The organism is Caldisericia bacterium, from assembly GCA_030018355.1.
Classification (GTDB): Bacteria; Caldisericota; Caldisericia; order B22-G15; family B22-G15; genus JAAYUH01.
The window spans coordinates 1-57,671 of record JASEFN010000006.1; the positions used below are offsets into that span (position 1 = coordinate 1).

At 27.0% G+C, this 57,671-nt stretch carries 66 protein-coding genes, 3 tRNA genes and 1 other RNA gene (1 of these 70 running past the window's edge); 32 read left to right on the top strand and 38 right to left on the bottom strand.

Going from position 1 to position 57,671, the window contains the following annotated elements; all coding sequences use genetic code 11:
* From QMD25_06320 to rnpB, 8 genes are all read left to right on the top strand, one after another.
* Positions 1-302, top strand: a 302-nt coding sequence (locus QMD25_06320; protein MDI6861600.1) for a hypothetical protein, incomplete at its 5' end; no start/stop codon positions are given.
* 5 nt (positions 303-307) lie between these two features.
* Entirely contained in the window at positions 308-1,117 is an 810-nt protein-coding gene (locus QMD25_06325; protein MDI6861601.1) for a class III extradiol dioxygenase subunit B-like domain-containing protein, read from the top strand.
* Positions 1,110-1,622 carry an AmmeMemoRadiSam system protein A gene (gene amrA / locus QMD25_06330; GenBank protein MDI6861602.1) on the top strand — a complete coding sequence of 171 codons (513 nt, stop codon included), beginning with the start codon at positions 1,110-1,112 and terminating at the stop codon, positions 1,620-1,622. The genes QMD25_06325 and amrA overlap by 8 nt, the downstream gene beginning before the upstream one ends.
* Before the next feature lie 3 nt (positions 1,623-1,625).
* Complete coding sequence (locus tag QMD25_06335; GenBank protein MDI6861603.1) at positions 1,626-2,081, top strand: nucleoside deaminase; 456 nt, start codon at positions 1,626-1,628, stop codon at positions 2,079-2,081.
* Positions 2,068-2,161: transfer RNA gene (locus tag QMD25_06340), tRNA-Ser, on the top strand. Before QMD25_06335 ends, QMD25_06340 begins: the two co-directional genes overlap by 14 nt.
* 19 nt (positions 2,162-2,180) lie before the next feature.
* Positions 2,181-2,729, top strand: coding sequence for an isochorismatase family cysteine hydrolase (locus QMD25_06345; protein MDI6861604.1), 549 nt, complete (start codon positions 2,181-2,183; stop codon positions 2,727-2,729).
* Complete coding sequence (locus QMD25_06350) at positions 2,726-3,916, top strand: nicotinate phosphoribosyltransferase (GenBank protein MDI6861605.1); 1,191 nt, start codon at positions 2,726-2,728, stop codon at positions 3,914-3,916. The genes QMD25_06345 and QMD25_06350 overlap by 4 nt, the downstream gene beginning before the upstream one ends.
* Before the next feature lie 13 nt (positions 3,917-3,929).
* Positions 3,930-4,262: RNase P RNA component class A (rnpB, locus tag QMD25_06355), an RNA gene on the top strand.
* A 3-nt stretch (positions 4,263-4,265) separates the two neighbouring features.
* Here rnpB and QMD25_06360 read toward each other — a convergent pair.
* Together QMD25_06360 and QMD25_06365 are read right to left on the bottom strand one after the other, a co-directional pair.
* Positions 4,266-5,372, bottom strand: a complete 1,107-nt coding sequence (locus QMD25_06360; GenBank protein ID MDI6861606.1) for a SufD family Fe-S cluster assembly protein — start codon at positions 5,370-5,372, stop codon at positions 4,266-4,268.
* Complete coding sequence (locus QMD25_06365) at positions 5,360-6,097, bottom strand: ATP-binding cassette domain-containing protein (GenBank protein MDI6861607.1); 738 nt, start codon at positions 6,095-6,097, stop codon at positions 5,360-5,362. The genes QMD25_06360 and QMD25_06365 overlap by 13 nt, the downstream gene beginning before the upstream one ends.
* Before the next feature lie 68 nt (positions 6,098-6,165).
* Between QMD25_06365 and QMD25_06370 the strand changes: the two genes are divergently transcribed.
* From QMD25_06370 to rsmG, 4 genes are read left to right on the top strand one after another with little or no spacing between them, the layout of a single operon-like run.
* Positions 6,166-7,413, top strand: coding sequence for a glutamate-5-semialdehyde dehydrogenase (locus QMD25_06370; GenBank protein MDI6861608.1), 1,248 nt, complete (start codon positions 6,166-6,168; stop codon positions 7,411-7,413).
* A 48-nt stretch (positions 7,414-7,461) separates the two neighbouring features.
* Positions 7,462-8,265: a pyrroline-5-carboxylate reductase gene (gene proC, locus QMD25_06375; protein MDI6861609.1), complete on the top strand. Its 804-nt coding sequence runs from the start codon at positions 7,462-7,464 to the stop codon at positions 8,263-8,265.
* Between the two features lie 49 nt (positions 8,266-8,314).
* Positions 8,315-9,028, top strand: a complete 714-nt coding sequence (locus tag QMD25_06380) for a radical SAM protein (GenBank protein ID MDI6861610.1) — start codon at positions 8,315-8,317, stop codon at positions 9,026-9,028.
* 38 nt (positions 9,029-9,066) lie between these two features.
* Positions 9,067-9,645: a 16S rRNA (guanine(527)-N(7))-methyltransferase RsmG gene (gene rsmG, locus QMD25_06385; protein MDI6861611.1), complete on the top strand. Its 579-nt coding sequence runs from the start codon at positions 9,067-9,069 to the stop codon at positions 9,643-9,645.
* 13 nt (positions 9,646-9,658) lie between these two features.
* Here rsmG and QMD25_06390 read toward each other — a convergent pair whose 3' ends face one another.
* Positions 9,659-10,219 (bottom strand): RNA polymerase sigma factor, encoded by a 561-nt coding sequence (locus tag QMD25_06390; protein ID MDI6861612.1) that lies wholly within the window; start codon positions 10,217-10,219, stop codon positions 9,659-9,661.
* Positions 10,220-10,346: 127 nt separating this feature from the next.
* Complete coding sequence (locus QMD25_06395) at positions 10,347-11,219, bottom strand: hypothetical protein (protein MDI6861613.1); 873 nt, start codon at positions 11,217-11,219, stop codon at positions 10,347-10,349.
* A gap of 385 nt (positions 11,220-11,604) precedes the next feature.
* On the opposite strand from QMD25_06395, the gene QMD25_06400 reads away from it, so the two are divergent.
* The 12 genes from QMD25_06400 (at position 11,605) to QMD25_06455 (ending at position 21,471) form a co-directional block, all read left to right on the top strand.
* Positions 11,605-11,682, top strand: a tRNA-Pro gene (locus QMD25_06400).
* Positions 11,683-11,703: 21 nt separating this feature from the next.
* Positions 11,704-11,780, top strand: a tRNA-Pro gene (locus tag QMD25_06405).
* A 12-nt stretch (positions 11,781-11,792) separates the two neighbouring features.
* Positions 11,793-13,229: an aminotransferase class V-fold PLP-dependent enzyme gene (locus QMD25_06410; protein MDI6861614.1), complete on the top strand. Its 1,437-nt coding sequence runs from the start codon at positions 11,793-11,795 to the stop codon at positions 13,227-13,229.
* A gap of 37 nt (positions 13,230-13,266) precedes the next feature.
* The gene (locus QMD25_06415; GenBank protein MDI6861615.1) at positions 13,267-13,578 is read left to right on the top strand and encodes a hypothetical protein; all 312 of its coding nucleotides are present in this window, start codon (positions 13,267-13,269) and stop codon (positions 13,576-13,578) included.
* The gene (locus tag QMD25_06420) at positions 13,579-15,528 is read left to right on the top strand and encodes a V-type ATP synthase subunit I (protein MDI6861616.1); all 1,950 of its coding nucleotides are present in this window, start codon (positions 13,579-13,581) and stop codon (positions 15,526-15,528) included. It abuts the gene before it with no gap.
* Positions 15,529-15,541: 13 nt separating this feature from the next.
* Complete coding sequence (locus QMD25_06425) at positions 15,542-16,024, top strand: V-type ATP synthase subunit K (GenBank protein ID MDI6861617.1); 483 nt, start codon at positions 15,542-15,544, stop codon at positions 16,022-16,024.
* Positions 16,021-16,608, top strand: coding sequence for a hypothetical protein (locus tag QMD25_06430; protein ID MDI6861618.1), 588 nt, complete (start codon positions 16,021-16,023; stop codon positions 16,606-16,608). The genes QMD25_06425 and QMD25_06430 overlap by 4 nt, the downstream gene beginning before the upstream one ends.
* Positions 16,605-17,378, top strand: a complete 774-nt coding sequence (locus tag QMD25_06435; protein ID MDI6861619.1) for a V-type ATPase subunit — start codon at positions 16,605-16,607, stop codon at positions 17,376-17,378. The genes QMD25_06430 and QMD25_06435 overlap by 4 nt, the downstream gene beginning before the upstream one ends.
* Positions 17,371-17,682 (top strand): V-type ATP synthase subunit F, encoded by a 312-nt coding sequence (locus QMD25_06440; protein ID MDI6861620.1) that lies wholly within the window; start codon positions 17,371-17,373, stop codon positions 17,680-17,682. Before QMD25_06435 ends, QMD25_06440 begins: the two co-directional genes overlap by 8 nt.
* A gap of 4 nt (positions 17,683-17,686) precedes the next feature.
* A complete protein-coding gene (locus tag QMD25_06445) occupies positions 17,687-19,456 on the top strand; it encodes a V-type ATP synthase subunit A (protein ID MDI6861621.1) in 1,770 nt (589 codons plus the stop codon).
* Positions 19,457-20,848 (top strand): V-type ATP synthase subunit B, encoded by a 1,392-nt coding sequence (locus QMD25_06450; GenBank protein ID MDI6861622.1) that lies wholly within the window; start codon positions 19,457-19,459, stop codon positions 20,846-20,848.
* Positions 20,845-21,471 carry a V-type ATP synthase subunit D gene (locus QMD25_06455; GenBank protein ID MDI6861623.1) on the top strand — a complete coding sequence of 209 codons (627 nt, stop codon included), beginning with the start codon at positions 20,845-20,847 and terminating at the stop codon, positions 21,469-21,471. Before QMD25_06450 ends, QMD25_06455 begins: the two co-directional genes overlap by 4 nt.
* 21 nt (positions 21,472-21,492) lie before the next feature.
* On the opposite strand, the gene QMD25_06460 is transcribed toward QMD25_06455, so the two are convergent.
* The 9 genes from QMD25_06460 to QMD25_06500 all read right to left on the bottom strand — a co-directional run bounded on the left by QMD25_06460 (position 21,493) and on the right by QMD25_06500 (position 30,341).
* Positions 21,493-22,704 carry an amidohydrolase family protein gene (locus QMD25_06460; protein MDI6861624.1) on the bottom strand — a complete coding sequence of 404 codons (1,212 nt, stop codon included), beginning with the start codon at positions 22,702-22,704 and terminating at the stop codon, positions 21,493-21,495.
* Between the two features lie 58 nt (positions 22,705-22,762).
* Positions 22,763-23,404: a hypothetical protein gene (locus QMD25_06465; GenBank protein MDI6861625.1), complete on the bottom strand. Its 642-nt coding sequence runs from the start codon at positions 23,402-23,404 to the stop codon at positions 22,763-22,765.
* Positions 23,405-23,698 (bottom strand): hypothetical protein, encoded by a 294-nt coding sequence (locus tag QMD25_06470; GenBank protein MDI6861626.1) that lies wholly within the window; start codon positions 23,696-23,698, stop codon positions 23,405-23,407.
* Positions 23,695-24,657 carry an ArsA family ATPase gene (locus tag QMD25_06475; GenBank protein ID MDI6861627.1) on the bottom strand — a complete coding sequence of 321 codons (963 nt, stop codon included), beginning with the start codon at positions 24,655-24,657 and terminating at the stop codon, positions 23,695-23,697. Before QMD25_06475 ends, QMD25_06470 begins: the two co-directional genes overlap by 4 nt.
* Positions 24,658-24,669: 12 nt before the next feature.
* The gene (locus QMD25_06480) at positions 24,670-24,948 is read right to left on the bottom strand and encodes a hypothetical protein (protein MDI6861628.1); all 279 of its coding nucleotides are present in this window, start codon (positions 24,946-24,948) and stop codon (positions 24,670-24,672) included.
* Positions 24,949-24,953: 5 nt separating this feature from the next.
* Positions 24,954-26,717, bottom strand: coding sequence for a carbon starvation protein A (locus QMD25_06485; protein MDI6861629.1), 1,764 nt, complete (start codon positions 26,715-26,717; stop codon positions 24,954-24,956).
* 95 nt (positions 26,718-26,812) lie between these two features.
* Positions 26,813-28,408: a UDP-N-acetylmuramoyl-tripeptide--D-alanyl-D-alanine ligase gene (gene murF, locus QMD25_06490; protein MDI6861630.1), complete on the bottom strand. Its 1,596-nt coding sequence runs from the start codon at positions 28,406-28,408 to the stop codon at positions 26,813-26,815.
* Positions 28,392-29,174: an alpha/beta hydrolase gene (locus QMD25_06495; protein MDI6861631.1), complete on the bottom strand. Its 783-nt coding sequence runs from the start codon at positions 29,172-29,174 to the stop codon at positions 28,392-28,394. Before QMD25_06495 ends, murF begins: the two co-directional genes overlap by 17 nt.
* Positions 29,175-29,180: 6 nt before the next feature.
* The gene (locus tag QMD25_06500; protein MDI6861632.1) at positions 29,181-30,341 is read right to left on the bottom strand and encodes a D-alanine--D-alanine ligase family protein; all 1,161 of its coding nucleotides are present in this window, start codon (positions 30,339-30,341) and stop codon (positions 29,181-29,183) included.
* A gap of 59 nt (positions 30,342-30,400) precedes the next feature.
* On the opposite strand from QMD25_06500, the gene QMD25_06505 reads away from it, so the two are divergent.
* The 7 genes from QMD25_06505 to hflX all read left to right on the top strand — a co-directional run bounded on the left by QMD25_06505 (position 30,401) and on the right by hflX (position 39,524).
* Positions 30,401-30,889 carry a ferritin family protein gene (locus QMD25_06505; protein ID MDI6861633.1) on the top strand — a complete coding sequence of 163 codons (489 nt, stop codon included), beginning with the start codon at positions 30,401-30,403 and terminating at the stop codon, positions 30,887-30,889.
* An 87-nt stretch (positions 30,890-30,976) separates the two neighbouring features.
* The gene (gene tyrS, locus QMD25_06510) at positions 30,977-32,170 is read left to right on the top strand and encodes a tyrosine--tRNA ligase (protein ID MDI6861634.1); all 1,194 of its coding nucleotides are present in this window, start codon (positions 30,977-30,979) and stop codon (positions 32,168-32,170) included.
* Entirely contained in the window at positions 32,167-33,426 is a 1,260-nt protein-coding gene (gene hisS, locus QMD25_06515; protein ID MDI6861635.1) for a histidine--tRNA ligase, read from the top strand. Before tyrS ends, hisS begins: the two co-directional genes overlap by 4 nt.
* Positions 33,419-35,167 carry an aspartate--tRNA ligase gene (gene aspS / locus QMD25_06520; GenBank protein ID MDI6861636.1) on the top strand — a complete coding sequence of 583 codons (1,749 nt, stop codon included), beginning with the start codon at positions 33,419-33,421 and terminating at the stop codon, positions 35,165-35,167. Before hisS ends, aspS begins: the two co-directional genes overlap by 8 nt.
* Before the next feature lie 12 nt (positions 35,168-35,179).
* Complete coding sequence (locus tag QMD25_06525) at positions 35,180-37,768, top strand: CBS domain-containing protein (protein ID MDI6861637.1); 2,589 nt, start codon at positions 35,180-35,182, stop codon at positions 37,766-37,768.
* Positions 37,762-38,403, top strand: a complete 642-nt coding sequence (locus QMD25_06530; GenBank protein MDI6861638.1) for a site-2 protease family protein — start codon at positions 37,762-37,764, stop codon at positions 38,401-38,403. Before QMD25_06525 ends, QMD25_06530 begins: the two co-directional genes overlap by 7 nt.
* Positions 38,397-39,524, top strand: a complete 1,128-nt coding sequence (gene hflX / locus QMD25_06535) for a GTPase HflX (GenBank protein ID MDI6861639.1) — start codon at positions 38,397-38,399, stop codon at positions 39,522-39,524. The genes QMD25_06530 and hflX overlap by 7 nt, the downstream gene beginning before the upstream one ends.
* On the opposite strand, the gene xerC is transcribed toward hflX, so the two are convergent.
* From xerC to QMD25_06630, 19 genes are all read right to left on the bottom strand, one after another.
* Positions 39,521-40,399 carry a tyrosine recombinase XerC gene (xerC, locus tag QMD25_06540; protein MDI6861640.1) on the bottom strand — a complete coding sequence of 293 codons (879 nt, stop codon included), beginning with the start codon at positions 40,397-40,399 and terminating at the stop codon, positions 39,521-39,523. The genes hflX and xerC overlap by 4 nt on opposite strands.
* Positions 40,380-41,000, bottom strand: a complete 621-nt coding sequence (locus tag QMD25_06545; protein MDI6861641.1) for a TIGR01906 family membrane protein — start codon at positions 40,998-41,000, stop codon at positions 40,380-40,382. The genes xerC and QMD25_06545 overlap by 20 nt, the downstream gene beginning before the upstream one ends.
* On the bottom strand, positions 40,997-41,212 hold the full coding sequence (locus QMD25_06550; GenBank protein MDI6861642.1) for a DUF2905 domain-containing protein: 216 nt from the start codon (positions 41,210-41,212) through the stop codon (positions 40,997-40,999). The genes QMD25_06545 and QMD25_06550 overlap by 4 nt, the downstream gene beginning before the upstream one ends.
* On the bottom strand, positions 41,209-41,739 hold the full coding sequence (locus QMD25_06555; protein ID MDI6861643.1) for an epoxyqueuosine reductase QueH: 531 nt from the start codon (positions 41,737-41,739) through the stop codon (positions 41,209-41,211). Before QMD25_06555 ends, QMD25_06550 begins: the two co-directional genes overlap by 4 nt.
* Complete coding sequence (ruvB, locus tag QMD25_06560) at positions 41,740-42,711, bottom strand: Holliday junction branch migration DNA helicase RuvB (GenBank protein ID MDI6861644.1); 972 nt, start codon at positions 42,709-42,711, stop codon at positions 41,740-41,742.
* A complete protein-coding gene (locus QMD25_06565) occupies positions 42,704-43,243 on the bottom strand; it encodes an OB-fold domain-containing protein (GenBank protein MDI6861645.1) in 540 nt (179 codons plus the stop codon). The genes ruvB and QMD25_06565 overlap by 8 nt, the downstream gene beginning before the upstream one ends.
* Positions 43,227-43,706: a crossover junction endodeoxyribonuclease RuvC gene (locus tag QMD25_06570; protein ID MDI6861646.1), complete on the bottom strand. Its 480-nt coding sequence runs from the start codon at positions 43,704-43,706 to the stop codon at positions 43,227-43,229. Before QMD25_06570 ends, QMD25_06565 begins: the two co-directional genes overlap by 17 nt.
* A gap of 9 nt (positions 43,707-43,715) precedes the next feature.
* A complete protein-coding gene (locus tag QMD25_06575; GenBank protein ID MDI6861647.1) occupies positions 43,716-44,474 on the bottom strand; it encodes a YebC/PmpR family DNA-binding transcriptional regulator in 759 nt (252 codons plus the stop codon).
* A gap of 3 nt (positions 44,475-44,477) precedes the next feature.
* Complete coding sequence (gene pdxT, locus QMD25_06580; protein ID MDI6861648.1) at positions 44,478-45,059, bottom strand: pyridoxal 5'-phosphate synthase glutaminase subunit PdxT; 582 nt, start codon at positions 45,057-45,059, stop codon at positions 44,478-44,480.
* Complete coding sequence (gene pdxS, locus QMD25_06585; GenBank protein MDI6861649.1) at positions 45,053-45,937, bottom strand: pyridoxal 5'-phosphate synthase lyase subunit PdxS; 885 nt, start codon at positions 45,935-45,937, stop codon at positions 45,053-45,055. The genes pdxT and pdxS overlap by 7 nt, the downstream gene beginning before the upstream one ends.
* A 144-nt stretch (positions 45,938-46,081) precedes the next feature.
* The gene (locus tag QMD25_06590) at positions 46,082-46,648 is read right to left on the bottom strand and encodes a SagB/ThcOx family dehydrogenase (protein ID MDI6861650.1); all 567 of its coding nucleotides are present in this window, start codon (positions 46,646-46,648) and stop codon (positions 46,082-46,084) included.
* Between the two features lie 2 nt (positions 46,649-46,650).
* The gene (locus tag QMD25_06595; GenBank protein ID MDI6861651.1) at positions 46,651-47,451 is read right to left on the bottom strand and encodes a hypothetical protein; all 801 of its coding nucleotides are present in this window, start codon (positions 47,449-47,451) and stop codon (positions 46,651-46,653) included.
* A complete protein-coding gene (rsfS, locus tag QMD25_06600) occupies positions 47,448-47,804 on the bottom strand; it encodes a ribosome silencing factor (GenBank protein MDI6861652.1) in 357 nt (118 codons plus the stop codon). Before rsfS ends, QMD25_06595 begins: the two co-directional genes overlap by 4 nt.
* Positions 47,774-48,427 carry a nicotinate-nucleotide adenylyltransferase gene (gene nadD, locus QMD25_06605; GenBank protein MDI6861653.1) on the bottom strand — a complete coding sequence of 218 codons (654 nt, stop codon included), beginning with the start codon at positions 48,425-48,427 and terminating at the stop codon, positions 47,774-47,776. Before nadD ends, rsfS begins: the two co-directional genes overlap by 31 nt.
* On the bottom strand, positions 48,420-49,712 hold the full coding sequence (gene obgE / locus QMD25_06610; GenBank protein MDI6861654.1) for a GTPase ObgE: 1,293 nt from the start codon (positions 49,710-49,712) through the stop codon (positions 48,420-48,422). The genes nadD and obgE overlap by 8 nt, the downstream gene beginning before the upstream one ends.
* Positions 49,687-49,947 (bottom strand): 50S ribosomal protein L27, encoded by a 261-nt coding sequence (gene rpmA / locus QMD25_06615; GenBank protein MDI6861655.1) that lies wholly within the window; start codon positions 49,945-49,947, stop codon positions 49,687-49,689. The genes obgE and rpmA overlap by 26 nt, the downstream gene beginning before the upstream one ends.
* A 2-nt stretch (positions 49,948-49,949) precedes the next feature.
* On the bottom strand, positions 49,950-50,267 hold the full coding sequence (gene rplU, locus QMD25_06620; protein MDI6861656.1) for a 50S ribosomal protein L21: 318 nt from the start codon (positions 50,265-50,267) through the stop codon (positions 49,950-49,952).
* A gap of 61 nt (positions 50,268-50,328) precedes the next feature.
* Entirely contained in the window at positions 50,329-50,718 is a 390-nt protein-coding gene (locus QMD25_06625) for a hypothetical protein (GenBank protein MDI6861657.1), read from the bottom strand.
* Positions 50,715-51,758, bottom strand: a complete 1,044-nt coding sequence (locus QMD25_06630) for a DHH family phosphoesterase (protein MDI6861658.1) — start codon at positions 51,756-51,758, stop codon at positions 50,715-50,717. The genes QMD25_06625 and QMD25_06630 overlap by 4 nt, the downstream gene beginning before the upstream one ends.
* A gap of 17 nt (positions 51,759-51,775) precedes the next feature.
* Between QMD25_06630 and QMD25_06635 the strand changes: the two genes are divergently transcribed.
* Entirely contained in the window at positions 51,776-52,099 is a 324-nt protein-coding gene (locus QMD25_06635; GenBank protein MDI6861659.1) for a YkgJ family cysteine cluster protein, read from the top strand.
* Here QMD25_06635 and QMD25_06640 read toward each other — a convergent pair.
* From QMD25_06640 to QMD25_06665, 6 genes are all read right to left on the bottom strand, one after another.
* Complete coding sequence (locus QMD25_06640) at positions 52,077-52,736, bottom strand: HD domain-containing protein (protein ID MDI6861660.1); 660 nt, start codon at positions 52,734-52,736, stop codon at positions 52,077-52,079. The two genes, QMD25_06635 and QMD25_06640, sit on opposite strands and share 23 nt — an antisense overlap.
* Complete coding sequence (locus QMD25_06645; GenBank protein MDI6861661.1) at positions 52,736-53,038, bottom strand: DUF503 domain-containing protein; 303 nt, start codon at positions 53,036-53,038, stop codon at positions 52,736-52,738. The genes QMD25_06640 and QMD25_06645 overlap by 1 nt, the downstream gene beginning before the upstream one ends.
* A gap of 1 nt (position 53,039) precedes the next feature.
* Positions 53,040-54,917, bottom strand: a complete 1,878-nt coding sequence (infB, locus tag QMD25_06650) for a translation initiation factor IF-2 (GenBank protein MDI6861662.1) — start codon at positions 54,915-54,917, stop codon at positions 53,040-53,042.
* Positions 54,895-55,209: a YlxR family protein gene (locus tag QMD25_06655; GenBank protein ID MDI6861663.1), complete on the bottom strand. Its 315-nt coding sequence runs from the start codon at positions 55,207-55,209 to the stop codon at positions 54,895-54,897. The genes infB and QMD25_06655 overlap by 23 nt, the downstream gene beginning before the upstream one ends.
* A complete protein-coding gene (gene nusA, locus QMD25_06660; GenBank protein ID MDI6861664.1) occupies positions 55,196-56,203 on the bottom strand; it encodes a transcription termination factor NusA in 1,008 nt (335 codons plus the stop codon). Before nusA ends, QMD25_06655 begins: the two co-directional genes overlap by 14 nt.
* A 66-nt stretch (positions 56,204-56,269) precedes the next feature.
* On the bottom strand, positions 56,270-57,671 hold the 3' portion of the coding sequence (locus tag QMD25_06665; protein MDI6861665.1) for a glycosyltransferase. 170 nt of this gene lie beyond the right edge of the window; only the last 1,402 of its 1,572 coding nucleotides appear in the window; the start codon falls outside the window, past its right edge — the gene reads right to left on this strand; it ends in the stop codon at positions 56,270-56,272.

The window sequence follows — 57,671 nt, forward strand, 5'->3', positions numbered from 1 at the left end:
CGCTAATGAGAATAATAGAATTGGATCTATTTCCATTTTTACAAGAAGCCTATATTGCATCAAAAGCAATATCTGATTTACCTATAAAATATAGAACTTCTGAAAAAATCAAACCTGTTGAATTAACAAAATATGAAGAAAGTATGGCAGAAGATCTTGGAAAAAGAGTTGGGGGTTCAAAAGATACTGGAGAAGCAATAGCAATTGCCTTGAGATTGAAAATTGATAAATGTATTGTTGGTGAAAAATTTAATAGAGTATTCCAAAATATAAATATATATTCTTATGAAAGGTTGGGGTGATTATTATGAAATTTTTAATTGGAGGAATTTCGCCTCATCCTCCATTGTTAATTCCTGAAATAGGTGGATCTGAAAGAAAATATGTAAAAAAAACTGATGAAAGTTTATTAATTCTTGCTGAAAAAATTTTAAATGAAAACATAGAAACAGTAGTTTTTATGTCTCCCCACTCTCCCTTTTTAAAGGGTGGAATAACAATTTACTCTAGTGAAACTCTATATGGTGATTTTTCACAATTTGGAGTAAGTGAGGTTTCTTTTAAATATAAAAATGATTTGGAATTGGTAAATGAAATAGTAAATAAAGGTAAAGAATTTAGTATAAAATTTTATAAATTACCACCTGATTACCCACTTGATCATGGAGTTTTAGTTCCTTTATATTATCTTGATAAATTAAAAAGTTATGAATTTAAAATTGTTGTTATGAGTCAACATTTCACACTTGAAAGAGAGAAATTTTATCTTTTTAAAAATATTTTTGATGATATTGATCTTCCAGAAAAAAAGGTTGCTTTTATTGCATCTGGAGATATGTCTCATAGGTTACTTGCTTCAGGTCCTTATGGATTTCATCCAAGTGGTCCTAAATTTGATAATTTAGTAATTGATGCAATAAAAAATGAAAATTTTAATGATTTAATTTCTATACCAGAAGAATTAATTGAAGAAGCGGGCGAGTGTGGATATAGATCAATTTTAACACTTTTTACTCTTCTCCCTTTTAATGAATATAAAGCAGAGGTTTTATCATATGAAGGTCCTTTTGGTGTTGGATATTTAGTTGCAATTGTTGAAAGGAGAGATTATGCATAAACTTGTTAAATTAGCAAAAAATAGCGTTGAACTTTATGTAAAAGAAAGAAAAATATTTGTTCCAGATTTAGATGAATATAAAGAGTATTTAAATGTTAGGAAAGGAGCATTTGTAACAATACATAAAGGCAAAGATTTAAGAGGATGTATTGGTACATATCTTCCAACAAGAGAAAATGTAATTGAAGAAATTGTTTACAATGCAATATCTGCAGCAACAGAAGATCCACGTTTTGATCCTGTGTCACCTAAAGAACTTGATGAATTAACTTATTCTGTAGATTTACTTGAAGAACCACAAGAAGTAAAAGATTTAAGTGAACTTGATCCACAAATTTATGGTGTTATAGTTGTTAAGGGATTTAGAAGAGGACTTCTTTTGCCACAAATTGAGGGAGTTGATAGTGTTGAAGAGCAGTTAAGAATAGCTAAAATAAAGGCTGGGATACATCCATTAGATAAAGATGTAAAAATATATAAATTTAAAGTCACAAGATTTTTCTAATTTATGGATAAAAAAGATATAATTTTTATGAAAGTTGCCTTATATGAGGCAAAGAAAGCATATTCTAAAGGTGAAATCCCAGTTGGTGCAGTTATAGTAAAAAATGGTAAAGTAATATCAAAAGCGCATAATTTAAAAGAAAAAAATAAAGATTCAACCTCTCATGCTGAAATAAATGCAATAAGATTAGCAACAAATAAATTAAATGATTGGAGATTGAATGATTGTGAGATATATATCACAAAAGAACCCTGTATAATGTGTGCAGGAGCAATTATTGAATCAAGAATAAGAAGAGTTATTTTTGGTTTTTATGATAAAGAGAGTGGAGCATTTGGCGGAAAAATAAATATTTTAAATTTTATTAATGCTAAAATTATTATAGAGAATGGAATTCTTGAAAGAGAGTGTTTTGAAATATTTAAAAGTTTTTTTGATATTTTACGGAGAGGTGGCTGAGTGGTCTAAAGCGCCTGCCTCGAAAGCAGGAAAGCGGATTTATTTCCGCTTCGCGGGTTCAAATCCCGCCCTCTCCGCCATGCTAAAGGAGGATTTACTATGAGACCATTTGTATTAGTTGTTGACATGATTCATGATTTTGTATATGGAAAGTTTAAAAATGAGAGAGCAATTAAAATAATTCCAAATATTAAAAAACTTCTTGATATAGCAAGAGAAAAAAAGATACCTATAATTTATCTTAAGGATTCACATGAAAAAGGTGATCCTGAAGAGAGTTTATGGGGTGAACATGCATTAAAAGATACAAAAGGAAGTGAGATAATTGATGAATTAAAACCAAAAAGTGATGATTATATAATTTTAAAAAGAACATATTCTGGATTTTTTAAAACAGATCTTGATTTACTTTTAAAAAAACTTGAGACTGACACTGCTTTTGTTGTCGGAATTTCAACAGATATTTGTGTTCAAAATAATGTAGGAGAGTTATTTTATAGAGGATTTACTACTTTTGTTTTAAAAGATTGTACTGCATCAATTAGTGAAGAGAATCACGAGTCTGCATTAAATTATATGAAAAATATCTTTAATGCAAAAATTATATCACTTGATGAGGCACTAAAACTTCTTGAGGAGGTAAAATGAAAATATTTAGAGTTCCAACAGAAGAGGAGATAAAACAAGGACTTTGTACAGATGCTTATTTTGTTAGAACAGAGGAAGTTTTAAAAGGTTTAAATGACCAAACAGAAGTAACAATGGAACTTATGACAAAAAAGTTTCCAGATAAAAATTATGCTTTTGGTGTTCTTGCAGGTCTTTATGAAGTTGCAAAACTACTTGAAGGATTACCTCTTGATGTTGATGCTATGGAAGAAGGAGATTTTTTCTTTCCAGAAGAGCCTGTTTTAAATATAACTGGTAAATATATCGATTTTGTAAGATATGAAACATCAATATTAGGTTTTATCTGTTCATATTCAGGTATAGCATCAAAAGCAATAAGAGTGAGAATTGCTGCAAAAAATAAAATAGTTTTATCATTCGGAACAAGAAGACAACATCCATTTCTTGCTCCAACAATTGAATATGCTACTTACATTGCTGGTTTTGATGGTGTATCTAATGTTATAGGAGCAAAATATATTGGAAAAGAAGCTGTTGGAACTATGCCACATGCTTTAATTCTTGTCCTTGGTGATAATAAAAAAGCATTTAAAAGTTTTGATGATATTGTTGATAAAAAAATTCCAAGAATATGTTTAATAGATACATCAGGTTCACCTATGACAGAACTTGAAGATGCTTTGAGTGTTTTAGGTAAAAATTTAAAAGGTGTAAGAATTGATTCTGGAAATTTAAAAGCAATTGGAAGAGAAATTAGATGGTATTTGAATTTGAAAGGCAGAAGCGATGTTTTAATTTATTTTAGTGGTGGATTAGATGAATATTCAATAATTGAATTAAACGATGTTGGAGATGGGTTTGGTGTCGGAACAAAAATTGCTGATGCAGATGTAATAGATTTTGCATTGAAAATAATTGAAGTTAATGGAACTCCAAGAGCAAAAGTTGGAAATTACCCTGGAAAAAAACAAGTTTTAAGAAATGAAAAATTTGAAGATATTGTTACTCTCTATGGGAATAAAAAAGAGGGATATAAAGAACTTTTAAAACCACTCATAAGGAGTGGTAAAATTGTAAGGGAGATACCTGATCCAGATACTGTAAGAAAAAGAGTTCTCGAAAATCTATCTAAATTACCAGATTATTTAAAAACAATAGTTGGAGAGGTAAAATATCCTGTCAAAATGATACCTAATTTAGTATAATTATATATGGAACCTGGAAGAAGAGGTGGTCGCAGTTAACCTATTAAGTAGGTTAACTGAGGAAAGTCCAGGCTCCATGGGCAAGAGTGCTGAACGCAAGTTCAGCGGGAGTAATCCCGGGAAAGTGTCACAGAAACAACACCGCCAGAATCTTAATGGTTCTGGTAAGGGTGAAAAAGTGTGGTAAGAGCACACTATGGAGTCAGGTGACTGACTCCATGGACAAACCCCACTCGGAGCAAGGTCGAATAGGAGAACTTTGCCCAAATGAATTAAGTTCTCGGGTAGACCGCTTAGATAGATGACCACCTTAAACACAGAACCTGGCTTATCTTCTTCCAGGTTCCAATTACATTCCTTTAAATGCCATCTCTATTGCATTATCAATAGATTTTTGTAATATTTCTGGTAAACCCTCAATTTTTATATTTAAGAATCCCCTTAAAATTAATGATATAGCGTCATCCTCTTTTATACCCCTTGACATAAGATATTCAATTTCATCTCTTGCAATTTTACCCACGATTGCTTCATGGCTCATTTCAACATCTCTGACCTCTGAAGATAGTTCTGGAATAGTTATAATTTCTCCGGTATCTTTTAACATTATTCCATTACACTCCATATGTGCCTTTATATTTTTACCTTTTCCAATTAGAGAACCTTTTGATATTATTTTACCTCCATCACTTATAACTCTACTAACTATCTCACCACTTGTTTCATCAGCATTTAAGAAAATTTTTCCTCCAATATTTAAAAAAGAATCTTCATCTGCCATGAGAATTGAATATAATTTTGCTTTTGCTCTTTTACCAACAAGATAGACAATTGGTTCACTTTGAGTGCTTTTAACTTTTTTTAATGAAACATAATTTGATATAAATACTCCGTCTTCATCAACAATAGCAGCACTTCTTGGTCTGACAACAACATTTGGTGCCCAATCGTGAATCATAGTAAATGAAATTTTTGCACCTTTTTTAACATAAAATTCAGTTATTGCAATATGAGATCCACTATCAGAGTATGTAGCGGCTGCACATCCATTTATTAAATTTAACTCAGAATTTTCTTCTGCAATAACAATATTATGAACAAGTTGAGAAAAGCCGCTCTTTTTTATTAAAAAACATGTTTGAATTGGAAAACGGGTTTTTACATTAGGTAATGTTCTTATAAAAAATCCAGTAGCACCTTTTCTTGCAACAAGTCTTGTATAAGCATCCTTATTTTTATCAACAATTTTAAAAACATAATTGTTTAATTCTGGAAACTTTTGAATTGCTTCATTAAGAGGTAAAATTTGTACTCCTTCTTGTTTTAAACTAATATTATAAACACCCTTATTTACAAATAAAAAAGAACCAATTCTATTTTTTTCCTCTAAATCAACTCCAACTCTTAAAAGTTTTTCAATATCTTCTTTTTTTAATTCATCATTTATGTTAGACATCTCTCACATCCTTTAAACCCGTTTTCTTTAATATTTCTCAATATTTCATTGGGATTTCCTTCACATATAATTTTTCCATTTAACAATACATAACCTCTATCAACTTCTATAAACTCCAATATCCCTCCAGTATGAGTAATTATAACTCCTGATTTTTTTCTATTTATAATATTTAAATCTTTTTGAAGTAGTTTATTCATTGTCTTACCAATTGTTTTAATATTTTCAAGATCAACTCCTGATTCTGGTTCATCAAAAATCATAAAATCAGGATTTTGTGCAATTAGTTGAATTAATTCTGATCTTTTTAATTCTCCTCCAGAAAAGTTATAATTTATATCTCTATCAATTAATTCATTTAACTTCAAAATATCAATATAATCTTTATAATTTCCATCCTTCGAAATAATTTCTAAAATTTTTTTAAATTTAACACCTTTAATCGAAGGAGGTTTCTGAAACAAGACTCCAATTCCAAGTTTTGCTCTTTCATCAATTGTTAGGCCATTTAATGTTCTCTCTTTAAAAATTATTTCACCACTTTTGATTTTATATCCACTAAATCCAAGAATTGTTAAAATTAAAGTTGTTTTACCGCTTCCATTTGGTCCAAAAATTGCAATAGTTTCGCCTTCTTTAATTGAAAGGTTAATTCCTTTCAAAATTTCCTTTCCATCAACTTCAACATAAAGATCCTTTATTCTTAATATCTCTTTTTTCTCCATAATCACCTTTATAAATTATAACGCAAATATTATAATTTAAATAAATTTTTTAACATGAGGTGTGTAATATGTATGAAGTTGAAGAAAAAGCAAAGAGAGCCTTTTTAACAAAAGTTAAATTAGGAGAATTAAATACTGAAATTAAAAATAGTGTTTTAAATTTAATGGCAGAGGCATTGATTAAAAATAAAGAAAAAATTTTAGAAGAGAATAAAAAAGATTTAGTAAAAGGTGAAGAGAAGGGTCTTTCTAAGTCTCTTCTTGATAGATTACTTTTAAATGAAAATAGAATTTTTAGTATGGTTCAAGGAATAAAAGATGTTGTTTCTCTTCCTGATCCAGTTGGTGAAATTGTTGAAGGTACAACAAGGCCAAATGGTCTACTTATAATTAAAAAAAGAGTACCTCTTGGAGTTATTGGAATGATTTATGAAGCAAGACCAAATGTTACAGTAGATGCTATCACATTATGCTTAAAAAGTGGAAATGCAATTATTTTAAGAGGTGGAAGTGAAGCATTTAACTCAAATCTTATTCTTTATAAAATTTTAAGTGAAGTTGCATATAAAAATGGAATTCCAAATGGTGCAATTCAAATGATAGAAAATACAGATAGAAAAGAAGTTGAAATTATGTTTAATCTTATTGACTACATTGATGTAATAATTCCAAGAGGAAGCAAAACTTTCATTGATTTTGTAAAAAGAAACTCAAGAGTACCAGTTATTGAAACTGGTGCAGGTGTTGTTCATATTTATATAGATAAAGATTTTGATTTAGAAATGGCTAAAAAAATTGTTGTAAATGCAAAGGTTCAAAAACCATCCGTTTGTAATGCAGTTGAAAAACTTTTATTTCATAAAGATGTATCTAAAGAGGCTATAATAGAAATTTTAGATGAATTGAGGAAAAATAATGTAGAAATAATAGGAGATAAGTTTATTTACTCAATTTATAAAGAATCAAAACTCGCGACAGAAGAAGATTGGGATACAGAATACCTTGACTTAAAAATTACAGTTGGAATAGTTGAAGATATTGATGAAGCAATTGAACACATTAATAAACATAGTACACATCATTCAGAGACTATAATATCAAGAAATTATGAAAATATAATTAAGTTTTTAAATTTAGTTGATTCTGCCTGTGTTTATGCTAATGCTTCTACAAGATTTTCAGATGGTGGAGAATTTGGATTAGGTGCAGAAATTGGAATTTCAACTCAAAAATTGCACACAAGAGGTCCTATGGGGTTAAGAGAATTAACTTCAATAAAATATATTATTTTTGGTTCAGGACAAATTAGAAAATAATTTATTTGTGCTAAACTAAATTTGATAGAAAATTTAAGGAGGTTTGAAATGAGAATAGGGTTTTTTGGTGCAGGAAAAATGGGTGAAGCAATTTTAGGAGGTTTATTAAAAAAGGGTTTTAAAAAGGAAGATATTTTTATATCTGAAATTGTTCAAGATAGATTAAATTATATAAAAGAGAAATATGGTGTTCAAGGTTCAACGAAAAGTGTAGATGCATTTAATTTTGGTGATATTTTGATTTCTGCTGTAAAGCCACAAAACATAAAAGATTTATCAGAAGAACTTAAAGAATACAACTTTAATGAAAAAATTTTCCTCTCAATTATGGCTGGAATAAAAATTGAAAAAATTTTAGAGTCATTTAAAGTAAAAAAAGTTGTAAGAACAATGCCAAATATAAATGCACAAATTGGTGAAGCAATAACTTTATGGACAGATGTTGGTTTAAATGAAACTGAAAAAGAGTTTGTAAGAAAAATTTTATCTTCATTTGGTGAAGAAATTTATGTATCAAAAGAAGAACATATTGATATTGGAACATCAATTAGTGGTTCAGGCCCTGCCTATGTTTTTTATTTCCTCGATGCATTGATTGATGCAGGAGTTTATCTTGGACTTGCAAGAGATGTTTCTGAAAAACTTTCAATTCAAACTATTTTAGGTTCAATTTTGTTAAAAAAAGCAACTCAAAAAGAGGCTCATGAGTTAATTCATATGGTTACATCCCCAGGAGGAACTACAATTGAAGCACTTTATAAATTTGATGAGAATAGATTGAAATATACTATTATGAGTGGAGTTATTGAAGCATATAAAAAGAGTAAAGCACTTGGTGAAACCAAAAAATAAATTTTAAAAGTGATAATGGTAATTATGTTATAAATTTAAGGAGATTTAGATGTATGAAAACATAAAGATTAAAAAAGTAATTGAAAGGAATTTAAAAGAGTGGGAAGGAAAAGGAGCAACAATTCTTTTTCTTAGTGGGTGTAATTTTAGATGTCCATATTGTAATCAAAAAGATTTAATATTAAATCAATCTTCTCTGCCAGATATACCTTATGAAGATATAAGAAGTTTTTTGGTCTCTAATAAAAAATGGATTGAAGTTGTAGTTATAAGTGGTGGAGAACCATTTTTAAATAATTCTCTTTTGCCACTACTTCAAGATTTAAAAAAACTTGGTTTTTTAACAAAAGTTTTATCAAATGGAACAAATGAACTATTAATAAGAAAAATTCTCCCAACTAAATTAATTGATTTAATTTCAATAGATATTAAAGCACCACTTAATGAAATGAAATATAAAGAGGTTACAAAAGTAAATATCGATTTAAGGAATATAAAAAATTTACTTCTATTTTTAAAGAATAGTTCTTTTAATTATGAAATTTCAGTTACCCCCCATCCAAAGACAATGAGTGAGGAAGATTTTGAAGAGATTATTGATAATATTGGAAATGTTAAAAGGTTTGCAATAAGAAAAATAGATAAAGGAGATTTCTTAGATGAAAACTTTAAAAAATATGAAATTTATTCAGATGAAGTCATCAATATGTTATATTTAAAGGCAAAAAGGTATCTTAAAGACTCAACTGTCAGAATTATCTAAAATGTTACAAATGTGTCTGACACCATTGTAACATTTTTATGAAGACTATATTAAATAGAGAGGTTGAATTAAAGTTAAATAATTATTTAGAGATATTATTAAAAGCACCTAAGAAAATTCCTTTGATGTGTGAATTAGACAAAGATAAAATTTATAAAAAATACATAGAAGAAGCATATTATTATGTAGATTTTATTGAAAAAGGAGATAATGTTTTAGATTTAGGTAGTGGTGCAGGCTTTCCTGGAATTCCCTTATCAATAATTTTTCCTAATTCTAATTTTTATTTAGTTGATAGAAAATTTAATGTTTGTATCTTTCTTCGACAAATTAAAAAAGAATTAAATTTAAATAATGTTTTTATTATGAATTTAATGGCAGAGGAGTTAAAAAAGATAAATTTAAGATATAATAAAATAGTTGCAAGAGCATTTAATAGAGTAAATTTTATTTTAAATCTTGCAAATGATCTATTAATAAAAGATGGTCTTGTTATTCTTGGGAAAGGAAAAGACGTGGCTAAAGAAATAAATTCTTTAAATAACAAAAACTTTGTGTTGTTTGAAAAAAAAGCAACAAATTTTGGCTTTTTACTTATCTTTAAAAAAATTAGTTAATTTCCTTTTATCTTTATAATAAATCTCTTAATTTTTCAAGCCCCCTGTGGATTAAAGATTTTACTGTGCCCTCTTTTTTTCCTAATATTTCACATATTTCTTTAATCTCTTTCTTTTCAAAGAATCGTAACATAATCACCTCTTGGTATTTAATTGGAAGTTTATTAATTTTATCTTGAATTTCTAAAAAATCTACATATTTTTTTAATTTTTCTTGAGCCTCTAAAAATTCTTTCTCTGGGTTGTGTAAAACGATTGGTTCAAACCCTTTTTCATCTTTTAATTTTTCTAATGATATATAATGTTTATTTTTTCTATAATAATTTACAATCTCATTATTTGCAATTCTATACAGCCAAGCACTAAACGATATATTTTGCCATTTAAATTTATTTAATTTTTTTAATGCATTAAAAAAAGTCTCTGAAGTTATATCTTGAGCAATTTCAATATTAGCAACTCTTTTTAAAATATAATTAAAAATTTTTGAATAATACTCTTCATATAATTTTGTGAATATCTCTGGATTCTTTTGAGCTTGTTTAATTAATTTTTTTTCTTCTTTTAAATCCATATAATTTTTCTCCTTTTATATTGTAATTTTAATATCACTTTTAATAGAAAATAAGGGTATTATTTTAAGATAACCAACCCAAATTTGGGTTGGTTATCTTAAAAAACAATAAACAATAAATAAATTTTTAAGGTATAGGTTTTAAATCAATTTCTTGATTTGTAAGTATAATAGGTCCTGGTTCTGATACTTGTTTTTTAGTGAGATTAACTATAACTTTAATTTCACATGACTCATTATCTGTAGATTCATGATTTATAAATGTAAAAATTACAATTGCAAATTTATCAGCCCCTTCTTTGGGTTTAGCTATAATAACTCCATTTTCTTCATCTAAATAAAGTTCAGATGGAGGAAGGTATTTCACCTCAGTTATATATTTAGGAAACTTAATAATAAAGTTTTGTACAATTGGATAATTTTTTGCAATTTCAATTGCTTGTTTTTCTTCATCATTAGTTAAAGTTGAGGAGAAAATATTTGAGTTGATAGTTTCAACACGTTTTCCTTTCAAATCTATTATTACTAACATATTCATAATGAAACTATTATATTGATTATTACCATTTATATCTACTTGATACAAAATAATTGAATGTGTTGATAATTTAGAATAAGTTGGAGGTTCAGGAATATTTCCTTCTTTAATTGTTAATAATACATATGCTTTCTCATCTTTTACTTTTATATCTTTAATTTCTAAATTATATTCTTTTATAGTTTCTTGTAATTGAATATTATTTTTTATAATTTCTAATGCTTTTGCTATTTGATATTTAGGTTCAAAATAGGCAAATATCATTATAGCGACAATGATAAATACTCCTATTCCACTAATAATTAATCTTTTTAACCATAATTGAGTTCTTTTGATAGTTGATTTCTTAAGTTTTTCTCCAAAAATTAATAATGACAATTTAAGCCTTTGCTTGTGGGTTTGTAGTTCAATTTCTGGAACCACCATATTTTCTAATTTTTCAATTAAATCCTTTTTTTCCATGTTATTAATACCTCCTTTCTTTTTAACCTTAATATTAGTTTTGATCATTTCTATAGTTATGGAGTTTGTAATTATAACGCATTTAATTAAAAAAGGTTGCATTTTTAATAATTTTTACATATATTAAAATTTATTCCATAATATTTTTTTAACCCATTTATATGTCCTTGGTTAGAAAATTGTGTCCATTCTTTAAAAAATCTTTAGAGTATATTTCTTATTTTAAAAATACAAGATAATTATCTTATTATCATATAATGTCTCTATTTTCATCAAATATCTTTTCCCAAAAATTTAAAATTTATTCTATAGGAGGAAATTTCTAACCTTAAAGAGATAAACATTGACTAATTTATAAGATCTTATAAAATTAATTTATTGAGGTCGGGGCGTGGCGCAGGTTGGCTAGCGCACCAGCATGGGGTGCTGGGGGTCACTGGTTCAAGTCCAGTCGCCCCGACCATTATAATTTTCAAAACCTTTTCGGGATATGGCCCAGTTTGGAAGGGCGCTTGGTTCGGGACCAAGAGGTCGTGGGTTCAAATCCCACTATCCCGACCAGAAAGGAAAGAAATGGATAAAAGGATACCATTACTTTTTGCATTAAAAAATTATATTGACAAAAAAAGACCTGCTTTTCATATGCCTGGTCACCACAGAGGGAAAGGAATACATAAATATTTAAAAGAATTGTGGGGAGAAAATATATTTTTATTTGATATCACAGAAGTTGAAGGTTTAGATTACCTTCATAAACCAGAAGGAGTTATTCGAGAAGCACAAGAACTTGCTGCAAAGGCATTTGGTGCTAAAAAAACATTCTTTTTAATAAATGGAAGTACAGTTGGTAATCTTGTTATGCTTGTTTCAACACTTAACCCTAAAGATAAAGTTATTTTACAAAGAAATTCTCATAGATCAATAATTGGAGGTCTTGCAGTTTTTGATTTAATTCCTATTTACATTCAATCTGAAATTCATGAAAAAACAGGTATTCCATGGGGAATAAAACCAGAAAAATATGAAGAAGTTGTTAAAAATAATAGTGCGAAAGTCTCTTTCATTACTTCACCAAACTATTATGGAATGTGTGAAAATATTGAAGAAATACTTAAAATTGGAAGAAAGTATAACCAAATTATGCTTTTAGACGAAGCCCATGGTGTTCATTTTCCATTTAATCAAAAACTCCCAAAAAGTGGAATAAGTTTAGGATATGATATAATAGTTCAATCAGCCCATAAAACTTTGCCTTCATTGACTCAAACATCTTTTTTACATATCAATAGCGATAATATTGATATGGATAGAGTTTTTGATGCATTAACCTTTCTTGAATCTTCCTCTCCAAGTTATCTTTTTATGGTATCTCTTGATGTGGTAAGATTCCAAATGGAAACTGAAGGTGAAAAAATTTGGAATGAAATTTTAGAATTAGCAGAATATGCAAGAGATGAAATAAATAAAATTGATGGATTATATTGCTTTGGAAAAGAAATTTTAAATGATGGAATATATGATCTTGATTTAACAAAAATTACAGTAAATACAAAAAACATAGGTCTTACTGGATTTGAAGTTGAAGAGATTTTAAACAAAGAATATAACATTGAAATTGAACTTTCAGATTCATACAACATTCTTTTATTTTTAACTCCTGGAATTACAAAAGAAGAAGTTGATATCCTTATTAATGCACTTAAGGATATATCAATTAAGAAAAGAAAAAATCCAATAGTTAATGATTTTGTTACTCCTGAACTTCCCCCAATTGCTGCTACTCCAAAAGAAGCATACTTAAGAGAGAAAGAGATTATAGAATTAAAAAATGCAAAAGGTAGAATTTCAGGAAAAATTGTTTCTGCTTATCCTCCAGGTCTTCCAATTCTAGTACCAGGAGAAATTATTACTGAAAACATATTAAATTATCTTTTTGATTTAAAGAGTAAAGGAGCAAATCTCCAAGGCTTTATGGATAAAGAATATAACTTTATAAAAGTATTAAAATAGTATATAATAAAAAATGTTGGCCTTTATAGGAGGAAGTATGGACCTTGAATTTATTCAAAGAATCTATAATAAAGAAAGGGAAATAGAAGAAAGAATTGAAAAATTCAAACAAGAACTTGAAGAAAAGAAAAAAAAATTCATAAAAGAAAATGAAAAAAAATTAAAAGAGTTAGAAGAAGATTATAAAAAAAGACTTCAAGATGAAATTTTATTAATAGAGAAAGAGTATGAAGAAAAATTAAATAAAAATATTGAACAAATAAAAAAAGAACTTCAAAATAAAAAGGCAAATGTAGAGAAAAACTTTGAAGAAGCGTTTAATTTTATTTTAAGGAGGATTCTTGAATAGATGGCAATAGATAGAATGTTAGAAATTCATATCTTTATGCCAAAAAAAGAATTCTCCTCTTATTGTCAATTTTTAAAATTAGAGGAAAAAGTTGAAATTGATGAGATAAAAAATGTGAATGGCCTTTCTTATTTTAAAGATAGAAACCCAGAAAAGTATGATGAGACAATAAAAAAATTAGATTTTATAATTGATGAACTATCAAAGTTTAAAGAGAAAGGGAGTTTTATAAAAGATTTCATACCTGAAAGAATAGAATTAACATTCACTGAACTACAAAATTTAGTTAATAATTTAAATATTAATGAAATTTATGAAAAGATTTATAGCATTGTTAAAAAGGAAGAAAAAATAAAAGATGAAATAAAAGATATAGAACACAAAATAAAAATACTTTATCCATATAAAAATCTTAATTTAAACCTTGAAACTTTACTTTCTTTAAAAACAATAAATCTTAAACTTGGAACAATTAGAAGAATAAATTTTAAAAAACTCAAAGACGAAAAAGATAGTTGTGAAATAAGGATTATTTCTGAAGATAAAAATAATCTTTATATTTTAATTGGATATAAAAAGAAAGATTATGAATTTGAGAAATTATTAGAAAAATTAGAGTTTAAAGAGATAGATATAAAAAATTTTAAAGGTAAACCTAATGAAATATTAGAAAATTTAAATGATAGATTAGATTCATTAAATAAAATATTACATGATTTAATAAAAGAGAAGAAAAAAGAGAAAAATTTATTGAAAAAAATTGAAATAATAAAGGAGTATTACATAGATAAAAAATATGAGGAGGAAACAAAATCAAAAATAGTTGAATCAAAATTTTTAACATATATTTTTGGTTATATAAGAGAAAAAGACTTCAATGAATTAAAAAATAAAACAAAAGAGAAGTTCCCCAGAGTACTTATTTTTGCACAAGAACCAAAAGAGATTGAAAAGGTTCCTGTATCTCTCTCAAATAACAAATTTTTTAAACCTTTCGAGATGCTTGTTGATATGTATGGATATCCAAAATATGGTGATTTTGATCCTACTCCTTTTTTAGCTCCAATCTTTATATTATTCTTTTCACTTTGTTTTGGTGATGTAATTTATGGGGCAATTCTTGTTTTAGGTTCAATTTTTATAATAAAGAAATTTAATGTTCATGAAAAAGATAGAAATTTCTTTTACTTCTTTATTATTCTTGGATTCTTTTCTTCTATAGTTGGTGTATTAACTAATTCCTATGCTGGAGATTTAATTTCTATTCCAAAACTTGCAATAATTGATCTTCTTGAAGAGAAACCTGGTGAAACTCCAGGATTAATTAAAATGCTTATTTTTTCTCTTGCTGTTGGATTTATAACACAAATTTTTGGTTTACTTTTAAAGGCATTTGATAACATAAGAAAAGGGAAAATTTTAGATGCAATCTTTGATCAATTTTCTTGGATTATCTCACTTATTGGAATAATTTTATATATAGTTTTATCAAAAAATCCAATTCTCTCAAAAATTGGATTTTATCTTTTTATTTTAGGAATTATAATTATAGTTTTAACTGGAGGAAGAACATCTAAAACTTTACCTGGAAAATTAATTGGAGGGGTTGTATCTCTTTATGGAATTGTAAGTTCATATGGATTTTCATCAGCATTAGGAGATGTTCTTTCATATTCAAGACTACTTGCTCTTGGATTTTCAACAACTGTTCTTGGAATACTTATAAATACAATCGCAAGAATGTTTGCAAAGGGTATTTTGGCTTTACTTATAATACCTTTAATTCTTTTAATGGGACATGGGTTAAATATATTTATGGGACTTTTAGGTTCTTTTGTTCATCCTACAAGATTAATATTTTTAGAGTTTTTTGGGAGATTTTATGAAAATGGTGGAAAGAAATTTTCACCATTTAAATTTAAAAGTGAAAAAGTGATAATTAAAAACTAAAAAAGGAGGCGCTATGTCTGAGATTTATGGGTTAGTTTTTGCTATTTTAGGTATGGCATCAGCAATATCCCTTTCTGGTATCGGTTCAGCAATTGGAATTGGTATTTCAACAATGCAAACTGCTGGTGTTCTTTCGGAAAAACCACATTTATATGGTAAATTATTTGTTATAACAGCCCTTCCTGGAACACAGGGTTTCTATGGCTTTATTCAATTATTCTGGATTGCTACAAGAATAGGTTTATTTGGAGGAATACCAAAAATTCCAATTAATACAGGAATGCAACTATTTTTTGTTGGTTTTGGAATGGGTATGGTTGAACTTATTTCAGCAATATGGCAAGGAAAAGTTTCTGCAGCAGCTATAAATCTTGTTGCTGAAAAGGAAGAAGAGGCAGGTAGAGCAATAATTTTGCCAGGTCTAGTTGAAATTTACGCAGTTATCTCTTTGATTGCAGCAATTCTTGTAACTACTTTTATAACACAAGGGCTATGAATATAGATGAATTAATTAAAGAAATTGAAAATGAGGGGGAAGAAGAAATAAAAAAAATTAAAGAAACCTTTGATTTAGAAATTGATAAATTAAAAAAAGAATTTGATGATAAAGTTAATAAACTTAAAAAGGATTGGGAGGAATTAATAGAAAAAGAAAAAAGTTTATTAATAGAGAAAAAAGAACTTGATCTTAAGAATAAAATTGAACTTCTGATTCTTGAATGGAAAAATGAGATTCTTGATAATTTCAAAAATTTTTCTTTAAAATCACTTGAATTCCTACCTTTAGAAAAACTGAAAGAATTTTATAAAAAAGAGATAGTTAAAAATATAGAATCAAAAGAAGTTGAAATTCATTTAGATGTTAATTTAAATAAGATTTTTGATGATAATTTCAAAAGTGATATTCTTAACACAATTAAAAAAACAATCCCTGATGCCAATATAAAATTTGTTGAAGACAAAGAAGTTTTTGTTAAGGGAAAAAGTTTTATTTCAAGAATTTCACTTATTGATAAATTTATTGATAGTCTATATGAAAACATACTTGAAGTTTCAAGAATTATTTTTGAAGAAAGATGAAATTAAAAAATAGTGATTTTTCTTATCTATCAGCAAAATCATTAATTCTTATAAGTTACTTTCCAAAAATAGAAAATTTAAAATCATATTTATCTTTATCAAAAGAGGCTTTTGTAGATCATATCAAAAAGTCATATGGTATTGAAACTGAAAGCCAAAATTTAGATGAAATACTAACTTTTGACTGGAATAATAATATAAAGAAACTCAAAAGTATCATTTTTGATGAAAAATTATATCAATATTTTGAAATAGAAAAAGAATATGAGATTATTGAATCAGATAAAAACATATTTGAAAAAGAATATGAAAAGATTAAAAAGGAACTATTTTTGTTAAATTCTTCAGAGTTCTTTAAAAAATTTATAAAACTAAAAATTGATTTATTTAATATTTTAAGTTTCTTAAAGCATAAATATTTTGGATTTTCTTTTAAATATATTGATGGAGGCAATTTAATTGAGAGAATATTTAAACTTTTTGAGAAAGAATCAATTCAAAACTTCATAGAATATATAAATTTAAGATATCCTAAAACTATTGAAAAAACACCAGAACTATTCTTTGAACTTTTTGAAAAGAAAAGAGATGATCTGTTAATAAATTATTTAAAAAATTCTAAATATTTTGTTTTTGGACCAGAGATTGTTTTTTCTTTTCTTGTACTCAAAAGTTTTAACAATGTAAACTTTAGATTAATTTATAATGGAATTATTTATAATTTGCCACATGAAGATGTTTTAAGGAGGTTAAGAGTTATAAATGGGTAAAATTGCCTATTTTGGAGATGAAATAACTTCAAAACTTTTCTTATCCTTTGGTTTTGATGTTTTTACTGAAAATTTAGTTGATAACTTTTTAAATGCTTATAAAAATGATAAATATTACATTTTGATTGTATCTGAAGAAGAACAACAAAAGATTTTAAAAGTTTATGAAGAATTAAACAAAAAACTTTTACCAGTTGTAATTTTTCTACCTTCAAAAGGTAAAAGAGAGATGGTAAATTATAAATATATTAAAAAACTCACTGAAAAAGCGATTGGTGTTGATATTTTAGAAAAAGGAGAATAGTGATATGGAAAAAGGAATAATTACAAAGGTATCAGGTCCTCTTGTTGTTGCAAGAGGACTTAAAAATGCAAAAATGTATGATGTTGTTTATGTAGGAAAACTTGGTCTTCTTGGTGAAATAATACAAATTAGAGAGGATCTTTCTTTTATACAAGTATATGAAGAAACAAGCGGTATAGGTCCTGGAGAAGAAGTTGAAACAACAGGTGAACCTCTTTCTGTAGAATTAGGTCCTGGTTTAATTGGGTCAATTTTTGATGGTGTTCAGAGGCCTCTTGATATAATAAGTTCAAAATATGGGTCATATATTGTAAGAGGAGTTAAAGAGCATTCTATTTCAAGAGATAAAGAGTGGGATTTTGAACCAATTGTTAAAGAAGGAGATTTTGTTGAAGAGGGTGATATAGTTGGAGTAGTTCAAGAAACAGAGATAGTTAAACATAAAATTTTAGTTCCTATTGGAATTAAAGGGAAAGTTAAAAAAGTGTATAGTGGAAAAAAGAAAGTTGAAGACCCAGTAGTGATTCTTGATAATGATGGAAAAGAAATTGAAATTAAGATGCTCTCTCGTTGGCCCGTGAGAATTCAAAGACCATTTAAAAAGAAATTACCTCCAGATATTCCATTAATAACAGGTCAAAGAGTTATAGATGGGTTCTTTCCCATAGCAAAAGGTGGCACCGCCTGTATTCCTGGGCCATTTGGTTCTGGAAAAACAGTAACTCAACATCAACTCGCAAAATGGTCTGATGCAGATATAATTGTTTATGTTGGATGCGGTGAAAGAGGAAATGAAATGACAGAAGTTTTAATTGAATTTCCTGAACTTAAAGACCCAAGAACAGGATATCCACTTATGAAAAGAACAATACTTATTGCAAACACTTCTAACATGCCAGTTGCTGCAAGAGAAGCATCTGTTTTTACAGGGATAACAATTGCAGAATACTTTAGAGATCAAGGATATGATGTTGCTCTTATGGCTGATTCAACATCAAGATGGGCTGAAGCAATGAGAGAAATTTCTGGAAGATTAGAGGAAATGCCAGGAGAGGAAGGTTATCCTGCATATCTTGCCTCAAGAATTGCATCATTTTATGAAAGGGCAGGAAAAGTAGTTTGTCTTGGGAAAGATTCAAGAATTTCAACACTCAGTGTAATTGGTGCAGTTTCTCCACCTGGTGGCGATCTTTCAGATCCTGTTGTTCAATCAACTTTAAGAGTCACAAAAGTTTTCTGGGGACTTGACGATGCTTTGGCATCTCAAAGACATTTTCCTGCAATAAATTGGTTAACAAGTTACTCACTATATACAATTGATTTAGATCCTTATTACAGAAAAAATATAAGTGAAGAATTTCCAAAATTAAGAGAGAAAGCAATGGAAATTCTTGAAAAAGAGGCTGAACTTGAAGAAATAGTGAGATTAGTTGGAATAGATGCATTGTCACCAAAAGATAGATTAGTTCTTGAAACTGCAAAATCAATAAGAGAAGATTTTTTACATCAAAATGCTTACCATGAAATAGACACATTTACATCTTTGTATAAACAATATCTGATGTTAAAAGCAATTCTAAAGTTTTATGAACTTGGAAATATATCGCTTGGAGAAGGAGTAGATCTTGAAAAAATAATAAATCTTCCTATTAGAGTAGATATTGCAAGAGCAAAATATATTGATGAGAAAAAATTAGAACTTTTTGACGAACTTTTTAAAAAGATTGAAAATGGTTTTAAAGAGATAATGAACTTGAAGGAGGAAGTGAAATAAATGGCTAAAGAATATTTAACAACAAAAGAAATTGCTGGACCATTAATGGTTGTTCAAGATGTATCAGGTGTTAAATATGGTGAACTGGTGGAAATTACACTTAAAAGCGGTGAAAAGAGAAGAGGGCAGGTTATGGTTGCAGAGGAAGATAAAGCACTTATCGAACTTTATGAGCCATCAATTGGAATAGATCCAAAAGAAGCAAGAGTTAAATTTACTGGAAAAGGTTTAGAAGTTCCAGTTTCAAAAAATGTTCTTGGTAGAATTTTTAATGGATTTGGTGAACCAATTGATGATGGACCAAAAATTATTCCTGAGGATTTAAGAGATATAAATGGAAGTCCTATAAATCCATATTCAAGAGATTATCCAAATGAATTTATTCAAACAGGGATATCAGCAATTGATGGATTAAATACTCTTGTAAGAGGACAAAAATTGCCAATTTTTTCGGGAAGTGGACTTCCTCACCCTCGTCTCGCTGCGCAAATTACAAGACAATCAAAAGTTTTAAAAACAGGAGAACAATTTGCAGTTGTTTTTGCTGCAATGGGTATTACTTTTGAAGAAGCAAATTTCTTTATAAATGATCTTAAAGAAACTGGAGCAATAAATAAATCGGTTCTTTTTATAAATTTAGCAAATAACCCTGTTATTGAAAGAATAGCATTACCAAGAACTGCACTTACAGTTGCAGAATATCTTGCTTTTGATCTTGATATGCATGTATTGGTTATTTTAACAGATATGACAAACTATTGTGAAGCATTAAGAGAAATATCTGCAGCAAGAAAAGAGGTTCCTGGTAGAAGGGGTTATCCTGGCTATATGTATACTGATCTAGCGACAATTTATGAAAGAGCAGGAAGAATTAAAGGGAAAAAAGGATCAATAACCCAAATTCCTGTTGTAAGTATGCCTGAAGATGATAAAACACATCCAATCCCTGATTTAACTGGTTATATTACAGAAGGTCAGATATTTTTATCAAGAGAATTATATAAAAAGGGAATTTACCCACCAATCGATGTTAGACCTTCACTTTCAAGATTAAAAGATAGAGGTATTGGAAAAGATAAAACAAGGGAAGATCATTCAGATTTAATGAATCAATTATATGCTGCATATTCAAGAGGAAAAAATGCTGAAGAGTTAGCAAAAATTTTAGGCGAAACCGCACTATCACCAGTTGATAGAATTTTTGTAAAATTTGCAGATAGATTTGAAAGAGAGTTTGTAAATCAAGGTGAATATGAAAATAGATCAATTGAACAAACTTTAGATATTGGATGGAAACTTTTGTCAATGATACCAATTCCTGAATTAAAGAGAGTAAGAGAAGAATATATTGAAAAATATCTCAAAAGATTTATTATAGAGGAGAAAGTATGAGGTTAAGAGTTAATCCAAATAGAATGGTTCTTTTAACTCTAAAAAAGAGACTTGCTGTCGCGATTCGCGGTCATAAACTTCTTAAAGATAAACTTGATGGAATGATAAAAGAGTTTGTTTCAGCAATAAAAAATTTCAAGGAAAAAACTCAAGAACTAGATGAAGATTTTTTAAGATTGCAAAAACTTCTTATTTTATCATATTCACAACTTGGAAAAGAAAAATATGAAATATTAACAAAAAAGAGAGTGGATTTATCAATATCCTATGAAAAGAAAAATATTATGGGAGTAACTATTCCTGAATTTAATATTAAAATTTTAGGTGATCCATTTAATTACCCATTTACAATTTCAAATTTAGAATTTGATTTGGTAAATCAAGGTTTTAAAAATTTTATTGAAAAATTAATTGATTATATAAATATTTATAAAACTCTTGAAGAACTCGCTAAAGATATTGAAAGAACAAGAAGAAGAGTTAATGCACTTGAATATGTATTAATACCTTCACTTAAAGAAACTATAAAATTTATAAAAATGCGGCTAGATGAACTTGAAAGAGAAACTCACGGAAGACTTACAAGAATCAAAGAAATTATAAGGGGAGAGGCAGAAAGATAATTTACCTTATTTACCTTTAGATTATATTTCAAACCTTGAAGTATCAACTAATTTTCCTTTACTTATAATATATTTTGGTTCTCTATGGTATCTTAATGCTTCAAGAACATTATCTTCATTCAATACAACAAGATTTGCAGGGTTACCCTCTTTTAATTCGTGATCTTTAAGACCTATTGCTTTTCCAGCATCAATTGTTATCATATCGTATAATTTTTCCATGTCATCTCTTGTGGTCATCCATAAAATGTGAGAAACTAAAAACGCAACTTCAAGCATATTATTTCTTCCGTAAGGATAATAAGCATCAGAAATGTCATCTTGTCCTAAAACAACAAGAACTCCCTCATTAAGCATTTCTCTAACTCTAGCATGAAGTGGACCTGTATGAGGATCTGTAACAATACCAACTTCACCTTTTTTTAATAAAGCAATAAGTTTCATAAGATAAGGAGTTGGATAAAATTGCATTGCTCTTGCATGATGTGCAAGAACTCTTCCTATATAACCTTCTTTTATTGCTTTTAAAGTTAACATTTCAAGTGTTTTAAGAGTTGGATCACCTGCATCATCAACAAGCATCGAGATGTCTTTATCATATTTTTTAGCTAGTTCAAACATTTTATTAATGTGTTCTTCTTCATCTTCTTCTGTATATTCAATCCAAGGAATACCACCAACAACATCTGCACCCATTTTTAAACTCTCTTCAACAAGTTCATATGCGCCTTTTTCTCTAACTACTCCATCTTGAGGAAAAGCAACAACTTGAAGGTTTAATACTTCTTTAAAAACATCTTTTGCTTTTAATAAAGCCTTGACACCCTCTAATTTTGCCTTCGAATCAACATCTGCAAATCCCCTTAAATGTAATACCCCATAACGAACAGCATGATTTAATGCTTTTTTAACATTTGGATAGATCCATTCTTCATTATATTTAGATTTTATAAGAGCAGCAAGTTCTATTGCTGTCATCGCTTTTCCCATACTTTCTTCATGATAATCTTTTAGTGCCCCTTCTTCCATCATAAAAAAGGTATAAACTTTACATAAATGAAGATGTGGATTTACAAATGATTCTGTAACAAGTTTACCTTCTGCATCAATAGTAGTTTTAGCATCTAAATTTAAATTTTCTGAAATTTTTTCAATTTTTCCATCTTTAATTCCAATTGAAAAAAGGCCATTCTTTTTTCTTAATTTTGCATTTTTAATTAAGATATCATACATTAGAACCTCCACTTTAAAATTTGACTTTTAAAATTTATATATTTTTAAATTTAATAATTTACATAACTTTCAATAGATTTGTAAGTTCTTTTGTTAAATTTTTTAAATCTTTTGCTGTTTTTTCTAAATTTGGTTTTAAAAGTAAAAATAAAACATTTGTTTCTCTAGTATATGCAATATGTCTTAAATCTTCAATACTAATAGAATTTTCTACAAGTTTCATTAATCTTTCTAAATCAGATCTATTTTTATATAAAGCATAAAACTCTTTCCCATTTAAAACTATATCTTCTTTTCTAAAAGTTTCAATATTATCTATAATTGGACCTGGAAAATAAAAACGCTTTTTTATAATGTGAGAATCATATCCAAATTTTTCATTTAACCTTATGACTACATATAATCTATCATGTTTTCTTGTTAAATATGAAATTGGAAGATAAAGTAGGCTTTGTCTTGGTAGAAGAGTTAAAGTTAATTCAATTTTTTTTATAAAATTTTCATTAATATCATAATTTGCTTTAAATCCAATATAACCACCTATATAAGTATAAAGTTTATCTTTTGGCTTAAGGCTTTCCTCAAAATCTCTTATATATTTAATCATCATTAAAGTATTTACTTTTCTTCCTTTAAAAAATTGAAGGGATGCTATACCTCCCAAAATAAGCATTAATAAAATTATTTGTGCTTGTGTCATCTATATCTCCTCTTTTCCACTTACAACCTCAACTTCTGTAAAACCTTCTCTATTTAGCGTATCAACTATCTTTTTAGCAATTGAATTTAAAATATACGATTTTATAAACATATAAGAAGGTGAAAAATAATCTGGATAAAATGATTTTAATTTAATTTCAATTTTTGTAAACTCTATTTTTATCTCTTTAATATAATCTCCGGTAATTAAATCAAGACCAGTTGTTGGTTCCTCAATTTTTGATAAAATTCTTTTAATCCTTTTAATTATCTCTTCATCACCAACTGTTCTCATACTAATATATAATTATCATAAAATTTAGACAATTCTTCAATACCTCGTGGAGATTTTGAGAGAAGGGGTATCTCTTTTATATTAATATCTTTTATTTCAACCTTCATTTTTTGAATTACTCTCTCTTGTTCTTCAATTTTTCCTTTAATTACATCAGGTGGATTTTCACATATCAAATATTTATTTAAATAAATATTTTTAACTTTTATTCTAAATTCAGAAAGGGCTTCAATTATTCTTTTTGTTTCAAAAAGAGCAAGATCCTCTGGCATTGTAACAACATTTATTGAAGTATGATCGCTTACAAATATATTCATTAATTTTTCCATTTCTTTACTATATTTAACAAGTTCAATCATAATTTGATCTTCTTTTTCATCTGAAGTTAATGTTATAACCTCATCATCTAATACAGCCTCAACTTTTCCTCTAACATTTTCAACCATTTTTCTTCTATCAAGAATCTTTCTTCTTATATTCATCAATCTTTTTGACCAAAGAAGAGTTAATTTTGGCAATGCAAGAACTCTTGTTGTTATTCCAGTTGGTGGTGTATCGAAAACAAGAATATCATAACTTTCATCTTCAACAAATTTTTTAATTGCTTCCAAAACAGCATATTCTTCTATTCCAGGAGAATATCTTAAAATATCAAAATATCTTTCTAAATTGAAACTTGTAAGATATCTATATGTATTTTTTAAATTTCTTGAAAGTTCTTCAAGGTACTCTTTTATCATTTTTTCAAGGTCAACTTCAACAGCAAAAAGATTATCTGTTAACTTTTTTATTTTATTTGAAAGTTCAATATTAAATGCATCACCAAGATTATGAGCAGGATCAAGAGAGGCAATTAAAACCTTTTTATCTTTATAGTATTTTGATTTACCTGTTGCAAAACTTGCTGAAACTGTTGTTTTTCCAACCCCTCCCTTACCTAAGAAAAAATATATTTCCATAAATAATTCCACTTAATCTATATCAAACATTCCTGCTGTTTCTGCAAAAGCGTCATCAAGGTTTTTGCTTCTTTTTATCATTACAAAAATTTCTTTTTGCATAAATGGTAATATCCTTAAAATAATACCTGTTGGAGGGGATGGAATTCCTGCAAATGTTCCCATAGTTAGAAGAGCAAAAACATTTTCTAACTCTTCTAACTCTTTTTCTATAAGGGAGGTAGAAACCTCCCTTAAACCTAAATCAATTCCAATAAAAAATTTTTTGATGAGGTCGAAGAGTCTTTTCATTTAAATTATTTTGTTTCTGTTTCTGGGATTGCTCCCTTTCTCCAACCACCAATAAAATCGGCAACAAGAATAAGATTAAGTGCAAGCATTATAACTGTAAATCCACCAAGCATATATTTATTGAATGCAGGAGTTGTTTTTGGAACAACAACAATAAGATACCAGAAGAGACCTACAGTAACTGTAATCCATAAGAATAGTGCTGGAATTAAAACTGCCATTTGCCATGCTGGTTTTGCTTTTTGTACCTGTTTAACCCATACTGCTGCAGTAATCATTGCAATTGATGCAAGTAGTTGGTTTGATCCAGCAAAACCTGGCCAGAGAACTGTATAACTTCCACCCCATATTAAAAGAAGACCTAAACCTGCTGCTATAATTGATCCAACCCACTTATTTGCAATAAAATTATAGAAACCTTCACTTGCTTTCTTTACTGGTTCCCAAATTTCACCCCATGCATATCTTGCTAATCTTACTGCAGTATCAAGAGTTGTTAAGACAAATGCAGATACCCAAAGACCAGCAAATGTGGTTCCAACATTTTCAGGTAAACCTATTGTAGTAGTCATTTTACCAAATGAACGTGTAAATACACCAAGAGCACCTCCAACAGCATTAGCAGCCTTTAAAAATGTATTTCCAAGATATACCTTATCTGTCATAAGTTTATTTAAATCAACTCCAAGTTCACTTACTTTTGCAGCAACCCCCTGTAAAACTTGGAATCCAAAGGCTGCCATTGAAGTTATAACAAGAGTTGAAAGGAAACCTTCTGTAAACATACTTCCATAACCAACAAATAGTCCAGATAACTCATTATCTAACTGTTTTGAAGATGTACCAGAGGCAACAATTGAATGGAAACCAGAAAGTGCACCACAAGCAATAACCAGTGGAACTGTTGGCCAGAATGGAGATGGTTGTCCTCCAATTGTTTTTGCAGAGAATATTGTAAACGCTGGCCAATTAAATCCTCTAAAAGCAAAAACTGCTGATACTAAACCTAAAATAAGTCCAGCCCATAATATATATGCATTTAGATAATCTCTTGGTTGAAGTAGAATCCAAACTGGTAAAGAAGAGGCAAGAACTGAATATATTGTTAAAATAATATACCATGCCTTTGCATTAGATATTTTTACAAATGGAAATGTAAATCCGATGTATAGACAAATTATAAGCATTATAACTCCAATTATTGATGCAACTGAAAACGATAGTTTTGTTCTATATAAAAGTATTCCTTCAATTATCGCTATAAATATAAATACAATGGATGCAGTTGCAATCGATGGATTTGCGGTTGCAAGACCAGTAAATACTCCCATAAAAGCAGAAATAACTAAAAGAAGTGCAAAATAAATGAAAAGTTCAAAAGAGTATTTAGTTCTTGCAGTCATTAATTTGCCAGAAACCCATTGAATTGATTTTCCATCATATCTAACTGAAGCCATTAAAGCAAGATAATCATGGACACTTCCAATAAATAGATTTCCAAACCAAACCCAAAGAAGAGAAGGAAGCCAACCCCATGCCATTGCTATTGCAGGTCCTGTTATTGGACCAGCACCTGCAATTGAAGCAAAGTGGTGCCCATATAAAACCCAAGGTTTTGCTGGAACATAATCAACATTATCTCTTAATCTAACTGCAGGTGTTGGTCTGTTAGGATCTGCTTTTACAACTTCTTTTTCAATCTTTTTACCATAAATAAAGTAGAAAAACACATAAAACGCTAAACCAATTACTGCAATTAATGCAGTCATTTTTTAATTTACCTCCTTTTTAAAAAATTTTTTTAAAAACACAAGACCCTTCGACCTCCAAAATAAATTATAATTACATAATTTTGAATTGTCAATTAAATTTCTTCATAAATTTCTGGAAGATCATTCTCAAATAAAATAAGATCGTATGAATTTAAAAATGTTTTAAGATAATCATTTGCTTCAAAAAAGTTTTTAAATACAAATATTTTTTCTTTAGGAAAATTTACTTCATTTAAACCCTCTAAAATTGGTTTTGTTCTCTTTCCACCAACAAGAAAAACATAATCAACTTTATCTTTCATATATTTTCCAAAATTTTTGTTCTCCTCATATTCTTTTTTTCCAAGTTCTATAAAACCTGGTGTTATTATGATTCTTCTTCCTTCTTTATATTTTGAAATTAAATCTAATGCCATTTTTGCACCAATTGGATTTGAATTATATGCATCATCAACCACAACAACTTTTCCTTTTCTTAAAACATTCAATCTATGTTTAAAGGGTTCCAAAATTTTAACTTTTTCTTTTACTTCATCTATTGATATTTTTAATATTAACGAGACCTCTATTGCAATTAAGAGATTTCTAATTGTTTCTTTTCCGATTAACTTTGTTTCAAAAATTGTTTCTTTCTCAAAAATTTTTATTTTAAATTTTGTTCCAAAAAGACTCTCATCTAAAATTTCAATAAATGGATAATTATTAGAATTGATAGATATTTTAATAATTTTTTCATTATTAAATTGATTTAAAAATTCATTATCTTTATTTAAAATTAATTTTTTGCATTCATCCTTTTTTATGCAATGGTCAATAAGATATTTAAACTCATTTAATATTTTCTCTTTTGAACCAAACTCCTCAAGATGTTGAATTCCAATTGAAGTTATAATAAGAATATTTGGATTGATTAATTTAAGTAATCTTTTAAATCCACCAACTTCATTTTCAGCAATTTCCACAATAAATATCTCAGTTTCTTTTTTTAAATTTTCTCTTATGAATTTTGTAATACCCATTGCTGTATTATAACTTTCTGGGGTCATTACTGCTCTAAATTTATCTTTTATCAATTCGTATATAAAATATTTTGTACTTGTTTTTCCATAACTTCCTGTTACCCCTATAATAAAAGGTCTGTATTCTTTAATTATTTTTATTGCATGATTGAAATATCTATTGTTTATTATGATTTCAAGTGGCAAAATTATTGAATTTAATAAAGCGAGTGTAAAGGGCGTAATAAAAATAAAATAGACTATAATTGTATCTAATTTGTAAATAAATAAAAAAGTTGAGATTATAAAGAAAAATATTAAATTTAGAGAAAAAATTCTTATTAATCTTTTTGTAAAATTTAATTCCTTTTTTGAAAACTTTTTTCTTTTTTTATAGAGTTTTATATTATAAAAAAGAGATAGACATAATAAAAATGCTAAAATTATTTTTAAATAAAAAATGTTAAATTTTAAAAAAAGATTTATAGAAACTAAAATAATTGAAATAATTAAAAAAGCATCATCAAAAATATATTCTTGCTTTTTTCTCATCAATATATGTCTTAAATATTTTATATTGAAATACTCAAGAATTTGAAGAACTTGAAGATAAAATAGAATTCGAAATAAAAATATAAAAAATGATAATATTAAAAGAGTTAAATTAAGAATGTTATTTACTATATTCATTTATAACTTCTCCTAAAAAAGATTTTATTTCTGAAATAACTTTTATTAAATTATCAAGATATGGAAAATGCCCAGCATTTTTTATAATTACCAATTTAGAATTTTTAATATTTTTATTCATTATATACGCATGTCTTAATGGAAGTTCTTTATCGTTTTCACCCCAAAGTATAAGTGTTGGTGTTGAGATTTCTTTCATAATAGAAGTTAAATCTTCATTAACAATCTTTACAAGAGTATCTCTCATAACTCCATCAACGCTTTTATAATCTTTTGAGCCAAATGTTCCTCTTAATATTTTTAATATTTTCTCTCTTCTTTCACCTTTAAAGTTTTTTATTACTAAGTTTTTTAAAAATTTAAATGTTTTTTCTGTAAATTTTTGTTTTAAAGTTTTTGGATCTCTTATTCCAGCACTATCAATCAAAATAAGTGCTTTTAACTTGTCTTTTCTATCCTTTGCAATTCTTATTCCAATTCTTCCACCAAATGAGTGGCCTATAATAATATAATTTTTTAAATTTAAAAAATCTATAAATTTCAATATAAAATTTTTATAATCTTCACCATCAAAAGGTCTTTTGGGAATATCGCTTTTTCCAAAACCTGGAAAATCAAAATAAATAACTTTATATTCTTTTTCTAAATTCATACCAATTGGATAAAGAGAAAAAGAATTTCCACCCCAACCATGAAATAAAAGAATTGGCATTCCATCACCATGAATTTCATAATAGATATTTAAATTGTCTATATTAACAAACATAAATTCTTATTCCCTTTTTAAACTATTATAATTTTGAAGAAGAACATCCGTATCAATTGAAGTTATATTTTTATTTTTATCTTCAAAAACTTCAAAAGCAATATTAATTAAATTATCAATTAATTTATTAAAAGGTATACCAGATGCCTCCCATAAATAAAAAGATAGTGCACCAGGCATTGTGTTTATTTCATTTATATAAACTTTTTCAGTTTGAGAATCCATTAAAAAATCAACTCTTGCTATACCTTTACAATCAAGTGCTTTGAATGCCTTAACTGCTAAATTTTGGATCTCTTTTGTTTTATCTTCACTTAGTTCAGCAGGAATTATATGACCAGATGATTTAGTTTTTGAACTTCCCTTTGAAAAAAGTTTATATTTTGAATCATAATCAAGAAAAATTTTTGGTGTTTTTACCTCTTCTAATTTAGATGGTATTACTTCAATATTTCCCATTACAGAACAATTTATCTCTCTTAAGTTTTTAACACCCTCTTCAACAATTATTTTTGAATCATAATATTTTGCAATCTCCACTCCATATTCAATTTCTTCTCTTTTCTCTGCCCTTGTAATTCCAATGCTTGAGCCTAGATTAGCAGGTTTAACAAAAAGTGGATATTTAATTGTACTTTCTATTTTATTTAAAATTTCATCTTTATTTATTTCCCATTCATATCTTGTAAACCATAAATAGTTTACTATTGGTAAATTATTTGCTTTAAAAATTTCTTTCATTATTACTTTATCCATTCCGATAGAAGAAGCGAGAACTCCAGAACCTACATATGGAACATTCAACATTTCAAATATACCTTGCAATTTTCCATCTTCGCCATAGGTTCCATGAATTACACTAAATGCTATATCAATTGAAATTTTTCTATTTACTATTCCTTCAACTTCAAGCGTTAGTATATTGTCATTTGTTACTTTTATTCCTTTTATTTTTTGTGATATTTTTGGAATATTTGATAAATTTTTAAAACTTTCAATCTTTAAAAGTGAATCGCCTGTAAACCATTCACCCTTTTTTGAAATATAAATTGGAATTACCGAATATTTAGATTTATCAATTGCGTTATAAACTTGCATAGCAGTAATTATTGAAATTTCATGTTCAACTGATTTTGATCCAAAAAAAAGACCAACTCTCTTTTTCATAACTTAAATAATTTTAACATAATTTAATTATTGTTTATAATAAATTAAAGGAGGCAAAGATGGATATTGTGGAGATGTTAAAAAAGGGAATTCAGAGTGAAAATGAGGCTAAAAGATTTTATTATAAACTCTCCCTAAAGGTAATAGATAATAAGGCAAAAAGGAGATTAATAAAATTTTTTAAAGAAGAGGAAAAACATGAGTTGTCATTAAAGAAATTACTTAAAAAAAATTTTAATAAAGAATATAATGCTCAAGAAAGTTTCAAAGAAAATCCAGAATTTTTAAGTGTGGAAGAAGATTTAGGAAAAGATATTAAATCAGTGGATATTGTAAAAATTGCTATAAAATCTGAAATGAATGCTATTAAGTTTTATTCAAGTTTGTTAGATAAAATTAAAAATGGAAGAGATAGAAGAATTATGAATTCACTTATTAAAATGGAAAAAAGTCATGAAGAGTTATTAAGAAGAGAGTATGAGTTGTTAAAAAAAGAGGATTATTGGGCTAAACCTACAATGGAAAATTTAGGAGATTTAAGACTCTAAAAAATTAAATAAAAAGTTGTAAAATATTATTATATTAATTAAAATCTAATTTTGATAACTTTTATTTATTTAAGAGGAGAGATATATATGTTTACTATTGAAGAACAATTAAGAATTATTAAAAAAGGAACTCTTGAAATTATTAATGAAGAAGAGTTAATTGAGAAACTTAAAAAGAATAGACCTTTAAGAGTAAAATTAGGAGTGGATCCAACATCACCAGATATTCATCTTGGTCATACTGTTGTTTTAAATAAATTGAGAGATTTTCAAAATTTGGGTCATCAAGTTATTTTAATAATTGGTAATGGAACTGCTGTTATTGGAGATCCATCGGGAAGAGATAAAACTAGAGCATTCTTAACTCAAGAGGAAATTGAAAAAAATGCAAAGTACTATAGTGAACAAGCATTCAAAATTTTAGATAGAGAAAAAACAGAAATAAGATATAATGGTGATTGGCTTTTACCATTAACACTTAAAGATATTGTTTCACTTTCATCACATTTTACTGTTGCAAGAATTCTTGAAAGAGACGATTTCTTTAATAGATATAAACAAGGGAATGCAATTTATCTTCATGAACTACTTTATCCAGTTATGCAAGCATATGATTCCATAGTTATTGATGCAGATGTTGAATTGGGAGGAAGTGACCAAAAATTTAATCTTTTATGTGGAAGAGAACTTCAAAAAGAACTTGGAAAAGAACCTCAAATTGCAATTTTAATGCCAATTCTAAGAGGAATAGATGGTGTAAAAAGAATGGGTAAAAGTTTAAATAACTACATTGGAATAAATGAGCCTCCAAATGAAATGTTTGGAAAAATTATGAGTATTCCAGATCACTTAATTATTGAATATTTTGAACTTTTGACAAATATTGATCCTCAAGAAATAGAAAATATGAAAAAAGCAATGGAATTAGGTGAAAACCCAATGAAATATAAATTAAATTTAGCAAAAGAATTAGTTAAAAGATATCATTCAGAAGAAGATGCAATAAAAGCAGAAGAAAACTTTATAAAAATTTTTAGTAAAAAGGAGATACCAGAAGAAGTTGAAGTATATGAAGTTTATGAAAATGAAATTAATCTTCTTGAGTTTTTAAAAGAAAAAAAATTAATTCAATCTAAAAGTGAAGGAAGGCGACTTTTTGAACAAGGTGGAATATATGTTAATGGAGAAAGGTTTGATGATCCATCATTTATATTGAAAATTGATCAAGAAAAGATAATAAAAATTGGAAAAAGGAAATTTATAAAGGTGGTTAAAAAATGATTAAAGGTCCAAAAGGTGCACCAGATATATTACCAGAAAAAGTTGAAAAAATAAAAAAAGTAATAGATAAATTAAGAAATTTTGTTGAAAAGTTTGGTTATAGAGAGATTGTACTTCCTATTTTTGAACATTCTGAAATTTTTGAGAGAAGCGTTGGAGAAGAAACAGATATTGTTCAAAAAGAGATGTATACATTTTATGACAAAGGAGGAAGAAAACTCTGCTTAAGACCAGAGGGAACTGCTCAAGTTGTAAGATCATACCTTGAAAACAATTTAAAACAATTACCTCAACCTGTTAAACTATACTATTTTGGTCCAATGTTTAGATATGAAAAACCTCAAAAAGGGAGATTTAGAGAATTCTATCATTTTGGAATTGAAGCACTGGGAGAGGAAAGTCCAAATCTTGATGTAGAAGTAATTTATATTTCAATAAAAGCAATGGAAAATTTTGGATTAAAAGATCTTTCAATACAAATAAATTCAATTGGAGATATTGAAGAGAGAAAAGAGTATAAAAAAGTTCTAATTAACTACTTAAAAGATAAAGAAGGCGAACTTTGTGATGATTGTAAAAAAAGATTATACACAAATCCTCTTCGTGTACTTGATTGTAAAAATGAAAAATGTATAAAAGTAACAGAAAAATCTCCAAAAATTTTGGATTATATAAAAGGAGAAAGTAGGGAACACTTTGATAAAGTTTTAAAAAAATTAGATGAATTAAAAATAAATTATGAATTAAACCACAGATTAGTTAGAGGTCTTGATTATTATAATAGAACTGTTTTTGAAGTTATTTCAAAGGATCTTGGAGCACAAAATTCTATTTTAGGTGGTGGAAGATATGATTATCTTTCTTCTTTCATTGGAGGAGAGAAAGTTCCTGGAGTTGGTTTTGCAATTGGAGTTGAAAGATTAACTCTTGTTTTAGAGAGTAAAAATTTAATTGAAGATAGTAAAAGAAAAATAATTTCTATTTCACCATTAAGCAAAGAGTATTTAGAAGATGCTTTCAACTTTTATTTAGAACTTGGAAAAGATGGATTTAATGTTATCTTCCCATATAATTTTAAAAATTTAAAGGAGTCTATTTCATATTCTTTAAAAAGAAATGCAAATTTTATGATTATTTATGGTGGTGATGAATTAAAAGATGGTTTCTTAATTTTTAAGGATCTTGAAAAAGAAACCCAAACAAAAATAAAAATAGTTGATATAACTAATCTTTTAAAAGAGGTGGAAAATGCTTAGAACCGATTATTGTGGAGAAGTTACAGAAGAGAAAATTGGAAAAGAAGTTGTTTTATGTGGATGGGTAAAAACAATAAGAGATCTTGGTAGTTTAATATTTATTGAATTAAGAGATAGAACTGGATATGTTCAGATTGTTGTTGATAATAGAAATAAAGACAATTTTGAAAAAGCAAAGAAATTAGGAAATGAATATGTTATTAAAGTTAAAGGAATTGTAAGAGAAAGACCAAAAGAAAATATTAATGAAAAAATTAAAACTGGCAAAATAGAAGTTGAGTGTAACGAAATTGAAATAATAAATGAATCCCTCCCTCTTCCTTTTGATCTTGAATCAAGAGAAGAAATAAATGAACTTTTGAGATTGAAATATAGATTTCTTGATTTTAGAAGAGAAGAGATGAAAAATAATCTTTACATAAGATTTAAAACAACAAACCTTATTAGAAATTTCTTAAATGAAGAAGGATTTTGGGAGGTTGAGACTCCAATTTTAACAAAAAGTACACCAGAAGGTGCGAGAGATTTTCTTGTTCCATCAAGAATAAACCCTGGAAAATTTTATGCATTACCTCAATCTCCACAACTTTTCAAACAAATTTTAATGATTTCAGGTATAGATAAATATTATCAAATTGCAAGATGTTTCAGAGACGAAGATTTAAGGGCCGATAGACAACCTGAATTTACACAAGTTGATATAGAAATGTCATTTATAGATGAATCTGATATTATGAATTTAATTGACAGAATGTTTAAGAAATTGTTTAATGAAATTCTTGGTGAAGAATTAGAAATTCCAATTCCTAAAATGAGTTTCAATGATGCTCTTAATTTATATGGAAGCGACAAACCAGATTTAAGATTTGATTTAAAAATTGAAGATTTTACAGATATCTTTAGTGAATCTCAGTTCAAAATAATAAGGGAGGGAGTTATAAAAGGAAATAGAGTTAAGGGATTTATTATAAAAGATAAAATAGTTTCAAGAAAAGAAAAAGATGAAATTGAAAATATTGTTAAAGAATCAGATCTTTCTGGAGTAATATTTTTTAATATAGATAAAAAAATAAGTTCTCCACTCAATAATTACATAAATGAGAAAGAGACAATAAAGTTAAGAAAAATAATCAATGAAAATGATACGCTTCTTTTATTTATAGGTGATGGTGAAGAGTTTTTAACAAATCTTGGAAGAGTTAGAATTTTTTTAGGCAACAAATACAATTTAATAAATAAGAAAATACATAAACTTTTATGGGTTACAGACTTTCCTCTTTTTGAATGGAATAAAGAAGAAAATAGATGGGATTCAAGACATCACCCATTTACATCTCCAAAACCTGAACATATAGAACTTCTTGATAAGGATCCATCAAAAGTACTTGCAAGAGCATATGATTTTGTAATGGATGGCTTTGAAATTGGTGGAGGAAGTATAAGAATTCATAATATTAATTTACAAATGAAAATCTTTAAACTTTTAGGATATTCTGAAAAAGAAGTTGAAGACAGATTTGATTTCTTTTTAAACGCATTAAAATATGGAGCACCTATTCATGGAGGTATTGCACTTGGACTTGATAGAATAGTTATGATTTTTGTAAATGGAGAGAGTTTAAGAGATGTTATTCCATTTCCAAAAACTCAAAAAGGGACTTGCCTTCTCACAAATGCACCTTCTGATGTAAGTGAAAAACAATTAAAAGAATTGAAAATAAAAATTGAAGATCAAAATTGATATAATTAAATTGTGAATTTAATTGTTACACATTCAACAGCAGATTTTGATGCTTTAGCATCCCTCGTATTAGCAGGGAAGATATTTCCTAATTCTATTTGTCTTATACCTTCATTTTCATCTTCTGTTTACTCTTTTTTCTCTTTATATGGAAATCTTTTTGAAAATTTAAAGAATCTCAAAGATATAGATTTAAACAAAATAGATAGAGTAATTATGGTTGATACACAATATCCAGAGAGAGTTACTGGTTTAACAGAATTTATTCAAAATCACAAAAATATTTTAATTATTGATCATCACTACCCAGATGAAGAAGTTAAATTAAATGCAAAGAGAATTACAAAAGAGGTTGGCGCAACTACATCAATTTTGATTCATATGCTTAAAAATAAAAAGAAAATAGATATAAAATCTATTGAAGCAACTCTCTTTGCGTTAGGTATTTATGAGGATACTGGCAACCTTCTTTTTATTACTACAAAGCCCTATGATATTGAAGCCTTAAATTACATTTTTAAATATGATGTTGATTTAAAGATAGTCTCAAAATATCTTATAACATATTTAACAGAACAACAAAAAATAATTTTTGAAAAAATACTTTCTAATCTAAATGTTGAAAATATTAATGGATATAAAATTGGAATATCAAAAGTAAAAATTCCTGAATATACTGAAGGAGTTGGTTTTCTTGTTCATAAAGTTTTAGAATTACTTGATCTAGACGCAGTTTTTTCAATATTAATTATGAATAAAAAAACAGTTTTAATTGGAAGAAGTAGAAGCGAAGAAGTAAATGTAAAAAAGATAGTTGAAAATTTCGGAGGAGCAGGCCATAAAACTGCCGCGTCTGCAAATTTTAATACAATTAAAAATTCGAGAATTTATCAGAAGTTGATAAGGGCTATAAAAGAGAATGTAAAGATTAAAATACTTGCAAAAGATATTATGAGTTCACCTGTTAAAACTGTAGATCAAGATGCAAGTTTAGAAGAAGCCAAAAATATAATGTTAAGATACAACTATTCAGGTTTACCTGTTGTTAATAAAAAGGGCAAAATAATAGGAATTATAACAAGAAGCGAAATTTCAAAAGTAGAACTTTTAGGACTTACAAATCTTAAAGTTAAAGATTTTATGATTGAAAAATATTATTTTGTATCACCTGATACTCCAATTGATGAAGTTGAAAAAATAATGGTTGAGAGAAATATCGGAAGAATATCTGTTGTTGTTAAAGGAAAAGTTGTTGGAATTATAACAAGAAGTGATATTTTAAGAGGATTATATCTTAAAAATGAGGATAGTTTTTCACCAATTGAACAAGAAAAAGTTTTAAAACTAATTAATAAAATAATATCTAAAAAAACAATTAAATTACTTAAAAAAATTGGTGAACTTTCGAATAAACTAAACGAAAGAGCCTATGTTGTTGGTGGGTTTGTAAGAGATCTATTTTTAAACAAAGAAACAAAAGATATAGATATTGTTGTTGAAGGTGATTCAATTTTACTTGCTCAAGAAATAAAAAAAGAAATGAACGTAAACATTCATATTTACCCAGATTTTAAAACATGCACTATAAATTTCCCTGATGGTTTAAGAATTGATATAGCATCTTCAAGAAGAGAATATTATAAAGAACCAGCATCTTTACCAAAAGTTGAAATAAGTCATAGTTTAAGAGAAGATCTATTAAGAAGAGATTTTACAATTAATACTTTAGCAATCTCCATAAATAAAAACTCTTTTGGGAAATTAATTGATCTTCTTGGTGGATATAAAGATCTTAAAGATAAAAAAATTAGAGTTTTACATAAATTAAGTTTTATTGATGATCCTTCAAGAATTATGAGAGCAATAAGATATTCAACAAAATTAAAATTTAAAATAGAAAAAGAGACCAAAAATTTAATAATTAGCACCCTTAAGACAGGTCTTTTTACAGACGCAAGAAATACAAGAATAAAAGATGAGTTATTTTTGATATTGGGAGATAAAGATACAGTTATTAATGGTCTCAAAATTATGAAGAAATTAGGTGTTCTTAAAATGATCCATAGAAAACTTGAGTTAAATAAAGATACTTTAAGTTTAATTGAAAAAAGTAGTAAATTGATAGATGAACTAGTTAAAAGAAATGAGGAGATTAAAAGAGATGAAGCAAACTTCTTTTTATTAATAACAGAATTAAATTATGTAAATAGAAAAGAGTTAATAGAGAGATGGAATCTTAAAAGAGATTTTATAAAAGATGAAAATTATTATATCGAAATAAGAGAAAATTTAAAAGATGCTAACACAAATTATGAAGTTTATACTCTACTAAAGAATTTATCTATTTATGAGTTGATTTATCTTTCTAATTTTAAAGAAATTGAAGATAAGGTAAAAAATTATTTATTTAATTTAAAAAATTTAAAATTAAGAATAACTGGAAAAGATTTAATAAAATTAGGTTTTAAACCATCTGTTGAATTTAGAGAAATTTTTGAATATATAAGAAAAGAACTTCTTGAAGGAAAAATTAAAACTTATGAAGATGAAATTAATTTCGCTAAAAAATTGTTAGAAATGAAAGGAGAAAAAGTATGTTAAACAATTTATTAGAAATACTTTTTTTATTACCAAGTATAATAATAGCAATTATATTTCATGAAGTGGCTCATGGATATATTGCTTATAAACTTGGAGATGAGACTCCAAAAGAGTACGGAAGATTAACCCTTGATCCAACAAAACATATTGATTTATTTGGAACAATCCTCCTTCCTGTATTACTTCTTTTAAGTTCAAATTTTAAAATTGCATTTGGTTGGGCAAAGCCTGTTCCAATAAACTTTTATAGATTTAGAAACATCAGAAGAGATCTTGTTTTTGTTTCAATTGCAGGACCCTTAACAAATATAATTCTTGCAATAATTTTTAGTATTATTTTTAAATTAGTTGTTTTACCATTTCCAAAAATATCAACATCATATATTTCTATATTTGTTCAATATAGTGTATTAATAAATTTAATTCTTGCATTTTTTAATCTGATTCCTATACCACCTCTTGATGGTTCAAGAATACTCTATAGTATTATTTTTAAATACCCACAAGATGCATTAAAAAATAGAAATTTAGAAATTTATGGATCGCTTATTTTAATAGTTTTACTATTTTTTGGTATAATTGGAAAAATTTTATCTCCTTTAATTATAAGAGTTTCTCATTTTTTGTTATGGTGAACACTTTAAATCAAATAAAAGAAAATAGAGCAGTTTTAATAGGTTTTATAAAAAATGAAATTAATGAATTTTTACCAGAAGAAACTCTTAATGAACTTGAACTTCTTACAGAAACATTAGGACTAAAGGTTACTTACAAAATTTTGAAAAGATTAAGAGAGATAAATCCAAAATATTATATTGGAAAAGGAGCATTAGAAGAAATCAAACTTATTGCACAAAAAGAAAATGCAAAATATCTTATTTTTGATGAGACATTATCTTATTCTCAAATTAAAAATATCTCTGAATACACAAATTTATATGTTCTTGATAGACCTCATTTGATAATTGAAATATTTGAGAAAAGAGCAAAAACAAATGAAGCAAAAATTCAAGTTGAACTTGCTCGACTAAAAATGGAACTTCCAGCAATAATTGGAATTGGTAAAAGTTTAGATCAACAAATGGGAATTGTTGGTATAAGAGCAGGAAGAGGTGAAAAACTTATTGAATTGAAAAGAAGAGCAATTGAGAGAAGAATAAATAATCTAAATAAAGAACTTAAAAAAATAGAAAAAAGAAGGGAAATTAGAAGAAAATTAAGAGAGAAATCTCAAATTCCAGTAGTCTCAATTGTTGGATATACAAATTCTGGAAAATCGACTCTTTTTAATGCATTAACAAATGAAGAAACTTATACTGAAAATATGTTATTTGCAACCTTAGACACTTTAGTAAGAAAAGCATATTTAAAAAAATATGATAAAGAGATTCTTGTAATAGATACTGTTGGATTTATTCAAAAATTACCACCTTTACTTATATCATCGTTTAAATCAACACTTGAAGAGATAAATTACTCAGATCTTATAATTCATCTTATTGATGCTTCATCTCCATCTTTTAAAAAACACATGATTTCTGTTAAAGAAATTTTGGATGAAATTTTATATAAAGAGATTAAAATTTTAAATGTTTATAATAAAATTGATCTTTTAAATGAATATCAAATTGAAAGAATAAAAAAAGAAGATGAAACTGGGATATTAATTTCAGCATTAAAAAAAATAAATATAGATGAACTTAAAGATAAAATTGGATATGAACTTTTTGAGAGAGCAGATATTTTAAAATATTAATTTTTATCCTTTGAGTGGGGATGAAAATTTTCATAAATTTTCTTGAGATTTTCTTTTGTTAGATGAGTATATATTTGAGTTGTAGAAAGTTTTGAATGACCTAATAATTCTTGAACAACTCTTAAATCTGCTCCATTTGTAAGAAGATGTGTTGCAAAAGTGTGTCTTAATGTATGGGGTGTAACTTTTTTATAAGGCACAACTTTTTTTGCATATTTTTCTACAATTAACCTTATTCCCTTGTCTGTTAAAGGCATCCCATTTCTATTAATAAATAAAACATTTGAGTTCTTTTTCCTTCTTTTAAGATATTCATTTATCATTTCTTTCAATTCTTGTGTTATAAAAATAACTCTCTCTTTTTTACCTTTTCCTGTTATAATAACCTCTCCTTTATCAAGATCAAGTTGAGATAATTTTAAACTTATAATTTCAGAAACCCTCATTCCAGTTGAATATAAAAATGTTAAAATTAATTTATCTCTAAAACCTAATAATGTTTTATCATTCGGTGAATTTAATAATTTCATAACTTCTTCTTCTGTTAAAAAGGTTGGAAGTTTTTTATCTACTTTTGGTAATTCTAATGTTATTAAAGGATTTTTATCTATTACTCCATCTTTAAGTAAAAATTTATAAAAACTTCTAATTGAAGAAATTTTTCTTGATATTGATTTTTTATCTAACCCTTTCTCCTTTAATTCTATCAAGAAACTCCTTAAAGAGTTTCTTGATATGGTTTTATAATCAAAATTATTTTTTTTAACAAATTCATAAAAATCAAGCAAATCTCTTTTGTATGCTCTAAGAGTGTGTTTTGAAGAATTTTTAAGTTTTTCCATATAAACTAGAAAATCATTTATCTTCTCTTTCAATTTTCATCTCCTTTATATAAAAAATCGAAAATAATAACATTAAAGTTAATATAGTAAAAAATATAATTCTATAAAATGCTCTAATAAAAAATTCAATTGGTAATAAAACAATTAATCTATCTTTCTCAGGATCAAGTAACCAATATTCATTTTTAAAAAATATTTTATGAAAAAAAGTAAAAGATTTATCAAATGAAAATAAAAGAATAACAAAAATTAATATGCCTACTGGAATTAGAGAATAAAGAAAAATATTTGGTAAATCATTTTTTCTAATTAATAAAAAAATTAAGATTAAAAAAAATGTTGTTATATATATTACATAATTAAATATTTTTTTAACATCTTCCATATGTATTATTTCTTTTTCATTAAAAAAATTTTTAAAACCAGGAATTTCAAGATTTTCTCTTTTTCCAATAAGATATTCAGGTATAACTTGTGCAGCATACCTAATAAATTTTGGATCAATTTTTAATTCAATTTCAGGTTTATACCTTTGAAATTCAGACATGTAATAATTTTTAGAAAAAGCAATTATTAGGGTGAAAATAAGAAGAAGTGTTATTGGAATTAATATAATTAAAATAACTTTTCTCACTTTCTAAAAATTAAGTTAAGAATAATTGTTAAAATAATTGAAAGTAGGATCATAGATACAATAGGAATATAAATTACTAAATTCTTTTTTCTAATAACTATATCTCCTGGAAGTTTAAATAGAGGTAATTTATCACTAAAATATGAAATTATTCCAATTAATAAAATTATAATACCAAATATTATTAAAATTTTTGAAAACTCTTTTATCATCTTCCACCTCCGAACCTTTCAATTTCCGAAAATATACATCCACAATATTTTTGTCTATATAAATTATAATCTTTAGATAGTTTAACTCCATCAGCATATCTTTCTCTTAAATCAAAATATATAAAGTTTAAATCATAATTTTTTGCTAATAATTCTCCTATAGTTTTAATGATATCATGCTTTTGATAAGGCGAGTAAAGCATTGTTGTTGTAAAATTCTTAATATTCAACTCTTTAGAAATAATTGCTGCTTGATTTAATCTTAGTTGATAACAAAATTTACATCTATCTTCAAAATTTTTTGTGATATTCATAAAATAATCTTTATACTCATATTTTGCAACTATATAATTTATTTTCTGATTTTCAGCAAAACTTTTGAATGAATTTAATCTTTCAAGGTACTCTTTATAAGGATGGATATTTGGATTATAGAAAAAAAGAGTAATCTCATAATCTTTTTTAAACTTATCAATTACTAAAATTGAACATGGTGCGCAACATGTATGAATTAATATACTTTCCATCTAAAACATAGTCCTCTTTTTAATTGTTAGATATTTATATGCATTTTCTGTTGCAACTCTTCCACGAGGAGTTCTTTCTATAAAATTAATCTGAAGAAGATATGGTTCATATATATCTTCAATTGTATCTTTATCTTCATTTAAAACTGCACAAAGAGTTTCAATTCCTGTTGGCCCTCCATTAAATTTTTCAATTAAAGTTGTTACAAGTTTTCTATCTTGCGGAGTTAAACCAAACTCATCAATGCCTAAAGAGTTAAATGTCTCAATTAAAATATTTTTATCAATAATTCCTTTGTTTTTTATCTCAGAAAAATCTCTAACTCTTTTTAAAATTCTAATTGCAACACGAGGAGTTCCTCTTGATCTTTTTGCAATTTCAATTGCATCATCTTCTTTTATGTCTATTTTTAAATATTTTGCTGCTCTAAAAATAATTTTTACAAGAGAGTCAATATTATAAAAATCGAGTTTTAATACTATTCCAAATCTTTCTCTTAACGGTGATGTTAACATTCCTGCTCTTGTTGTAGAGCCTATTAGTGTAAATGGTTCTAAATTTATTGTTAAAGTTTTTGCAGATGGCCCTTTTCCATAAACAATGTGAAGTTTATAATCTTCCATTGCTGGATAAAGAGTCTCTTCTACTGAATGAGGAATTCTATGAATTTCATCAATAAAAAATATAGAACCTTTTTTTAAAGATGTTAAAATTGCTGCAACATCTCCTGGCTTTTCAAGTGATGGACCTGTAACTTGCTTTAAATCTCTATTCATCTCTTTTGCAATTACATAAGCAAGCGTAGTTTTTCCAATTCCTGGAGGTCCATAAAGTAAAATATGATCAATTGGTTCGCCTCTTTTTTTCGCTGCATCGAGAAAAACTTTAAGATTGTCTTTTACTTTTTCTTGACCAATATATTCATCAAGAGATTCTGGCCTCAAATTGAATTCTCTAAACTCTTCACTCATTTTTTATCACCTTTAAAATCTCTTTTACATAATCTTCAAGAGATATTTTATCATATGAATTAACCTTTCTTATTGCTTCAATAATTTCGTCTTTTTCAAAACCAAGAGACATTAAAATTTTAATAGCATCCAAAGTTTTTTTATCCTTTACCTTTAAAGCCTCTATTTCTTCACTTAAAAATTCATATATTTCTTCAAGTATCTTTTTTCTTACTCCCTTTACAAGAAGTGGTTCTCCCTTTTTTATTCTTTCATATATTTCATCAATTGTATAAAATTTAAAAATTTGTAAGAGAGATTTTGGACCAACTTGAGGAAGTTTTATTAATTTTTCAAAAAGATTAACTTCCTCAAAAGTTAAAAATCCATAAAGATTTATCTCCTTTTCAGATATAAAAAGAGAAGTATAAATTTCATTTTTTATTTTTTCAGGATATGGAACAAAAATTTTAAAACCAATTCCACCTTTTGTTAAAAAAATAATAAAATCTTCTTCTCTTTTTAAAACTTCGCCATTAAGATATGAGATCACTTTTTTCTCTTAAAGACTTTAAATTTATAAATGATGTTGCAAGTGCGATTGCATCAACTGTATCATCTTCTTTTATTTCTATGTTATACAAAATTTTAACCATCTTTTTCATATTATTTTTTTTAGAACCCCCAAAACCTGTAAAATATAATTTAACATTACTTGGATTTAATTCATAAACTTTAGATTTAAACTCCCCTGCAATTAATAATATTACTCCTTTTACTTCTCCAATTTTTATAGCAGTTTTAATATTTTTTTTAAAATAGATATTTTCAATGACTGTATATGTAGGATAATAGTTTTTATAAATATTTTTTAAACTGTTATAAACTTTTAATAATCTCTCTTCTTCGTTTAATTCTTTTTCAGTTTTTATTAAACCAAAATCAATTAGATTTGGTGGATCTTTATCTTCAATTATTGCCCATCCAAGATTAGAAAGCCCAGGATCAATTCCCAAAACATACATTTATTTTAGTGTGAGTGCTATTCTTTCCATTTCTTCTTCTGAGATATCGAAGTTAGAATAAACTTTTTGGACATCATCATGCTCTTCAAGTTCATTTATAAGTTTCAATAGTTGTTCTGCCTTTTCTCCTTCAACTTTAACACTATTTTTAGGAATCATTGTAAAATCTGATGATAGAACTTTAATTCCATTTTCCTCAAGTTTTGTTTTTATTCTGAATAAATCTTGAGGGGATGTATAAACAAAAATGTCATCTCCATCTCTTTTGACATCTTCTGCACCTAATTCTGCTGCAAGAAGAAGTAGTTCATCATCTGAAAGAGGTTTTGGGTCAACTTTTATTTCTCCCTTTCTTTCAAACATCCATGAAACACAACCACTTTCACCTAAACTTCCACCATGTTCATTAAAAATTTTTCTAATTTCTGCTGTAGTTCTATTTCTGTTGTCTGTAGAAGCCTCTATGTATATTGCAACACTTCCTGGGCCATAACCTTCATATGTAATCTCTTCATATTTTTCACCCTCAATTTCACCAGTTCCTCTCTGAATTGCTTTTTTAATATTTTCAGAAGGCATATTAGCTTCTTTAGCTCTTTCAATTGCAAGTCTAAGTCTTGGGTTTGTTTCAGGATCTCCACCACCTTGCCTTGCTGCAATTGTTATCTCCCTTATTAACTTTGAAAATATTTTTCCTCTTTTTTTATCTTCTGCTGTTTTTTTGGCTGCTATATTATGCCATTTTGAATGTCCAGACATAACTTACCTCCTTTTTAATATTATATCAATAAACATCTTATGAATTCTAATATCATCTGTTAATTCAGGGTGAAAAGAGGAACCTAAAATATTTCCTTCTTTTACTAAAACTGGTCCTTCATCAACAGATGAAAGGACTTCAACACCATTTCCAACTTCACTTACAACTGGTGCTCTTATAAAAACTCCTTTAAATGGTTTATCAAAACCTTTTACATCTAAATCTATTTCCATGCTCTCTCTTTGACTTCCAAAAGCATTTCTTCTTATTACTACATTTAAAACTTCTAAAAGTGGTTGATTATAGTTTTGTTCAATTTTTTTTGATAAAAGAATAAGACCAGCACAAGTTCCAAAAACAGGAAATCCATTCTTTATCTTCTCTTTAAGAAATTCTTTTATTTCATATCTTTCTAATAATTTTCCGATAGTTGTAGATTCTCCGCCTGGAATTATTAATCCATTTACTTTATCAAGATCTTCTCTTTTTTTAACAAGATATGGTTCAACAAAATCAAATTTTTTTAAAAATTCATAATGCTCAATAAATGCACCTTGGAGAGCCAAAACTCCTACTCTTACCATCCTCTTCTTTCATACCTCTCTTCCTCTTTAAGTGTTCTTATATCAATACCGATCATTGGTTCACCAAGATCTTTTGATATTTCAGCAAGAATATATGGGTCATCAAAATATGTTACAGCATCAACTATTGCTTTTGCTCTTTTTTGCGGGTTTTTAGATTTAAAAATTCCTGAACCCACAAAAACTCCATCTGCACCTAATTGCATCATAAGTGCTGCATCTGCAGGAGTTGCAATTCCACCTGCTGCAAAATTTACTACTGGCAACCTTTTTAATTTTTTAACTTCTAAAACAAGTTCATATGGTGCTCCTAAATTTTTTGCTTCAGCATATAACTCTTCATCTGACATTGATGATATTTTTCTTATTTCATCCATAATTTTTCTCATATGTCTTACTGCCTCAACGACATTTCCAGTTCCTGCTTCACCTTTTGTTCTTATCATGCTAGCACCTTCATTTATTCTTCTTAATGCTTCTCCAAGATCTCTTGCACCACATACAAATGGCACTTTAAATTTCCATTTATCTATATGATGTTCTTCATCAGCAGGAGTTAAAACTTCACTCTCATCTATAAAATCAACTCCAAGTGCCTCAAGTATCTGTGCTTCAACAAAATGCCCAATTCTAACTTTTGCCATTACAGGAATTGTTACTGCATTTTTAATTTTTTCAATAATGACTGGATCTGCCATTCTTGCAACTCCACCTTCTTTTCTTATATCTGCAGGAACTCTCTCAAGAGCCATAACAGCAACTGCACCTGCTTCTTCAGCAATTTTTGCTTGTTCTTCATTAGTAACATCCATAATAACTCCACCTTTTAGCATCTGTGCTAAGCCTCTTTTCACCTTTATTGTTCCATATTCTCTCATTCTAAAACCTCCAAAAAATATTTTACCATCTTATTTATTTTAAATCAATTAATTATAGAGATTTAAAAAGTTAAAATAATCTATCAATTTTAATTTTTTGATATATTAGATCTAAATAGTCTACAAAAATTCTATTAAAATTTCTTATATTTTTCCTAATGGCATTAGATATAATGGAAATTCATCTTCTTCTAATTTTAAAATTTCTTTAACTTCTTCATCATAAAATGCACCAATTGCAACAGTTCCAATATTTAAGGATGTAGCCATAAGATAAATATTTTGAGATGAATGGCCTGCTTCCATATGAATATATCTTATTCCTCTTTCGTCATATCTTCTTGTTGTTATCCTATTTATTGATGTAATAATAATTATTGCAGCACTTTTTCTTATAGATGATTGATTAAGACAGGCCCTTGTGAGTTGATTTATAATATTAGTGTTAAAAATTTTTATTAATAAATGATTTTCATAATCATAAAAATATAAACCCAACTCTAATCCATTTACTTTTTTTGAATAAAGATAGAATCTAAGAGGATAAAGAGCACCTGCAGAAGGAATTTTTGAAGCAGAATAAAGTAAATTTGAAATTTCTTGAAGTTCAAGGGGTTCGTCTTTATATTCTCTAATAGATTTTCTTTTTTTAATTGCATTTAATAAGGTAAAATTATTATCTTGTGGATCAGGTAAAAAAATTTTTTCCATATTTATTCAAAATTATAAAAATTCAATGTAAAATCATTTACTCTTCTCATTTCATCAATTGCAATTATATTTATTTGTTCATTTATAATTTTGTAATCAGGATAAGTTGAAATTATAAAACCTGAAATTTTTAAATTTGTTTTTTCAATACTAAATGAATATTTTATGTAATTAAAATCAGATGAAAGATAAGAATTTTTTAAATTTTGAGGAAGACTTTTTATAAATTCAATTGAGTTTGAAATCAAATCTAAAATTATTGGAAAATAATCAATTGATTCATTAGGGATTTCTTTATCGTTATAATAAAATTTGCCATTTTCTTTTTTTATTTCGATATCTTTAGTTAATAGGGGAGATGATATTTTAAAATAACCATTTTTAATATCACAATAGAGATTAAAATTTTCTTTTTTTCCATTAAGGTTTCCTAAAAATTGAACATTGAAAGTTTTTGAATTAATAATTTTATCAATAATTTTATTTAATATTTCATCCTTTTTTGAATTTAGAGAAAATAGTTTTATTTCAACATAATTATCATCTTTGTTTTCTACATCAATTTCATTTGGAATATAGTTTTCTTTAAAAACAAAAATTTTAAATTTATCATTATATCTTTTTAAAACCAATTCGCCATTTTCATTGGTGAAATATTCTTGATTATCTATTAAAACTCTTGCATTAGAAATTCTATTTCCAAATTCATCTAATACTGAAATTTTTATATTTTTTTCTGTTTTATTACAGGAATAGGAAAAAATTAATGTAAAAAGTATAATAAGAAAGAACACTTTTTTCATGATTCAAGATCAATTGCTTTAGCATCTACCCATATGCTTTCAAGGTTATAATATATTCTTTTTATTGGGTTAAAAATGTGAATCATGATATCGCCGTAATCCATAATAATCCAAGTTCCTTCATCGCTTCCATCAATTTTGCTTGGGAGCCTTTTTGCCTCTTTTTTCATTTTCATATAAATATTATCCATAATTGCTTTTGCTTGAATATCAGTATCTGCAGAACAAATAAATAGATAATCAAAAAGATATGTTAATTTTCTTGTGTCAAGACATAATATTTCATCACCCTTTTTTTCTTTTATTGCTTCATAAATTAATTTTAATACTCTATTTTTTCTTTTTCCTGCCATGGATCCTCTTCTTTATATAAATTATTTTTATAAATATAATCTTCAACTTCCTTTGGCACCAAATATTTTATTGTATACCCCTTTTTAATTCTCTCTCTTATTAATGTTGAAGAAATAGATAATGCTGGAACTTGAAGAGGAAAAACTTTATCAATACACTTTTCACCAATTTTAATTAATTTTTCTCTTAATCTTTTTAAACTATATCCAGGTCGAGTCGCAGCAATAAAATAGCACATTTGAAGAAGTTCTTTTGGATTTTTCCATGTTAAAATACTTAAAACAGCATCTGCACCAGTTATAAAATAAAGATCATATTTATCTTCTGGATAAATTTCTCTCAACTCTTTAATAGTATCATATGTATAACATTTCCCTTTTCTATCAATTTCTATTCTTGATACATAAAAGTATGGATTTGAGACAGTTGCAAGTAGAGTCATAACAAATCTTCTTTCTGGATCAAGAAGTTTTATTCTTTTTTTATAACCTGGAATTCCAACAGGTATAAAAATAACTTTTTTAAGGTTAAATTTAACTCTTGCCTCTTCTGCTACAACAAGATGTCCTATGTGAATTGGATTAAAAGAACCTCCCATTATACCAATTGCTTCTTTATTCATAATATTTAAACTCAATACCTCCTATAATAACTCTATCTCCATTTTTTATTCCATGTTTTTTTAATTCTTCTTCAATTAAATATTTTTTCGAAATCTCCTGCAATTTTTTAAAACCATATTGAGAGTCAAGATCAATTCCTTTTATTACTCTTTCTAACTCTTCACTTTCTATAATAAATCTATTACCTTCTTTTCTTATTTTAATTTTAAATTCTTTTTTCAAATCTTTTAATGTATATCTTTTTTCTATAACAATTTTCTCAAAAGTTCTTTTTATTTTTACTTTACCAATTCTTTCAATCAGTTCTTTTATTCCAATGTTATTTATTGCAGAAACTTTTATTGTATCTATATTTTTTTCTTTAAAATAATTTTCTACTTCATCTAAATTATATGTGGGTAAATCGATTTTTGATAAAACAATAAAATATTCTTTGTTCAAAATCTCTTTATTATAATTTTCTATCTCAATTTTTAAATTTTCAAATTGAACTATTGGATTTGGAGAATTTAAACTTGAATCAAGAACAAATATTAAAAAGTATGTCCTTTCAATATGTCTTAAAAATTCTAAACCTAATCCTTTACCTTGAGAAGCACCATCTATAATTCCTGGTAAATCTACAATAGTTATACTTTTTTTATCATCAACTCTTACCTCTCCTATAACTGGCGTAAGAGTTGTAAATGGATATGGAGCAATTTTTGGTTTAGCATTGCTTATTTTTGATAAAATTGTAGATTTTCCAACATTAGGATATCCAATAAGTCCCCCATCAGCTATAATTTTTAATTCAAGTAATATCCTTTTTTCTTCACCCTTTTCTCCTAATTCTCTAATTCTCGGCGCTCTATCTGTTGGTGTTACAAAACTTGCATTACCTCTTCCACCCTTTCCTCCTCTACATACAACGACTTCCTCTCCATCTTCTGTGAGATCTTTAATTAAATCACCTGTTTCTAAATCCCAAACAAGAGTTCCCGGAGGAACTTCAATTATTAAATTTTCTCCATCTTTGCCTTTTTTATTATCTCCCTCACCATTTTTTCCATCTTCTGCTCTAAATATGTTTTTATATTTAAATTTTGTTAATGTGTTAAGATGTGAATTTACTTTTAAAATAATATCTCCACCTTTTCCACCATCTCCACCAGATGGCCCACCATATGGAACATATTTTTCCCTTCTAAATGCTATTACTCCATCTCCCCCATCTCCTGCTTTACAATAAATCTCTGCTAAATCAAATGAATATTTTTTACTGTAATTCTTTGGGATAGACACTTACTCTTTTTCTTCCTCTTTTAACTTCAAATTTAACAACCCCTTCTATCCTTGACAAAATTGAATAGTCACTTGCAAGTAATGTATTTAAACCTGGTAAAATTTTTGTTCCTCTTTGTCTTACAATAATTGTTCCAGGTTTAACTAATTCACCTTCATAATATTTTATTCCAAGATATTTTGGATTTGAATCTCTTCCGTTTTTTGCTCTACCACCACTTTTTTTATGAGCCATTTTTAACCTCCTATCTCTATTCTTTCAACTTTAAGAATTGTTTTTGGTTGTCTATGTCCTAACATTCTTTTATGGGTTGTTTTTGCGTGATAAAAGAAAACTTTAATTTTCCTTTCTCTTATCTGATTTGTAATTTTACAATAAACTCTTGCATTTTTAACATAAGGTGTACCTACTATAATTTCTCCGTCTTTTTTCACAAAAAGAACATTGTCAATAAACACTTCACTTCCAATATCACCTTTAATTTTTTCTACTCTAATAGAATCATTCTCCTTAACAAGATACTGTTTTCCACCAATTTCAACTATTGCAAACACCTATAACCTCCTAAAATTCAATATAACTTTTGAACTTATACTTTATACCAAAAAAATAGATTTAAATCAAGTAGTTTTGTATTTCTTGATAAGAAAAACCAAATGGTCTTAAAAGTTTTTCAATGTAGTCTAAACTTAATTCTTTTCCTTTAAATTTCATAAAATATTTTATAATTTCTATAAAAATTTTTAAAAATTTTTCTTTATCCTCGTTGTATAACTTCTCAATAAATACACCAAAAGTATCAGGGGATAATTCTCCTTTTCCTCTAAATGAAAAAAGTAAGAAACTCATATTATTTATATAATCCTCAATTGAAGTCCATAATTCTAAAAGGTTTAATTCCTTTAAATCTTCTTTAAAATTTTTTGATGAAAGATAATCTTTTAGCCCATCTTTAATTAGAGTATTTATAAGATTTAAAATTTTTTTGTTCTGTATTAAATTCATAAATTCACCCCAAAATTTGAGTTTGAAATTTTACTTATAAACTCATTCCATTTATCAATTGATACTATTCCACCAGTTGCTCTTTCATGACCAAAACCAAGATCTTCTTCAATTGAAGGCTCAAGAAAATTTCTTAAAAATTCTAATAAGGAAATATTAAGAGATGTCCTCATAGAAAAACTAACTTTGTTTTCGATATAACCAAAATTTGCACATATAACAATGTATTTATCTAAAATATTTTTCCAGATTTGAGCAATTATTGGATGAATTAAGTTTTCAGAATTAATTTCAATTATTGCAATTTGTTTTATAAACTTTGGTTTTACCCTTTTCCAATTGTCAATATCTTTTTTAATAATCTCTTTATACTCTTCTAATTTCTTTTTATAATCTGAATTAGATAATAAATCTAACAAACTTTCAGATTCAATTAAATATTTAAATGAAAGATCAATATTAAACTCCTTTACCCTTCTTGCTGAATTGATAAGTGATGAAATATATGAGATCTCCTTTTTTTTATATTTTTTAAATAATTCCTTAATTAAAGGAGCATCTGTATCAGTACCATAATCACCAACTTCTCCTATTAATCCAATATAATCTTTTGGATTTAAATTCATATAATGAAATAATAAAAATGCAAGATATGAAGAAGAGATGTAAGGAGGGGGAGGAAAACTTGAAAAAAGTACCCCTTGAACTGGAACACCTTCTGGTTTATGATGATCAATCAATATTATCTTTTTTATATTATCAAAATCTGTTTTATAAGAACCTAAATCAAGAATAAAAAGAATTGAAGGGTTTGCATCTTTTATTCTTTTTTTAACACTCTCAGAATAACCATTTTCTCCTTTGTTGGGAAAAATTATGTTAAAATTTTTAAAATTTAAGGAATTTAAAATTTTGTATAAAATAGCACCACTTGAAACTCCATCTGAATCAACATGAGTTAATATTAATATCTTATCATCCTTTTTAATTTCATAAAAAACCTTTTCAAATTCTTTTGAAAGTTTTTCTAAATCAATCATATATTATAATTAATTATATGAAAAAGATAGAAAATTCAAAGTCTACTAATAAAAAGGAAGTTGTATCAGATGTTTGTCTTTTTTGTGACGCTCCTTGTTGTAAAGAGAATTTTGTACCATTAACACTTGAGGAGGCAAAAAGTGGAAGGTATGAAGCAGTATTTCTTTCCATTTTTGATTTTAATACAAAAAAAGTTGAGGAAGGGTATTTTTTAAAAAGAAAAAAAGATGGAAGTTGTGTATATTTAAATGAAGTAAACCTTTGCACTATTTGGAGAGAGAGGCCAAAGGCTTGTAGAATATATATCTGTGAAAAAATTAAAGAAGCCTTGAACCATTGATATCAAGATGAAATTCACAACCAAGAACTTTTGAAGCATTTCTACACATTACCATTCTTGATAAAAATATCTCAAAATATTCCATTGGTTTTGAAATTTCAGTATTTATAGTTAATTCAAGAATGATCTCCTTTTTCTTTTCATTAACCCATAAAAAAGATTTTTCAACAGCATAGTTTACTCTATCATGAATATCAAAGTACTCTGGTTTTGTTCTAACCCTTGATCTATGTGCGTCAGATTTATCAGCGAGAACAACTGCAGCAGTTATTGGATTTGATATATGCCCTGTTTTTTCATCATGATTACTTATTGCTTCCATAATTAAAGCAATATCTTCAGGTGGAAAATTCAAATCTTTTAAAACATGAAAAGCTATTATTGCACCAGCAAATGTGTGAAATTCTCTTCCAATGAAATTTCCAATATCATGAAGATATGCAGCAATTTTTGCAAGAAGTTGATCTCTTTCAGAATATCCTAACCTTTTAAGTATATTTTCACTTATTTCTGAAACAAGAGTGAGATGTCTAAATCCATGTTCAGTATAACCAAGAGATTCAAGATATTTGTCTGATCTTTCTATAAATGATTTTATTATGGGATGATTTTTTACAACCTCAAATTTCTCGAGCATCAGAAAATTTCTTCTGAAATTAAATCTTTATCGGTTTCAAAAGATAAAAGCACTGCATCTGGCAAATTAGAAAGAAAGTTCTCAATTTTGTAAACAGTTGAATCTAACTCATTTTTTGAAGTATTCAATGTTAAAAGATATATTTTAGAAAGTTCGCATTTTTCATTTTTTCTATCTTCTGCAAGAGCAACATTAAACCTATTTTTTAACTTTGTTATGACTGAACTTGTTACCCTTCTTTTGTCTTTTAAAGTTTTCGCTCCAGGAATTCCAATTTCAAAAATAATTAATGCATAATACATTTTAAGACCCCTTTTCTTTTAACTCATACTGTTCAATTATATCTCCTTCTTTTATGTCTTTAACACCGTCAACTTTAATTCCACACTCATAACCTTCAGCCACTTCTTTTACATCATCTTTAAATCTTTTAAGTGAAGTAATTTTTCCTTCTCCAATAATTTTTCCTTCTCTTATAACTCTAACCGTTCCATCTCTTACAATTTTTCCCTCTCTGACAATTGAACCAGCAACAAGTCCTACATTACTTACATTAAATAGTTTTTTAACTTCAGCCTTACCAACAACAACCTCAACAAATTCTGGTTTTACTAAACCTTTTACAAAATTAGAAACCCAGTCTTGAAGATCATATATAAGATCAAATGTAAAAATCTTAACTCTTGATCTCTCAGGAAGTTTTTTTAACATTGGATTCTCTTTTGTATTAAAACCTAAAATAACTGCGTTTGATGCAACTGCAAGTAGCACATCTGACTCATTAATACTTCCTACACCACTGTATACATATTCAATTTTTATTTCTCCAGTATCAATTGCATTAATAACATTTTTTACTGCATCAAGAGAACCAAAGGTATCTGCTTTTAAAATTAAATGGAGTTTTTTTTCTTCTTCTAATTTTTCAAAAAGTTCATCCAATGTAATAGGTTTTTCTTTTATAACTTCTTTTTTAGTAAGTTCCATTTTTTCAAGTTTTTCAAGAATAATATCTTCTGAAGCATATCCAACCATAATTTGTCCTGGATAAGGAACTTCTTTTAAACCAAGAACTTCAATTGGAACTGTTTCATTAACTTCTTTAACACCCTTCTGAATTTCTGTATTTATTGTTCTTATTTTACCATAAGTCTCTCCAACCATTACCCAATCTCCACATTTTAAAACTCCAGCCTGTAAAATTAAATTTGCAAGAGGTCCAACTTTAGGGTCAAGTTTTGCTTCAATTATAGTACCTGCTGGTCTTTTTTCATCTGATCTTGAAATCTCTTCAATTTCACCAAGTAGTAAAATACTATCAAGTAATTCATTTACTCCAACACCACTTTTTGCTGATGTATTAACAAAAATTGTGTCTCCTCCCCACTCTTCTGGTAATAAACCATAATTTGATAATTGTTGTTTTACTCTTTCTGGATCTGCACCTTCTTTATCTATTTTATTTACTGCAACAATGATAGGAACATTTGCAGCTTTTGCATGATTTAGTGCTTCAATTGTTTGTTCTTTTACTCCTTCATCTGCAGCAACAACAAGAATAACTATATCTGTAACAAATGAACCTCTAACTCTCATTTCTGTAAATGCTTCATGACCAGGTGTATCAATAAAAATTATCTTTTTATTTTTATAATTTATTTCTGATGCACCAATTTTTTGAGTAATACCACCTTTTTCTCTTAATGCAACATTTGTTTTTCTTATATAATCAAGAAGTGTTGTTTTTCCATGATCAATATGTCCCATCACTGTAACAACTGGAGGACGTGGTTTAAAATTTGGTGGAAGTGGAGGAATTATATCTGTAAGTGGCTTTTTAAATTGATTCGCTATTCTTGCAGCAATTGGAAATGGAATTTCATCATCTATATCTTCTCTAATAATTCCCCATTTTAAAATATAAGGAGTAATAATTTTAAATGAAAGATTTAAATGTTTACATAGTTCTCTTATTTTTATATTTCCTTTTAACTCTTTTTCTCTTCTTTCTCTCTCCTCTTTATCTTTTAAAACAAGTTCTTTAACAACATTTGCTGTATCTTCTTCAATTGTTGAAAGATTTCCCTTTACTTCAACTCCAAGATCACTTAAATATTTAATAAGTTCAGTAGTTGAGATTCCTATCTCTTTTGCTAAACTAAAAACTCTGTACTTTTTCATTCTTCACCTCTTTTATATATTCTAAAAGTTCCTTCTTAATTCTTATTTTTAATTCTGGATCAATTTGAGAAATTCTCAATGCCTTTTCTAATCTCTTTTTTGAAAAAGCATTTTTTATGCATTTCTCATCTTTACAGATATAAGCACTTCTTCCAAATAATTTAAAATATGGATCAAAAAAAATCTCCATATTTTTTGTTTTAACAATTCTTAAAAACTCTTTTTTATCTCTCTGTTTTTTACAGGAGATACATCTTCTTAAAATCTCTTTCATATCTTTATCTAAGTTCAATTGAAAAACCAGTAAGTTTTGAAGCAAGTTTAACATTTATTCCTTCTTTTCCTATTGCAAGAGGTATTTGATCCTGTGGAAGAATTACAATTGCTCTTTTATCAATTATTTCAACTTTATCAATTTTTGCAGGAGATAGAGCATATTTTATATATTCTTTTGGATCATCTGACCACCTTACAATATCTATTTTTTCACCTGCCAATTCTTTTGAAATATTTGTTATTCTAACTCCTTTTGTACCAATACATGCTCCAACAGGATCAATATCGCTTTTATATGAGTGAACAGCAACCTTTGCTCTTTCTCCAGGCTCTCTTACAACTCCTTTAATTTCAACAATGCCATCAATTATCTCAGGTATCTCTTTTTCAAGAAGATATTTTAAAAGATTGTTGTCAACTCTTGATAAAATAATATCTGGTCCTTTTGGAGTTTTAACTACATCAACAATGTATACTTTTAGTTCTTTTCCTACAAAATATTCTTCTTTTGGAATTTTTAAGTTTTTAGGAATTCTTCCTTCACCTCTTTCAAATTTAACAAAAATATCTGGTCCGATTATTCTTGAAACTTTACCAGTTAATACTTTTCCAACTTTATCTTTAAATTCCTCATAAATTGTTTCTCTTTCCAGAGCAACGATTCTTTGAATTAAAACTTGTTTTGCAACTTGCATAGCAACAAAACCAAGTTTTTCAGGAAGTATCTCTATATCTAAAACCTCATCTAAAACGACATCTCTTTTGATATTTTTAGCCTCTTTAAGAGAAATTTCAGTAGAATCTTGAGCCTCTTCAACAACTTTTACTCTTTTATAAATTTTAATTTCACCACTATTTTTATCTATATTAACAACAATATCTCCACTATTTGGAAATTTTTTTTTATAAGCAATTTTAATGGCATCTTCAAGAGATGCCAAAATTTTTTCTTTTGGAATTCCTTTTTGTTTCTCAAATTCTTCTATTGCTTCTATAAGTTCGTTGGACAAAACAGATCCTCCTAAAAACACTCTTTAAATATTATAACATAAATAATTGTTTAAAATAATTTAATTTTATGTAAATTTAATTCCAATTCTATATAAATTATTTTCTATTGGCAATTTATAAACTATTTTTCCTGCTTTTTCAATGTTTAACTCTTTTATTTTTATATTAATTTCATCATTAAAATTATCATATTTTGTTAAAATTCCTATACCTCCATTGCTATAATCTAATAACATAGCTGGTTTATCTTCAATTAAAGTTAAAAAATTTAAATTTATTCTAGGGTATGCTCTCTTTTCATTTTCATAAACTTTCTCTAATTTCGGTAAATGATATTCTTCTATTACAAATCTTTCAGTTTTTACCCATATTGTTATTTTAAAAATCAATTTAAATAAAGCAATAAAGAAACTTGGAATCCAAATATATGTATAAAATGCAAATAAGATGATAAATATAACCTTTTTAAATATATTAACTTTATAAAAATTATTTAATCCAGTGAAAAAAATGGGTATAAAAATAAAAGATATAGTTATTAAAACAATAAATCCAATAAAATTATTTATATTATGAAAATAGTTTAAAATTTCATTTTTTACAAAAATAATTTTCAAGAAACTTAAAAATGAAAAAGATACACTCAAAAAAACAAGAAATACAGTAGAGACAAATGTTAAATAAAAAATTGAATCTAATTTTGTTATAAAACTTGATTTTGATAATAAAATTTTTGGAATGTATATCCAATTAGATAAATGGCCTTGTAACCATCTACCTCTTTGTTTTATTAAACCAATTATATTTTCAACACCCTCTTGTTCAGTAATAATATCATCTGCATATCCTAATTTTAATCCTCTTGAAATTAATCTTAAACCCAATTCTAAATCTTCTGTTAGAGTATTACCCCAAGGTGTTTCGCCTAATTTAAGAAGAGATGATATTTTTGCAAACTGACCATTTCCCCCTAATCCTACACTTCCAAGACTTGCTCTTCCTTTTTGAATAATTTGACTAAAGCCTATAAATTCTATATCTTGCATCTTTGCAAGTAGAGATTTTTCTCTATTGTAAATTCTGATCATTGTTTGGATTGCATCTAAATTAAAATCTTTAAAATAATCACTTATTCTATTTAATGAAAAACTATATGGTTTTGCATCAGCATCAAAAACACCAATTATTATATGTTCATAATCATATTTTTTTAAAAAGTCATTTGATAAATTTAAAGGTTCTAAAAAATTATGTCTAAGCATAAAAAGAATTTGTTTAAAACCAAAATTTAAAACTGCGCCTTTACCAATTTTATTTTCTAAATCTATTCTATCTAACAAAACTACCCTTTTGTCTTTATCAAAAAAAGAAGATACAATTGCTCGAGTATTATCTTTAGAGTTATCATTCAATATTATTAATCTAAAATTGTTACTATTGAATTTTAGAAAATTTTCAACTGTTTTT

Bases quoted from the DNA above. Each gene is read 5' to 3' on its own strand.
- QMD25_06495 (MDI6861631.1), bottom strand. From the start codon at position 29,174: ATGTTTGTTAATATAGACAATTTAAATATCTATTATGAAATTCATGGT.
- QMD25_06640 (MDI6861660.1), bottom strand. From the start codon at position 52,736: ATGCTCGAGAAATTTGAGGTTGTAAAAAATCATCCCATAATAAAATCA.
- QMD25_06555 (MDI6861643.1), bottom strand. From the start codon at position 41,739: ATGGAAAGTATATTAATTCATACATGTTGCGCACCATGTTCAATTTTA.
- QMD25_06435 (MDI6861619.1), top strand. From the start codon at position 16,605: ATGAAATTAAAAAATAGTGATTTTTCTTATCTATCAGCAAAATCATTA.
- QMD25_06325 (MDI6861601.1), top strand. From the start codon at position 308: ATGAAATTTTTAATTGGAGGAATTTCGCCTCATCCTCCATTGTTAATT.
- QMD25_06575 (MDI6861647.1), bottom strand. From the start codon at position 44,474: ATGTCTGGACATTCAAAATGGCATAATATAGCAGCCAAAAAAACAGCA.
- rpmA (MDI6861655.1), bottom strand. From the start codon at position 49,947: ATGGCTCATAAAAAAAGTGGTGGTAGAGCAAAAAACGGAAGAGATTCA.
- QMD25_06365 (MDI6861607.1), bottom strand. From the start codon at position 6,097: ATGGAGAAAAAAGAGATATTAAGAATAAAGGATCTTTATGTTGAAGTT.
- QMD25_06370 (MDI6861608.1), top strand. From the start codon at position 6,166: ATGTATGAAGTTGAAGAAAAAGCAAAGAGAGCCTTTTTAACAAAAGTT.
- pdxT (MDI6861648.1), bottom strand. From the start codon at position 45,059: ATGGTAAGAGTAGGAGTTTTGGCTCTCCAAGGTGCATTTATTGAGCAT.
- QMD25_06350 (MDI6861605.1), top strand. From the start codon at position 2,726: ATGAAAATATTTAGAGTTCCAACAGAAGAGGAGATAAAACAAGGACTT.
- QMD25_06430 (MDI6861618.1), top strand. From the start codon at position 16,021: ATGAATATAGATGAATTAATTAAAGAAATTGAAAATGAGGGGGAAGAA.
- infB (MDI6861662.1), bottom strand. From the start codon at position 54,917: ATGAAAAAGTACAGAGTTTTTAGTTTAGCAAAAGAGATAGGAATCTCA.
- QMD25_06625 (MDI6861657.1), bottom strand. From the start codon at position 50,718: ATGAATTTAATACAGAACAAAAAAATTTTAAATCTTATAAATACTCTA.
- QMD25_06440 (MDI6861620.1), top strand. From the start codon at position 17,371: ATGGGTAAAATTGCCTATTTTGGAGATGAAATAACTTCAAAACTTTTC.
- hflX (MDI6861639.1), top strand. From the start codon at position 38,397: ATGGTGAACACTTTAAATCAAATAAAAGAAAATAGAGCAGTTTTAATA.
- QMD25_06420 (MDI6861616.1), top strand. From the start codon at position 13,579: ATGGCAATAGATAGAATGTTAGAAATTCATATCTTTATGCCAAAAAAA.
- ruvB (MDI6861644.1), bottom strand. From the start codon at position 42,711: ATGAGTGAAGAGTTTAGAGAATTCAATTTGAGGCCAGAATCTCTTGAT.
- nadD (MDI6861653.1), bottom strand. From the start codon at position 48,427: ATGAATAAAGAAGCAATTGGTATAATGGGAGGTTCTTTTAATCCAATT.
- proC (MDI6861609.1), top strand. From the start codon at position 7,462: ATGAGAATAGGGTTTTTTGGTGCAGGAAAAATGGGTGAAGCAATTTTA.
- QMD25_06475 (MDI6861627.1), bottom strand. From the start codon at position 24,657: ATGGAAATATATTTTTTCTTAGGTAAGGGAGGGGTTGGAAAAACAACA.
- QMD25_06460 (MDI6861624.1), bottom strand. From the start codon at position 22,704: ATGTATGATATCTTAATTAAAAATGCAAAATTAAGAAAAAAGAATGGC.
- rsfS (MDI6861652.1), bottom strand. From the start codon at position 47,804: ATGGCAGGAAAAAGAAAAAATAGAGTATTAAAATTAATTTATGAAGCA.
- QMD25_06455 (MDI6861623.1), top strand. From the start codon at position 20,845: ATGAGGTTAAGAGTTAATCCAAATAGAATGGTTCTTTTAACTCTAAAA.
- QMD25_06480 (MDI6861628.1), bottom strand. From the start codon at position 24,948: ATGAAAAGACTCTTCGACCTCATCAAAAAATTTTTTATTGGAATTGAT.
- QMD25_06470 (MDI6861626.1), bottom strand. From the start codon at position 23,698: ATGAGAACAGTTGGTGATGAAGAGATAATTAAAAGGATTAAAAGAATT.
- QMD25_06395 (MDI6861613.1), bottom strand. From the start codon at position 11,219: ATGGAAAAAAAGGATTTAATTGAAAAATTAGAAAATATGGTGGTTCCA.
- QMD25_06505 (MDI6861633.1), top strand. From the start codon at position 30,401: ATGGATATTGTGGAGATGTTAAAAAAGGGAATTCAGAGTGAAAATGAG.
- QMD25_06345 (MDI6861604.1), top strand. From the start codon at position 2,181: ATGAGACCATTTGTATTAGTTGTTGACATGATTCATGATTTTGTATAT.
- hisS (MDI6861635.1), top strand. From the start codon at position 32,167: ATGATTAAAGGTCCAAAAGGTGCACCAGATATATTACCAGAAAAAGTT.
- murF (MDI6861630.1), bottom strand. From the start codon at position 28,408: ATGAATATAGTAAATAACATTCTTAATTTAACTCTTTTAATATTATCA.
- QMD25_06450 (MDI6861622.1), top strand. From the start codon at position 19,457: ATGGCTAAAGAATATTTAACAACAAAAGAAATTGCTGGACCATTAATG.
- QMD25_06425 (MDI6861617.1), top strand. From the start codon at position 15,542: ATGTCTGAGATTTATGGGTTAGTTTTTGCTATTTTAGGTATGGCATCA.
- QMD25_06465 (MDI6861625.1), bottom strand. From the start codon at position 23,404: ATGACACAAGCACAAATAATTTTATTAATGCTTATTTTGGGAGGTATA.
- QMD25_06485 (MDI6861629.1), bottom strand. From the start codon at position 26,717: ATGACTGCATTAATTGCAGTAATTGGTTTAGCGTTTTATGTGTTTTTC.
- QMD25_06335 (MDI6861603.1), top strand. From the start codon at position 1,626: ATGGATAAAAAAGATATAATTTTTATGAAAGTTGCCTTATATGAGGCA.
- amrA (MDI6861602.1), top strand. From the start codon at position 1,110: ATGCATAAACTTGTTAAATTAGCAAAAAATAGCGTTGAACTTTATGTA.
- aspS (MDI6861636.1), top strand. From the start codon at position 33,419: ATGCTTAGAACCGATTATTGTGGAGAAGTTACAGAAGAGAAAATTGGA.
- QMD25_06595 (MDI6861651.1), bottom strand. From the start codon at position 47,451: ATGAAAAAAGTGTTCTTTCTTATTATACTTTTTACATTAATTTTTTCC.
- QMD25_06415 (MDI6861615.1), top strand. From the start codon at position 13,267: ATGGACCTTGAATTTATTCAAAGAATCTATAATAAAGAAAGGGAAATA.
- QMD25_06500 (MDI6861632.1), bottom strand. From the start codon at position 30,341: ATGAAAAAGAGAGTTGGTCTTTTTTTTGGATCAAAATCAGTTGAACAT.
- QMD25_06630 (MDI6861658.1), bottom strand. From the start codon at position 51,758: ATGATTGATTTAGAAAAACTTTCAAAAGAATTTGAAAAGGTTTTTTAT.
- QMD25_06410 (MDI6861614.1), top strand. From the start codon at position 11,793: ATGGATAAAAGGATACCATTACTTTTTGCATTAAAAAATTATATTGAC.
- pdxS (MDI6861649.1), bottom strand. From the start codon at position 45,937: ATGAGAGAATATGGAACAATAAAGGTGAAAAGAGGCTTAGCACAGATG.
- rsmG (MDI6861611.1), top strand. From the start codon at position 9,067: ATGAAGACTATATTAAATAGAGAGGTTGAATTAAAGTTAAATAATTAT.
- QMD25_06380 (MDI6861610.1), top strand. From the start codon at position 8,315: ATGTATGAAAACATAAAGATTAAAAAAGTAATTGAAAGGAATTTAAAA.
- QMD25_06530 (MDI6861638.1), top strand. From the start codon at position 37,762: ATGTTAAACAATTTATTAGAAATACTTTTTTTATTACCAAGTATAATA.
- QMD25_06635 (MDI6861659.1), top strand. From the start codon at position 51,776: ATGAAAAAGATAGAAAATTCAAAGTCTACTAATAAAAAGGAAGTTGTA.
- QMD25_06360 (MDI6861606.1), bottom strand. From the start codon at position 5,372: ATGTCTAACATAAATGATGAATTAAAAAAAGAAGATATTGAAAAACTT.
- tyrS (MDI6861634.1), top strand. From the start codon at position 30,977: ATGTTTACTATTGAAGAACAATTAAGAATTATTAAAAAAGGAACTCTT.
- QMD25_06645 (MDI6861661.1), bottom strand. From the start codon at position 53,038: ATGTATTATGCATTAATTATTTTTGAAATTGGAATTCCTGGAGCGAAA.
- QMD25_06590 (MDI6861650.1), bottom strand. From the start codon at position 46,648: ATGGAAAAAATTTTTTTACCTGATCCACAAGATAATAATTTTACCTTA.
- QMD25_06445 (MDI6861621.1), top strand. From the start codon at position 17,687: ATGGAAAAAGGAATAATTACAAAGGTATCAGGTCCTCTTGTTGTTGCA.
- QMD25_06550 (MDI6861642.1), bottom strand. From the start codon at position 41,212: ATGATAAAAGAGTTTTCAAAAATTTTAATAATATTTGGTATTATAATT.
- QMD25_06390 (MDI6861612.1), bottom strand. From the start codon at position 10,219: ATGGATTTAAAAGAAGAAAAAAAATTAATTAAACAAGCTCAAAAGAAT.